Genomic DNA, 56,948 nt, shown 5'->3' with positions numbered 1-56,948 from the left:
CAGGTTGTTGGCGTGGCGCAGCGGCGAGTACTCCAGGGAGATGCCGTTGGCGCCGAGGATGGTGCGGCACTCGCGGGCGATCGCGATCGCTTCCCGTACGTTGTTGAGCTTGCCGACGCTGATCTGCTCGGGGCGAATGCGGTGCTGGTCCTTGAGCCGGCCCAGATGCAGGGCGAGGAGCGCGGCGTTGCCCACGGACACGCTCATGTCGGCGAGCTTCTTCTGGGTGAGCTGGAAACCACTGATCGGCTTGTCGAACTGGACTCGGGAGTCGGCGTACTGAATGGCTGCCTGGATCGAGTCGCGGGCCGCACCGACCGCGCCGAACAGGATGCCGAAGCGGGCCTCGTTCAGACAGGACAGTGGTCCGCGCAGCCCCTCCGCGAAGGGCAGCCGCGCCGAGTCGGGCAGCCGTACGTTGTCGAAGTAGAGCTCCGAGGTGATGGAGGCGCGCAGGGACATCTTCTGCTTGATGTCCTGCGTGGTGAAGCCGGGCACCCCGCGGGGCACGAGGAAGCCGCGGATGCCGTCCTCGGTCTGTGCCCAGACGGTGGCCACATCGGCGATGCCTCCGTTGGTGATCCACATCTTGGAGCCGTTGAGGATCCAGTCGTCGCCGTCGCGGACGGCCTTGGTGCGCATCCCGGAGGGGTTGCTGCCGAAGTCGGGCTCCGTCAGGCCGAAGCAGCCGATGGCCTCACCGGCGGCGAGCCGGGGCAGCCACTCCTGCTTCTGCTCCTCCGAGCCCCACTTCCAGATCGAGAACATCGACAGCGAGCCCTGCACGGAGACGAAGCTGCGGAAACCGGAGTCCGCCGCCTCCAGCTCCAGGCAGGCCAGCCCGTAGCTGACGGCGCTGGTGCCGGCGCAGCCGTACCCTTCGAGGTGCATACCGAGAACACCCAACTTGCCCAGTTCCGGGACGAGTTCGCGAGCGAAGTGGGCGTTCTCGAACCACTCGCCGATGTGCGGGCGCACCCGGTCGGCGAGGAACTTGGCGACGGTGGCCTGGATCTCGCGCTCCTCGTCGCTGAGGGTGGAGGAGAGGTCGAGCAGGTCGAGAGGGTCCTTCATCGGCTTGGCGCCGCTCATGGTGAGCTCCTGGAGGTAGCGGTGATCGGTTCGGTCGTGGTGTCCGTGCCGGGACAGGTCAGGTGGCCGCTTCGTTCGGCGCGGAGACATGGTCGGCAAGGCGGTGAAGAATCTCCGCGGTGTGCTGGCCCAGGCGCGGCGGCGGCAGGAGGTACCGCGCCGGTGTACCGCTCAGCGCGATGGGGCTCGCGACCTGCCGGGAGGCCGAGCCCTGAGCTCCGGCTGCGGTGTCGGCGGGTGCGGCGGGGATGTCGACGATGCCGGGCAGGCCGAGCTTGTGGGCGAAGGCGAATGCCTCGTCGAGGGTGTTGACCGGTCCGGCGGGCACCCCGGCAGCCAGCAGGACGGCCGACCAGTGGTCTGCGCCGGCGCTCCTCAGCCGTTGGGTCAGGATGTCGCGTAGGGCGGCGCGGTGTGCGACCCGGTCGGCATTGGTGCGGAAGCGGTGGTCGGCGGCGAGACCGGGATCCCCGACAACCTCGGCGAGCGCCGCGAACTGCCGGTCGTTGCCCACCGCGAGCGCGATCGGACGATCGGCCGCCGGGAAGGTCTCGTACGGGGCGATGCTCGGGTGCGCGTTGCCCATACGGCCCGGAACCACACCGGCGACGGCGAACGCGGATGCCTGGTTGACCATGGCCGACAACAGCGAGCCGAGCAGGTTCACCTCCACCCGCTGTCCCTCCCCGGTGGCGTCCCGGTGCCGCAGTGCCGCGAGGACGCCGAGCGAGGCGTGCAGCCCGGTGACCACGTCGACCAGGGCCACGCCCGCCTTCACCGGCTCTCCGGCCGCGTCGCCGGTCACGCTCATCAGCCCGCCGACGGCCTGCACCAGCAGGTCGTATCCGGGGATCTCCGCACCGCCGCCGCTGCCGAAACCGCTGATCGAGCAGTAGATCAACCCCGGGTGCAGAGCACGGAGTTCGCGAGGGCCGAGCCCCAGCCGCTCCATCGTGCCGGGACGGAAGTTCTCCACCAGCACGTCGGACTCGGCGACCAGGGCTCGGGCCTGCTCGATGCCGGTGTCGGTCGTGAGGTCCAGGACGACGGACCTCTTGTTCCGGTTGACGCCGAGGAAATAGGTCGACGTGCCGTCGTGGTCCGCAGGAGGGTGCCAGGCCCGGGTGTCGTCTCCGATGCCCGGCCGTTCCACCTTCACCACGTCGGCGCCGAGGTCGGCGAGGAGCATCGTGGCGTAGGGTCCCGCGAGGACCCGGGAGAAGTCGGCGACGCGCAGACCGTCCAGTGCGCCGCGCCCCGCTCCGCCGGGAACACCGGCCCGTCCGTCCGGTGCGTTGTGCTGGGTGTCCACGCACCCTCCTCTCTGATCGTCCTGTGTGTGCGAGGTGCCTGTGTCTCGGCCGTTTCCCGCTACCACCAGCGCTCCAGAGGGGGTGCCGGCCGGCTGAGTTCGACGAGTAGCAGGCCTTGGCCGAGAGGGGCGACGGACCGTACGACGCTCACGCGTGCCCCCACCGCGACCGCGGCCGGCGCCGACCCGGTGACCTGGCAGAGCAGGTTGAAGCCCTCGTCCATCGCGACGAACCACGTGTTGTGCGGGACATGGCCGTACCGGCGCACGACGACCCCGGAGCCCTCGCTGCGCTCCCGTGCGAAGGCCGTGGACCCGCAGGCACGGCAGAACGACCGACGGTAGGCCGCGGTGCCGCACCACAGACAGCGCTGGAAGAGGAGCTCACGGAAGACCGCCGGCGCGTTCGGCGTGGCGGCCTCGGCCGTGACCGCAGCAGCGGCCTCGTCGTCGTCCGCGAGTTCGGTGTGTTCACGGGTGTCCGTCCGGAGCATCACGGCCTCCTTCACGCAGTTCGGTGACCGGAAAACGGCTGGTCGGGATCCGATGTGGCTCCCTCACCCTGGCCCTGCGGCGGACCGCCGGTCAACGACGTACTGACGCATCTTTGTGCGCGGAATACGCGCCATTCGGTGAGGTCAGAGCGGGTTTCCCTGCGCTACTCTCCCCGGCGGAGGCTCTCGGAGCACACCCGGTGCGCGTCTCGTGAGGCAAGACCGGTACCGCCTGGGACCGGTACCGCCTGGGTGGGTGAACCATACGAAGGGCGCGCCCCTCCCGGTCAGCAAGGTGGGGAAGGTTGAGTGGCCAGATCTTTCGGAGAGTGAGAGCCGCTCCGCCTGCCCCAGTACTGTGCCTTCGCATGACCCACTCCGAGATCGAGATCACCTCAGGCCTGATCTACGACCTGCTTCAGGAGCAGCATCCGGACCTTGCAGGGCTGACCATCCGCGAGGTGGCGGGCGGGTGGGGCAACCAAATGTGGCGCCTTGGGGACGAGTTGGCCGTGCGCATGCCGCGCACAGAGAATGCCCCGGACCTGCAGCGCAAGGAGTGCCGGTGGCTGCCTGTCTTGGCTCCGCGCCTGCCGCTTCCGGTCCCGAACCCGGTGCGGATCGGTGAACCGTCGGCGCGCTTCCCGAAGTCTTGGGCCATCATGACGTGGGTTCCGGGCGAGGCACTGGACTACACCTCGATCAGCCGCGGCGACCACGCGGCCGACACCCTGGCGGGCTTCCTCAGGGCACTCCACGTGGAGGCCCCCGCTGACGCGCCGATCAGTGAGGACCGCGGCGACCACCCCAAGAAGTGCACGGACGGCTTCGACCACTTCTTTCACGCCGTCGTCCCCGACGACCTCGCCGACGACGTCCGGGCCGTCTGGGACGACGCCGTCGCGGCGCCCGAGTGGGAGGGTCCGCCGCTCTGGGTGCATGGCGACCTTCATCCGGCGAATGTCGTCGTCTCGGACGGGACGCTCTCGGGCGTGATCGACTTCGGAGCCATGTTCGCCGGCGATCCGGCGTGGGACCTCGCGGCCGCATGGGTCATCCTTCCCGCGGGCGCCGCCTCACGGTTCTTCGACGTGTACGCGCACGCGGACAAGGACAAGGCGACGATCCGGCGCGCCCGCGGACTGGCCGCTCTGAAAAGCCTGTTCCTCATGCTGATGGGCCAGAACGGGGACCGGGGCCTGCCTGGCGGCAAGCCGACATGGGGACCCGCCGGCCGGGCAGCGCTCGATCGTGTTCTTCAGAGCTGGTACTCATCCCCACCCTGGCCGTGACCCTGCTCGCTTCCACGGTCAAGCCGGCCCGTCACGACTGCACCGCTCGATGGTGAGCAATTGGGCCTACTTTCGATGATCCCGCCAGGACGGCACATCCCGTGGCTGCTCCTGTGGATGCATGGCTTCTGCGACCAGGGCGGTGTAGTTGGCCCGTGAGCGTTCTGATCGGCCCGGGTGAGTGCTGGAGGTGGCCCAGGTCTGACGACGGGCTGGACTGATCCGACCGGCGTCGAATACGCCTCCATACTCAATGTGAGGCAGAAGGAGGATGCAATGGCACGGGTGCACGGAAAGCCGGTAGCAGCAGCGCACCCCCTGTTGACACGCGCTCTCACCCTGGAGTCCGGGAAAGCCTGGCAGCTCCTTGCTGCGCGCGAGTGGCGCCTGTCCTCGGCGGACGCCGAGGCAGTAGCGGCTGTCCTCGCCCGTCTCACCGCCCCGCTCCCGACCCGGCGGGGCGCAGCGCCACAGGCCCGAGCGACAGACCGAGACAGACTGCTCCAACGCATACTCCGGACTACCGTCCATCACCTCGACGCCGGTGCTGTCAGCCCGCCTGCCGCCGCCCTCCTGGCCGCCGTCGCCCGCGCCCTGCTGCCCTGGCACGCGGCACCGAATCCACCCATTGCGGCGGCGGCTCCGAGGTACGGCACCGTGCCGGGGACGACGGACCGCGCGGCGCCGCCGACCGAAGAGGGCGAAGCCTTGCTCCCCGACCTGGCCGCACTGTTCACCGCTCTCGCCGCGACGAGCATGCCCGGCGCCGTCCCGCTCACACCGCCGGTTGAGCCCTGGCAGGCCCGATACGTGGGTAGATTCCGCCGCCACACCAGACCCGCGCCGGGGGTATGGGCAGCAGAAACCGTCGGCTGCCCGGAGTGCGGAGGCAAGGACGGCCCGTGGACCGTGATCTGCGATTGGCGCCGGGCCACGTTGGGCTGCCCCTGTGGGGCGGTGAGTCACGAGCACCGCCTCGCCTTCTCCGAGATCTGCCTCGTACTGCCGGAGACCTGACTGAGCCTCAAAGCCGGTGCGTTACGCGGGTGGCGCCTTGCTCCGGACAACCGGGCGTCCGGCCGTCGTCGAGGCCGCCGGCCGCGCGACCCAAGGAGTGACACCTTGAGCACCGACTTGCCCGAACGGGCCAACTCCAGGCCCCCGCCGCACGCGCCCACCTCGCCCCAGAGACGGCGGGCCCGGAAGGAGACCGCCTTCTCGCGCTCCGCGGAGGGCTGCGGCTGCTCCTCGGGCAGGTCCTGGACGCCCACCCAAGGGCCGTCGTCGTTAACGAAGATCCCTGTCCTCACTGCGTTCGGCCCCATGACCGCACCGCGTGCTCCCGGCCGGCCGTCGACCGCACTTCGCCATTGTCGGTCGCGGGGATGTCGTCGTGTATGCAATCTGTCACTGCCCCGTCGGGCTCGGGCTCGCCGTGCCCGACAGACCTGGCCGCGAAGCACGGCTACGAGCCCGCGAGCCGGCCCGGTACACCGCGCACCGGGAGGGGATGACTCGGGGACGGTGTGCCCGGCCGCGGGACGGTCCGGTGGAACACATCGTGCGGACGTCACCTTGACACCCAGCGGATAGTCCTTCTGCCCGGCCGAATCCGACAGCTTGGCCTGTAGCTTTTCCCCGCCGTCTTCGATCTCGACGCGCCGAAGATCGTCACATCTGAAACGGTCACGACGAAGCGGCCGAACTGCACTTCGGGAGTGAGGTCACCCCAGTCACCCCACCACCGGTGACGCCATCGGATTTCACTCGCTGTATGGCATGTGATGTGCGCTACAGCGGGCATGTTGTCGGGATCCTTCCAGCGGGCTGGCGTGATCATGGCGGCATGACCCATATGAGCCGCCGCACAGTGCTGACCTCCGCTCTTGCGACCGCCGCCGCGGGAACGACCCTGGTCACCGGAGTCGGGGTGACGGCGGCGCATGCCGCCGGCGAGGACGACTTCTACAACTCGAACACCGACCTCTACACCCAACTGGCCGGGCAGGAGGGTACGGACTTCGGCCGTCGCTACAAGCGGCACCAGATGCTCGACAGTGATTCCTCCGGGAAATCACCGTTCCATCGCACGACCATCATGGCCCTGCACGGCGGTGGTATCGAGATCGGCACCTCCGAACTCTGCCTGGGCATAGCCGGTTACGACCCGAAAGACCTGTCGGTCTGGACCCCGGACGGCGGGCATGTCCACGACTACTGGATGTTCGAGGGCCTCCTGTCCACGGGCAACAGCAAGCTGCACGTCACTTCGAAGAACTGCGACGATCACGTCGCCCGCTCCATGGCCGCGAGCAGCCTCAACGTCCTGAGCCTGCACGGCTGCAAGGAAGAGCAGGCGGGCGCCACCATGTCCGTGGTGGTCGGCGGACTCAACGCCGACTTCAAGACGTATCTGCACGACGAACTGCGGGCTGCCGGTTTCAACACCATAGACGGATCCACCAAGCCGGACCTCGCGGGCGTCAACACGACCAACCCCTGCAACCTGACCATGCTGGGCAAAGGCGGGCAGCTGGAGATCACCACCGACCTGCGCCAGAGCCTGTTCGGTGACTACAGCAGCCGTCCCGCGCGCGCCAGGACCGCGACCTCCGACGCCGACTTCGTCCGCTTCACCGGTGCCTGCCGCAGGGCGATAGCCCGCCTCGAGGCACAGGCCGACCAGCAGATCCTCTGACCTCGACCTACCTGGAGCTGCCGAAAAAGCGGTCTCCTCCTCCTTGCCGCCGTCTGCACGGGCAAGTGCATGCTCGCTCGCTCGCCATGATGCGGTGTCGTTCGGGGCCGGCTGGAGCGGTCGGTGAGGCCACGTTCGCCTTCGGGCTCGCCAGCGGCGGATCCGTTTATGGACGGTGGCGCGGAAGATGCCCATTTCGGCGGCCACAAGGGCGACTGCGCGGCCAGAGCAGACACGCTTGACCAGCAACCGCCTGCCGTGAACGCTCAGACGGGCATTGCGGTGCAACGCGAAGACCTCCGTGCGGTGCAGTCCTGGACAGCTCCCCGCCCCGGAGGTCTTCGCCATAATTCGAGCCCCGCCACCGTCAACAACGCTCGTGATCAATACACCTAGCCGCAGGTGAGGTGCTGGGGCGGATCGGCGTCGGCTGCCCGCCCCAGGGACAGCGATGCGCAAACGCAGCCGGAGGCCCGATCTTGTGTCGCCGTTCGCAGTGGACTTCTTCGCGTACCCGCTCAGATCGGTCAACGGCGCACCCGATAGCGCAGGTGAAGCACCCGGTTGCCCTGAATCACCACGTCAGGATCCTCCAACAGGTGCTGCGCGTCGACCGACCCGAAGTAGCGCTTGCCGGACCCGAACACGACGGGTACGACGTCCATGCGCACCTCGTCGACCAGGCCCGCGGCAAGCACCTGGCCACCGACGTCACCAGCGGCGACCTCGACGATTCGGTCACCCGCTAGCTCCTGCGCCTTGGCCACGGCTGCCTCGACGCCGTCGACGAAGTGAAACGGCGCCTCGGGGTCCCAGCCCTCGGGCTCCGGCCGGTGCGTCACGACGACCACGTGGTCGATCCCGCTCGGAGGCTTCCCGTCCCAGCCGTCCGTCAGGTCGAAGACGTGGCGGCCGGCGATTGTCACCCCGATCTGGTCCCAGTACGGCCGGGTGTAGTCGTAGGACGTCTGTGACACCTTCAACGCGCCGCTCTCGTCCAACGGGACGTCACCGCTGGACAACCAGTCGAACAGCGGTCCGGGCTGGTCGTTCTCGTCCGCGACGAAGCCGTCCACCGACACCGAGGCGTACATGACCACCTTGCCCACGGGGCTCTCCTCTGCTTTGGGGTGCCCCCAAATTAGCGTGTCGTGAGCTGTCGCTCTTGTAAGAAATCAATCGGCCGGCAGCGGCCAGCTGTCCAATACGTGGCCTGGATGTTCGCGCAGGAACCGCCGCCGGATTTCGACGTACCGGGTCGGCGTGAGCCCGGTGAAGGCCCGGAACTCGTGGCCGAAGTGGGCCTGGTCGAAGTAGCCTGCGCCAGCGGCGAGGTCGGCCCAGTCGATCGGTCCGGCGGGGTTGATCGAGAGCACGGTGGCGGCGAAGCGGTAGCTGCGGGCCAGCCGCTTCGGCGTGACGCCGATGAGCTCCTTGAACCGCTGTGCCAGATGAGTGCTGCTGACACCGGCTGCCACGCTCAGGTCGCCGATCGCCACCGCCCCGCTGGTCGCCGCGATGACGCTGCTCGTATGGCGGACCAACCCCAGGCCGGCGGTCTCGCACAGTCCTCGCATCAGCTCCTCCTCGAGCAGCGTCGGCATCTCGTGCGGTCCGTCCGCCGTGGCCAGCCGGTCTCGCAGCTCAGCAACCGTGGAGGGCTTCGCCCCCTCGGGCAGCGGCCAGGACCACACGATGTCCAACGGCTCCGCCATCTTCGCCAGCATCAGCCGGCCGCCCCGGAAACGGAACCCGCTGGTCGTGTACTCCGCCGACCTCCGCGACCTGTTCCGCGACTTGAAACGCGGATACCTCGCCCGCTTGCCGAAAAAGTGGGTGAACGCGGTCTGCAAATGCCGCAGCGTCTACTGCAACGGCACCGACGACACATCATTCAGGAACGCCAACTCCTCGGTCTGCTTCCACGCCGTCAACATCGCCGAAGTCTGGCCGTAGTTGACCCGCTCCCGCCGCGCCCACGCCTGCGTCCGGGCGGCGAGCGCCAGGTTGTAGACCTTCCGCACCCACCCGAACGTTCGCGACAACTCCACTGCCTGCGCATCACTGGGATAGAAGCGGTACCTGAACGCCCGCTTCACATGAGTCGCGGCCCCGCCCACAAACCAACCAGACGGCAAGTCAACATCAAACCTGCGGGTCAGGGCACTGCGATCTGCCTGGCGGCGAATCCCGCTCCATGCCCTGCTCCGTAGGATTTCGTTTCCTCCCCCGGCTAAAGCCGAGGGTATCCACGAAGGGATTCCGATGAAGCTGCCCGCGTACTGGATGACGCGTCCCGCTCCACCTCCGGACCGCAGAACGTCGGCATCCTTCGACCGACTGCTGGAGCAAGCGCTCGCGAACGGTCCCGATGAGCCCATCGACTACCGGCTCGAGGCGCCGAAATGGCAGTTCCTCTGCCATGCCGCAGACCGCGGCAGACTGCTGTTGCACGGCTCGGGCAACCCGGCGATCAGCCGCTTCGAACCCCGGCAGCCGGACGACAGAAGCGAGTTCGGCAACCGGCGCGCGGTCTTCGCCGCCGGCGACGGCCTCTGGCCGATGTACTACGCGATCCTGGACCGGGACCGCCACCCGATGTCGTTGCTCAATGGCTGCGCCCGCATCGCCAACGGCAGCGAGCGGCTCGGCGAGCCGCAGTACTACTTCTCCATCAGCGCGCAGGCGCTGAAGCAGCAGCCCTGGCGTCCCGGCACGGTTTACCTGCTGGCCGCCGGCACCTTCGAGTTACAGCCGCGGATGCTGGTCGGCGATGTCTCGGTGCAGCCGGCCCAATGGGCAAGTCCCGTACCAGTGACCCCTGTCGCCAAACTAGCCGTGCAGCCGGAGGACTTCCCGTTCCTGGACCAGATCCGCGGCCATGACGATGAGCGGGTCTGGACCCGTGCCGCCGCGGACCCGGATGGCTTCCCCTGGCATGAGAAGGCGTGACGCATGCGTCGCGTCGCGGCGCCGCTTAGCGGTGAGATGGCGTCCGACGACATCCGGCAGGCAGACCATCGCTGACTTCGCGGCCGCCGCCCGGCGTGCCGTCGCCGGCGACCCGGAGTGTGTCCGGCCCATGCGTGGTGCTCCGCATGAGATTGACCTTGCTTCAGGCCACGGTCTCCAGCGGGGTCGAGTAGGGCCCGTTCGACGTCGCTGGTGTCGGAGGGGCGGCGGTAGCGGGCCGGCAGAACACGGTCCGCATACTGCGGGCGCTGTACGAACGGCTGGACGGGCTCCAGGACACCGCGCCCGCATGGAGGCGACCACCAGCATCTCGCCCTGAGCGTCGCCCGGCGCCGCACCCCTCTCGGCTCCGGGCGACCACCGCGAAGCCCCCGGCGGCCCGCTCTGCAGCAGCGGTCGTCGGGGGCTTCTCATTGACTGCCGGGTCAGCTTCCGGTTGTGCAGCAAACGGACATCCGCACCGCGCCGACCTGCGTTTTTAGGTCAGAAGGCAAGGACCTGGCTGGGCATGCGCCTGTCAGACCATGCTGTGCGGAAGTGAGGGTGGGGGGGCACACCGCTCCTCCGAAGCCCGCTGCTGAGGAGAATCCATGAAGCGCATCCGCAATGCCGCCGTGTCGACCGCCTTGACCGCGATCGTGATAGCCGGCGGCACCGTACTGGCGGCCAGCCCGGCCTCCGCCGCGCCGGCCCGCGACGTGGCCGCGTCCGGACCTGTCAATGCGTCCGCCTATTACTGCGGCTACGACAACCGTGTGACACCGCCCACCATCCGCTACGGCAGCTCCGGCAACACGGTCCGCGAGGCCCAGTGTTTGCTCATCTCGCTCGGCTACTCCGTCGGCTCGTCCGGGATCGACGGCCAATTCGGTCCCGCCACCCGGTCCGCCGTCTACGCCCTGCAGGCCGACTACGGGCTCTCGTACGACGGCATCGTCGGCCCCCAGACCTGGAACTGCCTGCGCAACTGCTGATCGCCGCGCGGCGAGCCGCCCCGGTCCCCCGGGGCGGCTTCCCCCGTTCCGCACCACCTTGGAAGGAAGCGCTTATGCCATCCCTACGCTCGATTGCGGTGGCCGCGGCAGCCGCCGCCCTGACCGCCGGTCTCGGCACGCCGGCCGCCGCCCTCACCGCCGCCCCCGACGCCGCGCCCGCCGACGTCCGGCCGGCCGCCTGGTACTGCGGCTACGACAACCGTCCCACGCCACCGTCCGTAAGCCCCGGCAGCACCGGCAACACGGTCCGGGAACTGCAGTGCCTGCTGACCCAGTGCGCCTACTACACGGGTCCCATCAACGGCGTCTTCGACAGGGCGACAGCGGTCGCCCTCCGCGCCTTCCAGAACGACCACGGCATCCCCTACGACGGTGTCGTCGGCCCCCAGACCTGGACCGCGCTGCGCACCTGCGACGTGGCCTAGGCATCAGGAGCCGGACGCCCTGAGCAGCGCCGATCCCAGCGGGGTCGGGGTGTGCACCACGGTGTTGCCCCGACGCGTCGACGTGGTCAGGCCCGCCGCCCGCAGCGTCGTGGCGTGCAGACTCGCCGTGGGCGCGGTGACCCCAGTGCGGCGGGCCAGTTCACCTGTGGTGCAGCTGTTTCCGATGGCCGTGAGGCACGCGGCCCTCGTCGGTCCCAGCAGATTCGCCAGCGCCCGGGCCCCGGGGGCGTGGTCGGGGCCGGCCCACCACTCCGGTCCCCGCTCGACCGGATACATCAGCACCGGCGGCAGCCCCGGGTGGACGACGGTCACGGGCCAGCGCCAGCAGAACGCGGAGGGCGCCAGCACCAGCCCCCGCCCGGCCAGTCGGATCTCTCGCTGCACCGGGTGGCGCACCTCAAGCACCGGTGCCTGCCACAGCATCGCCGGCCGCATCGCGGCCAGCAGCCCTTCGGTCCCGTGGTCGAGCACGGTGCGGGCCCGGGCGGCGCGTTCCGCGTCGACGAGTGACCGCACCCGCGGCCAGAAGGGGGCGATCGCCACGTGGTGGTACGCACGAAGTGCCGCGCCGAGCCGCGCCAGCGCTGCCGGCTCACCCTCCGCCAACGGCCGCAGCCACGACGGCGCCCCCGGCAGCGCCGCCAGCTCTCGCCGCAGCCGAACGCGCGGCGTGCCGAGCACCGCCTCGATCCCCGCCTCCAGCCCCTGCCCCGCTCGCTGCGGAGTCAGGAAACCAGGGAGGTCGCCCGCCGGAGACACGAGATGGCGCAGCAGTCGCACATACCGCTGCGGCAGTTGACAGAGCCGGTCGCGGACCTGCGCCCGCCACGGGTCGAAGACAGCACCGCCCCAAGTGCCGCGGAGCAGCCTGATGCTCATCACGGTTTCCCATAGGGGGTCCGGTCCGCTCGCGAACCTGACCCGGCTGAGATCCTCATTGGTGATATGCACGCGCAGCATTGCATCCCCCGCAACACAGCTGTCCCCCGGCTTGCCGCGGCTCACTGTGCACTACGTTCGTCACGGCCAGGAAGCTCTTTTACGCCACACCTGTCGGCGTACGGGCTTCTTTCGCTCTGGCAAGAATTTCGTAGGCGGAGATCATCTGGGTGCGGCGGTCGCCGGTGCCGCGTAACGACGGCGTAGATGGGCGATGAGCATGACGCGGTGGCGGAGCAGGGAATCCCGGCGGGTCCCGCCATGGTGCGTTTCGGAGCTTGACGTCGGTGATGTGGCCTTCGTCGACACCGGAGTTGCAGGGGGTGGTGATGAGCGTACCCGGCGACTCTTTGGAGCGATATCGATAGAGTCCGAGGGACCGCTGGCCGATTCACGCGCCGACTCGGAGCATCCGTGCGCCAGCATGCGAGGGACCGGCTGAGGGGCGGACCACAGCACTGTGTTGCGCCCCCTCTCCGGCTAGATGATCATGATCTGCCAGGCCCGGGCGACCTCGCGTACGGCCCGCCGGTGTCACCCCGGCGGGATTCGGCGCACCGCGCTGGGCGACACCCGGTCCCCATCCCCGGGTTGATCCTGGCCCCACCACCCTCGTGACGTCGACCGCACCCTTTCGCCGTTCTCCTCGACGCGGCTTCCCGGCCCGTACGACCGTAGCCGTCCCGTTCCCCGCGCGGCCGCGCCCCTGCAAGCGGGTCGACCACGACCGCCTCGCCCGCCGCATGGTCCGGCGCCATGCGAAGGGATGACGGCGGCCGCCGTCGCGGCGGCCCTTGAGGACCCCCGCTTCGACGCGCACCAGGACTCCCGCCACGCGCCTTTGGCCGGCGACGAACGCGTCCGGGCGGAGATGGCGGAGCTCGCGGCGCAGGAGCGCATCGACCAGCTGCTCGCCGCCACGGCCCCGGGCACCGCCGGGTTCGTCGGGCATCGCTCAAGGTGCAGCCACGGCCTCGGCCTCGGCCAGCGGGGGCAGATGCAGGATGGTGCGGCTCAACGTGGCGCCCAAAGCCACGACCGCCATGACCGACGCGATCGACAGCAGAGCGGCCGTCACACCCCAGCGGTCCAGGATCAGTCCCGAGGCGAGCGGCCCGACCGGGGTCACCGCGCTGCCGATGAGGGCGAGGCTACTGATCACCCGGCCCTGCAAGTGGTCGGGCGTGATGGTTATCTGGTAGGTGTACAAGATCGCGTTGGCCGCCGGAGCCAGGAAGAACGCCACGGCCAGCAGCGGCCCGATGGCCCAGGCAGTGGGATGGACTGCCATGGCGGGGATAGCCGCGGCCGCCACCCAGAACATCGCCAGGACGACCGACGCCGGGTTGCGCCGCTGCAGCCGGGGGGCGGCCAGCGCGCCCAGTAGTCCCCCGGCGCCGGAGATCGCCATCATCACGCCGACGTCGGCCGGTGCCGCGCCGCTCTGCCGGGCGGCGACGATCACGGTGAAGGTCAGCGCGGAGAACACCAGGCTGAAGCCCGCGGCCGTCACCAGCAAAACGCGCAGGAACCGCTGCCGCCAGGTCCACCGCAGGCCCTCGGTGATGTCGCGCAGCAGAGTGCCCGACCGGTCCGCGACCGGGACGGCGGGCGTCGGGGATTTGATGGCGAGGACCGCGGCGAAGGACAGCAGGTAGGCCGTGAGCTCTCCGGCAAGGGGGACTGTTCTCCCCAGGTTGAACAGCAGGCCGCCCAGCGGAGGGCCGGCGATCGAGGCTCCGTACTGACGGGCTTCGTTGTGCGCGAGGGCCTGAGGCAGGTGTTCAGCGGGAACCACGCGCCGTAGCATCGCCGTCTCCGCCGGCTGGAAGAACACGCCGCAGGCACCGCTGATCACAGCCGCGGCGAGCAGCATCCGCCAGTCGAGCAACCTGAGCAGCGAACCGGCGACGGTGGCGGCGAGCAGAGCGGCTCGCATGAGATCGCAGCTGAGCATCGTGCGCCGCCGATCCCACCGGTCGACCAGGGCGCCCGCCGGCAGGCGCAGCGCGATGCCGGCGGTCATTGCGGCGGATCCGATCAGCCCGGCATGGACGGCTGAACCGGTCAGTTCCAGCGCCAGCAGAGGGTAAGCAACGGAGGCGACCTGGGAACCCAGCGTCGAGGCCAAGGCGGCGCTCCAGAGGAGGACGAAGTCGCGGTTGCGGCGCAGTGGCTCAGCCATGATCGCGATTATGTACAATCTTTAAAGAAGGTACAACTAAGAGTGGTGGAGGAACTGCCGTCCTGTGCAGACATCGATGCCGACGCAGTGCCCTTCACCGAGGCGCGCCCAGCTGCCGAGCTGATGGGGCGGATGGCGTCCGGCGGCGAGCGGACCCTGCTCAGCCGCCATGGCAAGCCGGTGGTCGCTCCGGTGTCGATCGCCGATCTGCAAGCGCTTCAAGCGACGTCCAAAGGGCGGCGCTGAGCAGGTCATCACCCTGGGGCGGTCGTCGTTCGTCCGTGCCGGGCCGCCCCCTGCTCCGGCCGTGCCGTTTGGACATCGCGGCCCAGGATGTCCGCCGGACGACGCCTCCTGCTGCATCTCCCCTGAATGTGACGCAGCAGGACGTTGGTTCCACGAAGTCCTCGAACGTGAGCTGCTGCTGGACGGTGCCGAGGTGTTCCGGCGGATGGTCGAAGGTGACGCGGTAGTCGCTGCCGGAAAGGTCGACTGATCGGCGGCTTCCCGCCGAGGGCGGTGTGCGGGCGCTCGCGACATCGTGAAGGTCTCGCTCGCCGACAAGGATGGCAAGCAGATCGGCACCTCCAGCGCCGCGACCACGACCGTGCCGCGCGGGGTGAGTGCCGAGGAGCGAATCGTGCCGGGGCGAAGGATATGAGCGGTGGCGGCACCGCTGACACCAGCACGGCCACGGTAACCGGGCTGGACCGGGTGCCCACGCCGTAACGGTCGAGACAGTCACCGCTCCCGGACTGCGTAGGTCAGGTGGGTCACCCGCTGCGTCGGCTCCGCGCGGACCGGCTCCAGGGCCACGCGACCCGCGTCCACGCCCTCGAACAGGCGGATTCCGCTGCCGAAGAGCACGGGTGAGAGCGCGATCGAGAACTCGTCGACCAGGCCGGCGTTCACGTACTCCAGGATCGTTGCGCCGCCGCCCGCGATGCGGACGTCTCGGTCGCCGGCGGCCTCGCGGGCCTGGTCGAGCGCGGTCTCGATGCCGTCGTTGACGAAGTGGAAAGTGGTCCCACCCGGCCGCTCCCACGGGTCACGCTTCTCGTGCGTCATGACGAAGACCGGCGTGTGGAACGGTGCCTCCTCCGGCCACGCCCGCTCGCCGAGGTCGAACATGCGCTTGCCCATGACACTCGCGCCGGTGCGCTCGAACGTCTGCCGCGCGACGTCGTTGTCGCGCCCTTCCTCGCCGCCCTCGCCGAGCTTCAGGTTCTCCCGGAAGAACCGCTGCGGGAATATCCACTGCTGCAGTTCCATCCACTGCGCCGCCCAGCGCTGGAGCTGCGGGTCGTCCTGCCGCTCAGGCGAGATGATCCCCTCCAGCGACTCCGGCGCGATGAACCCGTCCAGCGACATCGACACGCTGAAGAACACCTTCCCGGCCATTAGCCCTCAACGCCCTTCCGAAGGGTCTCGGTGACGTAGGCAGCCAGGTTGCTCAGGGTCTGCCGGCCGCCCTCGATCGCGTGGTACTTCTCGACCGCCTCGTCGCGCAGTTCCTTGGTGGGGAACACCGTGCGCATCTCGATCCGCGTCGCCGCCCCGTCGGGCGCGAACGTGAGGACCGACTCGAAGGCGTTCGGGTCGTCGCGGGACTCACCGTGCAGCAGCGCGATCCCTTCCGGCGGGACGATCTCGGTCCAGGAGATCCACTCCTGGTAGTCCGTCCCGTCCGGCCCGTGCATCACGAAGTCCCACACCCCGCCGACGCGGAACTCGAAGGACCGCGTGGTGGTGGTGAACCCCTCCGGCCCCCACCACCGCGACAGGTGCCGCACCTCGGTGAACGCCTCGAACACCAGCTCCCGTGGGGCCTCGATGACCCGGGAGATCACGATCTCGCGATCGGCCGTCGGGGACTGCGCCGACGCTCCTCGTTCCGTCGCGCTCATCAGCTACTCCTCCTGCCTTGCTTGCTTGAGGTCCTGCACATACGCGTCCAGCCGGTCGAAGCTCTCGTTCCAGAACCGCTCGAACCCGCCGGCCCACTCGTGAACCGGTCGCAGCCCGCGGGCGTCAAGGCCGTACAGGCGCTGCTTGCCTGCCTTGCGGTCTCGCACCAGCCCGACCTCCCGAAGCACCCGCAGGTGTTTGGACGCCCCCGGCTGGGTCATCCCCAGCTCCTGGGCCAACTCGGTCACCGGCCGCTCACCCGCCCGCAGCAGCACCAGGATCTCCCGGCGCTGCGGCTCGGCGATCGCGTTGAAAACGTCCGACGTCGTCGCTGCTCGTGCCATGACAGTCATCGTATGCCCATATCGGCATGCGTCAAGCCGAGAGGAATCAAGCGGGCCTTACCGGATGACGATTGCAATCCTTGTCAGCGGCTGCGGGAAACACGCGCCGTGCCGTGATGCTCTGACTTGCCGACGTCCAGGGCGCAGAAGACATCGATCAACGTGAAGTCGTTGCTGGTCACCGGGCTTTCCCTCCCCTCCCGGGACGACCGGTGGCCTGCCAGGGATCATCAAGGACAGGGGCAAGGAGTCATACCGGCCCCGATGGCCACGAACCCGAACCGGGCTCTACGACGAAGGTAATGGGCTCTTTTCCAGCGGTCGTGGACGCGAGGGTCAGCCGGGCCAGGTGCCTGTGAGGCGGCGGGTGGCGGTGGCGCCGCCGCGGTCGACGGCCGCTTTGACGCCGGCGAAGATCGCGCCCTGCAGGACGGCTGCCGACACCACCTCGCGCCAGGTGCGGTGCTCGTCAGTGGCGTCGGGGGCGTCGGGGGCGTCCTCATCGTGCCCGAGCTTCTTCCAGATCTGCTTGAACAATCCGCCGGCCAGGACGCCGCTGAGGGCGCCCATGGCTACGCCGACCGGCTTGTAGACGATCTTCGAGGCTTTCATCGGTGCCTCCTGGAACGGCGGATGAGCAGTACCGCGATCAGTGCGCCGACGGCGAGCAGCGGGGTGCGCTTGTCCCGCGCCGCTTGCATGCCCTGGCCGGCCTTCTCGCGTACCGGTTCCGGCGCCTTGTCCCGGGCCAGTTCCGCGACGTGCACGGCCTGGCCGCGGACCTGCTCGGTGGCCGCGGCGGCCTTGGTACGCACCGGCTCGGGGGTCCTTTCCTGTACCGCGTGGGCCGCGTGCGTGGCCCTGTCCCTCAGCTGGGTCCTGATCTGGGTGGTCTTCTCGGTGACCTGCTGTTTTACGGCCGTCGTCTTCTCCTGGGCCCGGGTCTTGACGTCGCTCTTCGCCGCGAGCGCCTCGACGGTCTCGCCGAGTTCCTCGCGGGTCGCCTCCACCCGCTCCCGCAGTTCCTCAGGGGAAGGGGTTGCCTCATCGCCCGGGTGCGGCTTGTCCTTGGTCATCGCTGCGCCCTCTCCTTGATCTCGGCCGCATCGGCCTTGACTCTGTCCACGGTCCGCTGGGGCGTCGGTGGGGACGCCTTGCTGACTTGCTGCTTGCCGAGCGCCGCCATCAGCGCGGTGACGGCGGCCAGGACGCCGGTGACGATCAGTGCCGCCACCCACACATCCATGGCCAGCGACAGCGCGGCGATCACGGTGGCCACCAAAGCCTGCAGGGTGAGCAAACCCATCAGGCCGGCGCCGCCGAACAGGCCACCGCCCTTGCCGAACCGCTTGCCCTTCTCGGTCATCTCCGCCTGCGCCAGCCGCATCTCGTCACGGACCAGCTGCGACAGCTGCTGTGAGGCACGCTGGACCAGGTCGCCCACCGGTTCCTGCGCTCCGGCATCGGTGCGGTGGGAGCTGTCTGCTGTCATGGGTGCTCACCTGCCCTTCGGCGGCGTGTGTGGCAGGCCCGGCGGACTTCGTTCGCCCTCGCGCGGCCATGGCCTGCCTGGTGGTCGGACCGGCTGTCCGAGTACCCCCACGTCAGCGCATCACCGCCCGTCAGAACACATGTCGCCCCCGCAGGCGCCGTGCGCCGCGTACCAGGGCGGCCGCGGACAGCCCGATCGCGCCCCCGGCGCCACGTCGGAGAGGTAGCGAGCACCGCTGTGCACCCGCTCGGCGGCCACCGTCACCGCCGACACCGCACAGGCGGCACCGGCTGCCGGCCACACCTGCGCGACGGCACCCGCGAAAACGAAGGCCGCGGCGGTGTGCCCGGAAGGGGTGGTAAAGCTGTCCGGGCGCTCCTGAAGTTCCTCCACCGGAACCCATTCCCGTGGTGGGCGGCGCCGCCGGTACAGCTTCTTGGCAACCGGATTCGACAGCACCTGGGCCACCGTCATGGCAGCCACCCCGCGGCTGCAGCCGTACGGCCGCGCCACCCACCGAAAAAGGCGGCCATCGCTAGGCAGCCATCGCTAGGCGGCCAACGCTGTGGCCGTCGCCCCACCACAGCTCGGTGTGCTCGGCCGCTTCCTGTACCGCGGGCGCGAGCCGCCGCGCCCAGAGCGGTCCCGTCCGCATGCTGCCATGGTCGACAGGCTCGCGGTCTTCCTGGGGTGGATGCACCATCACGGTCTCCGGCGGCTCTGCACCCAGGACCACCTCCGACTGCCCGGAGGTCTGCATCATCCCGGAGCTCGCTCTCTCAGGTGACTCCCGAACGGACCTGCCAGGCGGGAGGCAGCCGTGCCGCCCCTGAGACGGGGGCAGACATATCACCCGAAAACTGGCAGGCTGTGAGACCGTCACTCACCACGCTGAGGACCTCACCGCATGGCTCACGAAGCCCCGCCCATCCCTTCGGCCCCAACTCCTCGCCCCGACCTTGCCCTGGCTCAGGACTGCAGGTACTGCCATGAGTGGGGCACCGTCGTCACGCCCGCGGGCCACCACGAGCTGTGCCCGGCCTGCCAGCACCGCACCAGCGAAGTCATCGACACACGGCCGCCTGAAGAACCGGTCGACCGCGCGTCCGCTCACCCGTAAGTCGCCGGCGCGCAGAGCGGCGTCCACGTCGCCCGCCTGAACCGCGGCCACGAATCGCTCGTTGGCCGAGCGCTTCATGGCCACCACCGCCTACCGTCTGCTGCCCGCCGGACGGCCCCGCCTCACTTCAGGTGCCGGTGCTGGAACCGGTACCCGTCCTCCGTCCTCCAGCTCCACGGGGTGCCGTTGAGCCCGCCCAGATTGGCGTGCAGTTGGGGTTCAGCGACCGAGGTTCAGCGCGTTTGATCCGGCGCCGCTTCCGGGCTCCGACCGAACCGCCGCCCGATCTCCTCTTGCCTGTTCTATGCAATACCCCATAAGTTACCGACAGGTAGCTCGCTTGGCGGGCCACGTTGTCGTCGGAGGGGTGGCGGGCGGGTGAGCCCTCGCAGGAGTGACAGCCGTGACCGCATGATCCTCAGTGCCGCTGCCCTGCTGCGTGAATACGGGGCGAGCGCGACCAGCATCGACCGGGTGCTCGCGTACAGCGGAGCCCCTCGCGGCTCGGTGGACCACCACTTCCCCGGCGGGCGGACGGAGCTCATCGACGAGGCGGTGGCACTCGCCGGGGACTTCATCGCGGGCCTCATCGACGCCGCCGTACAGGCGGACGATCCGGTGCAGGCCGTCGACGCGTTCTTCGCGCTGTGGCGCGACCGACTCGTGGAGAGCGGCTTCAGGGCCGGCTGCCCGATCGTGGCGGTGGCCGTCGAGACCAACGACGACGCACCCCAGCTTGCACGCTCCGCCGCCGCCGTCTTCGCCCGCTGGCAGGAAGCTCTCGCGGCCCTCTTCGTCCGGCACGGCCTCACCGAGGAACGCAGCCGCCGGCTCGGCGCCTTCATCATCGCCGCGGTCGAAGGCGCGGTCATCATGTGCCGGGCCGAACAGAGCACCACCCCGATCGAGGCAGCCGCCGCCGAGATCCACGACCTGCTCCTCCACGCCCTGCGCGACCGCCCCGGTGCCCGACCCGAGCCCCGGCCGTAACCCGCAGCCACGTGAACCAGTCAGCTCAGCCCGAAGGAGTCGTCATGCCCTCGCTCGACCGCCACGACAACGTCTTCGTCCTCGACCTCGGAGACGGAGAGAACCGCTTCCACCCCGACTGGCTCACCGCCGTCAGTGCCGCGCTCGACGAGGTGGAGAAGGCGGAAGGCCCCCGCGCCCTGGTCACCGCCGCCACCGGCAAGTTCTATTCCAACGGGCTCGACCTGGACTGGCTGTTCGCCCACGCCGACCAGCACCAGGACTACGTCGTCTCCGTCCATGAGCTGTTCGCGCGGATGCTGTCGCTGCCGGTCATCACGGTGGCCGCCCTGCAGGGGCACACCTTCGCCGCCGGCGCGATGTTCTCCCTCGCCCACGACTTCCGCGTGATGCGCGCCGACCGCGGCTACTGGTGCCTGCCCGAAGCGGACATCAACATCCCCTTCACCCCCGGCATGGCCGCCCTCATCCAGTCCCGGCTGGCCCCGCAGACCGCCCACGCGGCCATGGTCACCGCCCGCCGCTACGGCGGCTCCGACGCCGCGGCCGCCGGCATCGTCGACCAGGCAGTCACCGAAGACGCCGTGCGCTCCGCTGCCATCGAGATCGCCCAGGCGCAGGTGAACAAGGCCGGCGACACCCTGGGCACCATCAAGGCCCGCATGTACGCCCTCGCCCTGGCCACCCTGCGCGACACCACCAACCCACTCGGCTGAGCCAGGACCTCACCTACCTCAACAAGCCGCGCACCTCGGGCACTTCCCCGGGGTGCGGGGTGTCCCGGCTGCCCACCGCATGAGCAGACAGGGCCGACATAATCCGTTGACGGGGGCGCCGCCCCGCCCGACGATCAGGCGCATGTCCGCCGCCCTGGCGCCTCTGCGCCACCGCCCGTTCCGTCACCTCTTCATCGGTACGACGGCCAACCTGCTCGGCAACGGAATGGCGCCGATCGCCCTGGCCTTCGCCGTGCTCGACGCCACTGGCTCGGTCGGCTCCCTCGGGTTGGTGGTCGGTGCCCACTCCCTCACCAGCATCCTCTTCCTGCTGTACGGCGGAGTGTTGGCGGACCGGCTGCCGCGCGGCCCGCTGCTGGTCGGCAGCAGCGTGGTCAGCGCCGCGAGCCAGGCGGTGGTCGCCACCCTGGTCCTCACCCACAGCGCCGCCATCCCCCTGCTCATGGTGCTCGCCGCGGTCAACGGGGCGTCAAGTTCCTGCTACCAGCCCGCCGCCCAGGCCCTGCTGCCCCAAACCGTGCCGGTCGAGTCCCGCCGCGCCGCCCTCGCGCTCTCCCGGATCGCTGGCAGCAGCGCGATGATCGTGGGCGCCTCGCTGGGCGGCGTACTGGTCTCCGCGGTCGGCCCCGGCTGGGGCCTGGCCGTCGACGCGCTCAGCTTCGGGCTCGCCGCCGCGTCCTTCGCGCTGGTCCGCGTCCAGGTGGCGCCGCCCGGGCCCAGCCCCGGCCTGGTGCATGAACTGCGCGTCGGCTGGCAGGAGTTCACCTCCCGCAGCTGGGTGTGGGTGATCGTGGCGGCCTTCTGCTTCCTCAACGCCGGCATCACCGCCTCGTTCACCGTCCTCGGCCCGGCCGTCGCCGACACGACCGGGATCGGCCGCACCGGCTGGGGCCTGGCCGTCGCCGCGTCCTCGCTCGGCGCGGTCGCCGGCGGCGTACTCTCGCTGAGATGGCGGCCCCGGCGCGCGATCCTGGTCGGCTGCGCGCTGATGGGCCTGACGGCGATGACCCCGCTGCTGCTCGCGCTCGCCCCGTATACCTGGGTGCTGGTCGTGGCCAACTTCGTGGCGGGCGTGGGCGTCGAGCAGGCCGGCGTCGCCTGGTACTCGACGCTCAACGAGCAGATCCCCGAGGACCGACTCGCCCGCGTCTACGCCTACGACGACCTCGGCTCCTACCTCGCGCTCCCACTCGCCCAGTTCGCCGCCGGACCCGCCGTACTCGTCCTCGGCCTCCATGCCACCCTCTACGCTGCCGCCGCGCTCATCCTCCTCGCCACCCTCGCCATGGTCGCCACTCCCTCCATCCGCGCGCTGGCTCCGAAGACCGCAGAACCGCTGCCCGCCCCGGAAGATCCGGCGCCTGGCGTCACCGCCGGAGCAGCTGGCCATGGCAGCCCGCCCCAACCGCCCTGACGACAGGTTCAAAGAGCCTCATCAGCGTCCTTCTCTGTTGACCAGATCCACGACGCTGCGGGCACGCGCTCGGGTGGGAACTCCGGGTGCCTTCCAGCCTGAACCTGGCGAGGAGCAGGTCATATGGGTGTTCTCAACCTCACGCCGCAGGTCATGGCAGCTGCGTTGCTTGAGGGCGGGATTCGACGTTCCACGAGAGTGTTTCGGTAACGGCGATGCCGAACACGGCACATCCCTGGATGGGCGGCTCCGGCGCGGACAAGGGCCACAAGGTGAATCCTGTTCACGGTCCGTCAACCGCAGGCCGACACGGCGATCAGCCGTGAATGATGTTGAGGACGGAGGCAAGCTTTTCGGGCGCACTGATCATTGCCATGTGACCGGTGTCGAGATCGATGACGTCGGGCCGGAGCAGCGCGATGGATCGCTGCTGGAGTTCCTCGACGTAGCACTGGTCCCGCGTGAGGTGCACGTACGTCCGGGGGATCTCGCGTCTGTAGCCGCTCAGGTCCACGGTCTCGCTCAGCAGGGCGGCCGAATCGTCGGCAAGCCGGTCCAGGGTGGACGTGGCAGTCGCCTCGTCCATGTCGTTGCACAGCATTGCGGCGGCGCCCTCGCGGGTCTGGTGGTAGACGCCGTCGGCGATGGACTGCTTCACCAGACCCCGCACTTCGGGGTCGATCTGGTCAAGCACCCGGGATCTGTCCGGCGGCACCACGGCCGACACGAGGACGACGTGACGGATCCGGTCGGGTATGAGGTCCAGGACGCGCGGGATCGTGACCCCCGCGAAGGAGTGCCCGACCAGTACAACGTCCCGCAGGTCCCTTGCTTCGACATCCTCCCGGACCGCATCGGCGCAGTCCGCGAGAGTGACCGTGCCCAGGTCGACTTCGGCCCTGCTCCCGCGCCCCGGAAGATCGACTGCCAACGCTTCCGCACCGAGATGGGGAATCAGCTCGTCCCAGCAGTCCGCACCGAAGCTTGCACCGTGGATGAGAACAAACGCCATGGTCGACCTCCTCGTCAACGACTTTAACCGCACCTTAAGTGAATTCAGTTCTGTTGGGGAGCTTTACGGCAGAGCAAATGAGGGGCTGGGATGCCTCCGGCGAACCGGTCCGCGAGAAGCGCCGGCTGTGCGACGAAAGCACAGCCTTCCCCACCGAACTCACGACCGCCGCTTGACGAGTTAAGCGCCTGAGGTGTCTACGAACGGCCAAGGCGCCAGACGAGGCGATAGAGCGCCCTGGGCGGCTGCTCCACCCGCGTGCTGGAGGGGCAGAGCCAGGAACGAGGGCCAGCGGACGTCCACGTAGTCACCGGCGGCAGTCGTCCGCCGCCCAGCGACGAGGCCGGGGCTTGATCAATCGCCGATGTCCTCCACTCTGACGTCGCCGAAGCGGGCGAGTGCCCGCGGGCAGAAGCGTGAGCGGGAACGGCGAGAGCGCGGGGTGACCTTCGCCACATCGGAGGTCTTCCCCCGGGCCGGTGGTTTCATCCTGCACTTGTTCCCCGTCTGTTGCTCCTGGCGCACTGTTCCCGCACGATGGGCACGTGTCACCCGATCTCTGACACGACGTCAAATGAGCGCTCTGGAGCAGGAGTAGGCCGGAACGTCTTCGTCCGAGAGCGCGGCGACGGTTGCCGACAAAAACTCTCATGGGCCGTTTCAGCCTCTAGTCTGCTGTCAGACCCCCCACAGGGCCTTCCCCCGCGGCGTGGGCGGGACTCCCGCCCGTACCACCGAGAACAGGCGGCCGAGGGCATGCAACCACTGCACCCAGAAGATCCCGAGCAGCTAGGCCCCTACCGTCCGGTGGCCCGTCTTGGAGCAGGCGGGATGGGCCGGGTCTATCTGGCCACCTCGCCGGCCGGCCGCGCCGTCGCGGTCAAGGTCATCCGTCCCGAGATGGCCGAGGACAAGAACTTCCGGATCCGCTTCCGGCGTGAGGTGGCGGCCGCGGCGGCGGTCGGCGGCGCGTACACGGCGTCCGTGGTGGACGCCGCGCCGGACGACGAGACGCCATGGCTCGCCACCGCCTACGTACCTGGCCCCACCCTGGCCGAGGCGGTCGCCGCACACGGGCCGCTGCCGGTGGAGACGGTCCTCGCGCTGGGCGCGGGGATCGCCGAGGCGCTGATCGCGGTGCACGCCGAGGGGCTGGTGCACCGCGACCTCAAGCCGTCCAACGTGCTGCTCGCCGCGGACGGTCCGCGCGTCATCGACTTCGGCATCGTCCGGGCCCGGGACGGCTACCAACTCACCGGCTCCAGCGGTCTGTTCGGGTCGCTCGACTACGTCTGTCCCGAACAGGCCACCGGCCATCCGGTGGGACCGGAGGGAGACGTCTTCTGTCTCGGCTCGGTGCTGGCGTTCGCGGCGTCGGGACACGCACCGTTCAACGGGGCCGCCGCGGCCACGCTGCTCTACCAGGTGGTCCACGGTTCGGCCGATCTGACCCTGGTGCCCGAGCCACTGGACAAAATCATCAGCCTCTGTCACGCCAAGGACCCGTCCCTTCGTATCGACCCCGACCGGCTCTCTGCGGCCTGCGCGCCCGGCGGTGCCGAACAGGTGCTGACTGAGGGCTGGCTGCCCGCGCGGGTGGCCGCCATGGTCGACGAACGCCGGGCGGCCGCGACGGATCTCGACCGCCTCGCGCGGACCCTGGCACCCGCACGGCCCGCAGCCGACGCAGCCGACGCCGGGGCTCCCACCGCGTCCGCCCGATACGGGTCGGGCCGGACGCCGGTGGGGCCGTCGTCGCACGGGACCGACGGCGGAGTCGGCGCGGCGGACCCGGACGGCGTCCTCCCGGCCGGAGACGCCGACAACCGCGCCGCCGATGGAACCGGAGCCACCGGTGGAGCGCCGCCCACCGCCGAGCCGCCGGAGCGTAAACCCCCGGCGGCCGCGGCCGACTCGGCGGAACCGGCGGAACCGGCGACGGAACGTTCCGCCGCAGCCGCACACCGCCGTGCTCCCGAACGCTCCCATGTCGGCCGGCGCACCCTCCTCGCCGTAACCGCGGGCACGGCCCTCGTCGGAGGCACGGCCCTCGTCGTGAGGGGAAGAACCGGCGGGCAGCCGGCGCGTCGGCCCGGTCCCGCCCCCGAGCCGACCTGGGTCTACCGCGGCGGCCCGCTGCTCCAGACCCCGGCCGTCTTCAACGACGGCACGGCCCTGCTGAAGAGCCGCCCGGGCAACATGATCTGCCTCGATCTGAGGAACGGATCCCAGCCCAAATGGGTCTACCAGGGCATCAGCCTCTCCCCCAGTCCCGTCCTGCTGGCCAACGACGCCGCGGTCGCCCTCGGCACCGGCGCGACTCTGATCGGCGTCGATCTGGCCGGCGGCGCCGAGAAGTTCACCCTCAACTTCGGCCAGGACTTCCAGTTCGACCAACTCCTCGGTGGATACGACGGCTATGTCGTCTCTGTCCTCGGCGCCAGGCTGGAACGCCGGTCAGAGGAGCAGGGCGTGGCGACATCCACCAGCGCGGTCTTCGGCGTCGACCTCAGGGCCCGCCGGGCCGTCGTCATACCGATCGACCCCGAGGACGTCGGAGTTCCCCTCAAGCCCGTCGTCACGTCCGACTACTTCGTCTACGCCGACGGGCTCCGCAATGTCGCGGCCCGCGGCACCCGCGATGGCGGTGGCCTGCGCTGGCGGTACCCGGTGGGCTACGACCTGCGGCCGGGTCTCGCGGTGCTCGGCGGAACCGTCTTCGCCATCGGCTCCGAGTTCATCGCCCTGGAGCTCGCCACCGGAAAGCTCCGCTGGAAGGCGAAGGCGGAACGCGGCATGTTCGCCTCCCTCGGGACGGGCGGCAACACGGTCTACGCCACTGGCACCGATCCCTACGGCGTTCACGCCTTCAACGCGGCGACCGGCGCCCGGCGCTGGTTCTGCGAGACCCCCCGCCTCAACGTCGACCACCCGATCGCGGTGGGGGCGCACGCCGTTTACGTGCCGGCCTTCGAGAACAGGAACGGCTTCTACGCGATCGACGCCGCCTCGGGCCGTCTGCTGTGGAACTTCACCGACGGCCGCGAGACCGGCGTCAACGACTGGCAGCTCTCCTGCGACGGAGCCGGACACCTCGTGGCCCAGCACTTCGACCGGACCTACGGACTGCCCGTCACCTGAGGACCGGGACCGGGACAGCCGGATCGCACCTGAACGGCTCGCCGCTCTCAGCACCGACACCTGGGCCAGAGACGAGGCAATGCCGGCCGGCCGATGAGGAGATCACTCGTGTACGGCGGCTGATCCGGCGCGTCCGCGCTGACCTTGACGACCTCTGCGACGACCACCGAACACAGATCCAGCAAGTCGTCACAGTGGTCTGCGGCAGCCGCCAGGTCGTCACGCTCGGCATGCCCCGTGTCACTGCGCCAGTGCTCAACCCGCGACCCGAAAGGCCCTCCGTGTGACCAGCCGGTTGACTGAAGGCAGAGGTGCGGACTCCGCCCGCTGCCGCGAAAGGCGCCTCTAATGCCCTCGATACGGCAGTGCGGGCGGGTGCAGACACAGCCGTGTCCGGCCTCGCTCGCGCCGCCCGGGTTGGCCGTACCTTCCTCTACCGCCACCGTGACCTGCTCGAACGCGTCCACGCCGCTGCCACTGCCCCGGCCGGGGGACGGGGCGATGACAGAAGGCAGCCGTGCCTCGCTGCAGACCGACCTGGCCAACGCCCTGCTGAGGGCGGCTCGTGCGGCCAATCGTGAGATGACCCGGTCGCTGAACCACTGCCCCGCTCGTTTGTCACCACACATGGTGTCCGTCAACGTGGCTGCAGGCAGACCGCCAACCACGGTTGAAGCCGCCGGAGTCGACGACTGCCAGGAAATACTCCAGCTCACGCACTTCCATCAGGCCCCCCATGCATCACGACGGCGCCGGTCGCCGCGCGTCACGTCACGCGAATGCCCTCGCGGTCTTCGAGGGCGCTGATGGCGGTGGCGGTGAGGCTGTGGGTGATGTGGCCTCGCATCAGCTGAGCGGCTTCGGCGGCGCGGCCGTCCACGATCAGGGAGACAAGTTGGTGGTGTTCCTGTAGGTCCCGGGTGCGGGGTTCGTCACCGGGCGGGAGTTCGAGGCCGAGGCGCCGGTAGCGATCGGACTTGTCCCACAGGTCGTCCAGGAGACGGATGAGGACGTCGTTGTGCGAGGCCCGGTACAGCGCCCGGTGGAAGGCGCGGTGGGCCGTGAGTGCCTCTTCCCCCCATTGGCGGGTGACGGGGAGGAGCTTGTCGACGGCGGCCTGCATGGTGGCGATGTCGTCGTCGGTCCGCCGCTGGGCGGCGAGTTCGGCGGCGGTCGGGTCCAGCGACAGGCGGACCTCGAAAAGCTGGCGGGCTTCGTTCGAGTTCATGACGGAGACCCGGACGTCGCGGTGGGTCTCGACGGTGACGAGTCCCTCGCTGCTGAGGCGGCGGATGGCCTCGCGCAGGGGCGTGATGCTCATGTTGAGGGACTCGGCGAGGTCGTACTGGGCGAGCCGTGACCCGGCAGGAAGCGTGCCGGCGAGGATCCGATCGCGGAGTTCCGCGTAGGCGAGGTCGCTCTTGCTCAAGAACAGGTTCGGTCCTGCCATGGCCCCCTGACCATTCCTTTCCGGAGCTTCCCCACCCCTTGACATCCCGCATCGGACCGGCTCAGCCTAACAGGCGTCACATCTTATAAGATATGAGAGAGGCTTCGCAGTGAAGATCACCAACGTCTACGAGGGCGTCGTTCCGATCAGCTCCTCGATCCGCAACGCCTGGATCGACTTCAGCTCCATGGACTGTTCGATCGTGGCGATCGAGAGCGACGTCATCCGGGACGGCAAGCCCGTGGTGGGCTACGGCTTCAACTCCAACGGCCGCTACAGCGCCGGAGAGATCCTGCGCCGCCGGGTCCTGCCCCGCCTCCTCGACGCCGAGCCCGGCAGCCTGCTCGACGAGCGGGGCGGCCTGGAGCACGCCAAGGCGTGGGACGTGATGATGACCAACGAGAAGCCCGGCGGGCACGGCGAGCGCTCGGTCGCGGTCGGCGTGGTGGACATGGCCCTGTTCGACCTGGCCTCCAAGATCGAGGGCAAGCCGCTGTACCGGTATCTGTCCGAGCGCTACGGCGACGGGCAGCCCGACGACTCCGTCTTCGTCTACGCCGCCGGCGGCTACTACGCCCCCGGCAAGACCCTCACCGACCTTCAGGACGAGATGCGCGGCTTCCTCGACCTGGGCTACGACGTCGTCAAGATGAAGATCGGCGGCGCCGACCTGGCGGAGGACCTGCGCCGTATCGAGGCCGTCATCGACGTCCTGGACGGCGACGGCTCCCGGCTGGCCGTCGACGTCAACGGCCGCTTCGACCTCGACACGGCCCTGGAGTACGGGCGGGCCATCGAGCCCTACGGGCTGTTCTGGTACGAGGAGATCGGCGACCCGCTCGACTACCACCTCAACGCCACCGTCGCCGAGCACTACACCGGCTCCATCGCCACCGGCGAGAACCTCTTCTCCCTCCAGGACGCCCGCAACCTGATCCGCTACGGCGGCCTGCGCCCCGACCGCGACACCATCCAGGTCGACCCCGCGCTCTCCTACGGTCTGGTGGAGTACCTGCGCATCCAGGACATGCTCCGTCAGCACGGCTGGTCATCGAGGCGCTGCGTCCCGCACGGCGGGCACCAGTTCTCCCTGCACATCGCCGCCGCCCTCAAGCTCGGCGGCAACGAGTCCTACCCGGGCGAGTTCCAGCCCACGGGCGGCTTCGCCGACGACGCCGTCGTCGAGAAGAGCCGCGTCGGCCTGACCGACACCCCCGGCATCGGCTTCGAGAGCAAAGCCGCCTTCTACAAGGTGCTGCGCGCCCTGCACAGCTGACCGCCACCCCACCGCAGAGGCGCCCGCCACCGGGCGGGCGCCGTCGGTTTGTTGGCCCGCCAGTTGTGGCGCACCCGGTCAGGGAACTCCTGGCGCAGGCGGCGGGAGGAGACACCCTTGAGGGAGTTGACCAGCTTGGTCACGGCGACCTTGGGCGGGAAGTCCACCAACAGGTGGACGTGGTTGTCCTCGCCGGTGAACTCCACCAGCTCGCACTCGAAGTCCGCACACACCGACCGCATGATCTCCTCCATGCGTGCCAGGTGAGCATCGGTAAACACCTTGTGCCGGAGCTTGGTCATGAAGACCAAGTGGACATGCATCACGAAAGCACAGTGTCGACCAGTTCTGATCTGCATATCGGCCATAACTCAAGTACATAGGGTGGCCGTCATGCAGCTGAGGTACAGCTTTCGCCTGTACCCGGACATCGGTCAGCGCATTGCGCTGTCGAGGGCGTTCGGGTGTGCCCGCGTCGTGTTCAACGACGCGGTGCGCGCCCGCGAGGACGCCCGCCGGACCAACAAGCCCTTCCCGACTGCCGGCGAGCTGTCCACGCGCCTGATCACCCAGGCAAAGCGGACAGCAGAACGGTACTGGCTGGGCGAGGTCTCCGCGGTGGTGCTCCAGCAGTCCCTGCGGGACGCTGAGACCGCGTACCGCAACTTCTTCGCCTCCCTCAAAGGCACTCGCAAGGGCCCCAGGACCGGTCCGCCCCGCTCCAAGTCCCGCAAGGACGCCCGACAGTCGATCCGATTCACCGCCAACGCCCGCTGGACCATCACCGACAGCGGCCGTCTGAACCTGCCGAAAATCGGCGCGGTGAAGATTACGTGGTCCCGCACGCTGCCCACCACCCCGACCTCCGTCACCGTCATCAAGGACGCGGCCGGGCGGTACTTCGCCTCCTTCGTCATCGACACCGACCCTGCCGCCGATGCGACACGGATGCCTGGAACCGACCGCATCATCGGCGTCGATCTCGGCCTGACCCACTTCGCGGTTCTGTCCGACGGCACGAAGATCGACTCCCCGCGCTTCCTGCGTCGCGCGGAGAAGAAACTGAAGAAGGCCCAGCAGGAGCTGTCCCGCAAGCAGAAGGGAAGCAGGAACCGTGCCAAGGCCCGCCTGAAGGTCGCCCGCGTGCACGCCAAGGTCGCTGATGCGCGCCGCGAGTTTCACCACCAGCTCTCCACGAAGCTGATCTCCGAGAACCAAGGGATCGCCGTGGAGGACCTGTCGGTGGCGGGACTGGCCCGCACCAAGCTGGCCAAGTCCGTGCATGACGCCGGATGGTCATCGTTTATCAGCATGCTGGAGTACAGCAGAACGGTACGGTCGCACCCTGGTCAAGATCGGCCGGTTCGAGCCGACCTCCCAGACCTGCTCCACCTGCGGCGTCAAGGACGGACCCAAACTACTGAACGTCCGGGAATGGACCTGTACCGCCTGCGGCACCGTCCACGACCGGGACATCAACGCCGCCATCAACGTGAAGACGGCCGCTGGACTGGCGGCATCGGCCTGCGGAGCGCCGGTAAGACCAGGAGCAATCCCGGCACGGCGCGAAGAAGCAGGAAGCCACGGATTCTCGATTTAACCCCGTGCCGCATAGCGGCACAGCAATGATCGAGAAGGTCAGAAACATCGGGCTTCAGCCCGAGGTGCAAGTCAACTCATCATCCTGTTCACGAACGACCAATCACGACGGCGACCGTCCTGGTCGTCCTCGGCGCCATCATGCGGGCCTGCCGCCTGAGCCTGTTCGGCCTCATCCGCTTCCTCAAGGCCGAACTGCTCGTCGCCCTCAGCACCTGTTCCAGCGAGGCCGTCCTGCCCCAGCTGGTACGCAAACTGGAGATCCTCGGCATCGGCCGGCTCGTGGTCGGCATCGTCATTCCCTCGGAGTTCTCCTTCAACCTGGACGGCTCCGCGGTCTACCTCACGATGGCTTCCCTCTTCCTGGCCCAGGCCATGGGCATCGACCTGTCCTGGCAGCAGCAGCAGCAGCAGCAGCAGCAGCTGATCATGGTCGGCGTCATGATGCTCACCAGCAAGGGCACCGCCGGGATCGCGGGCGGCGCGTTCATCGTCCTCGCCAGCACCGTCACCGCGGTCGGCCATATCCCGCTCGCCGCCCTCTCCCTGATCGTCGGCATCGACCGCATCCTCAACGAGGGCCGCGTCTTCATCAACGTCCTCGGCAACGCCGTCGCCACCATCGTGATCGGCAAGTGGGAGAACGACTTCGACACCGAACAGGCCCGCAAGGTCCTGCGCTCCCGCACCACCACGCCGCCGGCGCCGACAAGTAAGTCACCGCCCTCGACGTCGTCAGGCGATGCCGACCGTCTCGAACGGTCCCTCCCTGAGATTCTCGACGAAGTGCCTGAGCCCGGTGTTCATCGGACGGACGGCCACTCGGGACGTCGTTTCCGGGGCCCCTGCCGGCTGCCCCTCGCCTGGACCCGTTCGGAAGCCGCCCCTCGACCGCGCCGGCGTTGAGGAACTCGCGCGCGGCGCCACGCATCGACATGCCTCGCATGCCTTGAGTCCCTCGCCGGGTTTCCGTCGTCGGACGATCTGTCGCCGGCTCGGGCTGGGGAGCCCGCGCAGGTGAATCGCGTGAGGTCGACGCCCTCTCCGACCACTCGGGTAATTGACAGGGTACGAACGTACCTCTTAACGTACCCAAATCCAGGACGACACCGGCAGCTCAACGAGGAGCACCGATGCAGCACCTATACGACATAGATGTCCAGGTTCCGATGCGCGACGGCGTAGCCCTCGCCGCCAACGTCTGGCATCCCACCGAGGGACAGGCTCCGACGCTGCTCGTGCGTCTGCCGTACGGCAAGGACGTGATGGGCGTCAGCTATACCTCCATGCCTGGCCTTGGGGCTCTGCTGGAGGCCGGGTACGCGCTGGTGGTGCAGGACTGCCGGGGCACCTACCGTTCGGAAGGCGAGTTCGTTCCTCATATGGCCGACCGGAACGACGGTGAGGACACTGTCGCCTGGATCGCCGACCAGCCGTGGTCGGATGGCACGGTGGGCATGTTCGGGGCGTCCTACCTGGGGATGGTCCAGTGGGAAGCCGCCGTGACCGGCGCCCCGGCCCTCAAGGCGATCGCGCCGGCCTTGACGTCGATCGACAACTACGAGGCGCCCTGGTTCTCCGCGGGCGGTGCGCTGTCACTGAGCCTGGTCACGTGGTGGAACGCCATCATGTACGCGGCCGATGCGCAGCGTTCCCTGGCGGCCGGCGGGGACACCTTGTCCCAGCTGCAGCAGCTCGGTCAGGCGGCGCTCTTCCCGGAGCCTCTCAACGATGTGCTGCCGACGGCTGAGGTTCCGGTCCTGGCGGCGTACGGGAAGTGGTGGGACGACTGGATGGCCCACCCCTCCCACGACGGGTACTGGGACGCCATGGAGCTCACGCCCGAGCTCAAGAACGTCACCGTCCCGGCGCTGAACATCGGTGGCTGGTACGACCTCTACATCGGCCAGACGATCCGCACCTACACCACCGCCCGCCACAAGGCAGGCAGCGTGGAAGCGCGTGAGGGGCAGCGACTGATCGTCGGTCCGTGGGATCACAACCCCTCCCCGACCGGCGTCTACCGCGACCGCTCCTTCGGCCCGCTGGCCAGTGCCCAGATGGCGGACCTCGGCGGCCTGCAGCTGAAGTTCTTCGACCGCTGGCTGCGAGGGGACACCACCGCTCTGGACGACGTGGCGCCCGTGAAGATCTTCGTGATGGGCATCGACCAGTGGCGCGACGAGCAGGAGTGGCCGCTGCCCGACACGAGGTGGACCGACTTCCACCTGACGAGCGCCGGTCACGCCAACACGGCGGACGGGGACGGCGTGTTGACGACCGAGCCACCGACCAGCGTGAAGCAGGACACCTACCTCTACGATCCGCGTCGCCCCGTTCCCTCGGCCGGTGGGGCGTCGATGCCGACGACACCGGGGTTCTGCGGCCCGGTCGACCAGCGGACCGTCGCCGGCCGCGAAGACGTCCTGTGCTTCACGGGCCCGGTGCTGGACGAGCCTGTCGAGGTCACCGGTCCGGTCAGCCTGACCCTGTTCGTGTCCTCCTCAGCGGTGGACACCGACTTCACCGCCAAGCTCGTCGACGTCTTCCCCGACGGCAAGGCGATCAACCTGTGCGACGGAATCCTGCGCGCCCGTTACCGAGGAGGCCTCGGCACGGAAGAACTGATGGACCCCGGCACGGTCTACGAGATCACCATCGACATGACCGCCACCTCCAACGTGTTCCTGCCCGGTCACCGCGTCCGCCTGGACGTCTCCAGCAGCAACTTCCCCCGCTACGACCGCAACACCAACACCGGAGGCGTCATCGCCCGAGAGAGCGAGGAGCAGATGATTCCCGCCGTCAACCACATCCATCACGGGCCGAACCACCCCAGCCGTCTCATCCTGCCGATCATCGACCGCAAGGACCAGCAGTGAGCGCCACCGACCGGGTCGCCGAACTGACCGCGACCCTCACCGCTCCTTCCCTCGACGTGGCCTGGCTGCTGTGCGACCAACACCCCGCCGAACGCCCGGCGTTCACTGTTGTCGATGCCGCCGGCGGGGCTTCTACGCTGACCTACGGCGAGCTCGCCGCGGACTCCCAGCGCTGTGCGCGGGCCCTCCAAGAGCTCGGTGTCGGTCCGGGTGACAGGGTGGCGACCCTGATGGGCAAGAGCACCGACCTGGTCACCGTCATCCTGGCGATCTGGCGGCTCGGTGCGGTCTACGTCCCGCTGTTCACCGCGTTCGCGCCCCAGGCCATCGCCCTGCGCTTGGAAGGCTCCGGTGCGCACGTGGTGGTCGTCGACCCGGACCAGCGCCACAAACTCGACCCGGGCCCCGACATGCCGGACGACCCCCAGCGCCGCGTCGTCGTCACCGGAAGCGGCGCGCAGCACGGTGACGTGTCGCTGGCCGACCTGGTCGCGGCCGCGTCGCCGGAGCCGGTGGCCGCCATCCCCACGAGCGGGGACGGGCCTCTGGTGCACATGTTCACGTCCGGCACCACCGGCAAGCCCAAGGGGGTCATCCACCCCGTCTCCTACATCGCCGGATGGCAGATCTACCTGGAGTACGGTCTCGGCGTCACCCGGGCAAGCAGCTACTGGTGCGCCGCCGACCCCGGCTGGGCCTACGGGCTGTACGCGGCCATCGTCGCTCCGATGGCCGCCGGCATCCCCAGCCTGCTGCTGGCCGGCGGGTTCTCCCCGGAGACGACCTGGCGCACCCTCGTCGACCACCAGGTCACCGACTTCGCCGCCGCCCCGACGGTGTACCGGGGACTGCGCTCCTCGTCGGTGCCGGTGCCGCAGGGGCTGCGCCTGGAACGGGCGTCCAGCGCGGGCGAGCCACTGACTCCCGAGGTCAACGAGTGGGCCGGCTCCGCGCTCGGCCTCGCCGTGCACGATCACTTCGGCCAGACCGAGGTCGGCATGCCGTTGGCCAACCACCACCATCCCGAACTCGCCCGTCCCCTCAAGGCCGGATCGATGGGCCGGCCGCTGCCCGGCTGGAGCCTCGCCGTCCTGGCCGACGAGAAGGACGAGCCCGCCGAACCAGGCGTGCTCGGCCGGGTCGCGATCGACATCGCCGCCAGCCCGCTGATGACCTTCAGCGACTACCAGATCCCAGGGCAGAGCGGCGCCAAGTTCACCGCCGACGGCCGCTGGTACCTCACGGGCGACGCGGGGCGCACCGACGCCGACGGAGACTTCTTCTTCTCCTCCCGCGACGACGACGTCATCATCATGGCCGGCTACCGGATCGGGCCGTTCGAGATCGAGAGCGTCCTCGCCCAGCACCCCGCCGTCGCCGAGTGCAGCGTCATCGGCGCACCCGACGAGGTCCGCGGTGAGGTCATCGAGGCGTACGTCGTCCTACGCGACTCCGGCGACGCCTCGCCGGAACTGGCCGCCGAACTCCGGCTGCTGGTCAAGACCCGCTACGCCGCGCACGCCTACCCGCGCACGATCCACTTCATCGACGCCCTGCCCAAGACGCCCAGCGGCAAGACGCAGCGCTACCTGCTGCGCAGCCGCCGACGCACCGAACTCGCCACCCCGGAGTCCCGTTGACCGGCATGGAACCTCTGCTCGTCGAGCAACGCGGCTGCGTACGATGGCTGCTGCTCAACCGCCCCGGGCGGCGCAATGCCCTCGACGTCCCCCTCATCGAAGCCCTGGACAAACAGATCACCAGCGCCGAGGCCGACCCCGGCACAGCGGTCATCGCCGTGGCAGGCAGGGGGCCGAGCTTCTGCGCCGGCGGGGATTTCCACCAGTTCCTAGAGCTGCACGACAGGGGCGACAACCCGGTCGACTTCCTCGCCGATGTGTCGGCCTGCTTCAGCCGCATCGCGGCCAGCCCGAAACCCTGGGTCGCCGTGCTGCACGGTCACGCCGTCGCCGGGGGCCTCGAACTCGCCCTGGCCTGCGATGTCGTCGTCGCCGCCGACACCACGCTCATCGGCGACGGTCACCTCAAGCGGCGGCTGGTACCGGCCGGCGGGTCCAGCGTCCGGCTTCCGGGCGCGGTCGGACGGGGACTGTCGCGCTGGCTCCTGCTCACCGGCGAACTACTGCCCGCGACCTCTTTCGCGCACACCGGCTGGATCCACGCGATCGTGCCCGAGACCGACCTCGACGCCACCGCCACCCGCATCTGCCGGCAACTGGCCGACCGCAGCAGCCCCGCCCAACAACGGCTCAAGACGCTGCTGCACCGGATCGACGGCGTCGCCCCCGAGCATGCCCTGCGCGAGGAACTGGCCACCTTCGCCGACAACTGGTCGTCGAGCGACGTGGCCGACGCCCTGCGGGCCTTCCTCGCTCCCCGGAACACGAAAGCAGACAACAAGTGAACCGCTACCACGAACGGGTCGTCGCCATCACCGGCGCCGCACAAGGCCTCGGCCTCGCGATGGCGACCCGGTTCGCCGCCGAGGGCGCCACCGTCGTGCTGGCCGACGTCAACGAACAAGCCCTCACCGACGCCGTCGGGACCATCGCCGACGCCCACGACGCGAAACTCCGCGCCGACGTGGTGGACGTGACCGACTCTGCTCAGGTCGACGCTTGGATCGCCGGTGTCACCGCCGATCTCGGCCGCCTCGATGTGCTGGTCAACAACGCCGGCATCATCCGCGACAACCGCGTCGAGGACATCACCGACGACGACTGGCACGCGGTCATCGGTGTCAGCCTCACCGGCGGCTTCCACTGCGCCCGCGCCGCGTTCGACCCCATGAAACGCCAGGGCTACGGACGCATCGTCAGCTTCTCGTCCATGTCGTGGCGCGGGAACTTCGGCCAGACCAACTACGTAGCTGCCAAGGCCGGCATCGTCGGCATGACCCGCACCCTCGCGCTGGAGGGCGCCCGCCACGGCATCACCGCCAACGCCATCGCCCCCGGCCTCATCGAGACACCCATGCTGGCCTCCATGAACGGCCCCGCACGCGAAAAGCTCACGAACAAGGTCCCGATGCGCCACACCGGCACGCCCGAGGACATCGCCGAAGCCGCAGCCTTCCTCGCCAGCGAAGCCGCCGGCTACATCACCGGCATCGTCCTCGACGTGGACGGCGGCATCTCCATCGGATCCTCCATCCGCTGATGGCGAGCCCGGCGGACGAGCAGGTCGTCAGCCGCTGCACGAGCCTTCGTCGCCCGGTCCAGCCCCACCACCGCGGTGGTGGTGGTGACCCCCGAGCGGGGTGGCCCCCACAGCGGTAGACGCCCACGCCTGCTCCGTGCGAGGTGATCGTCGAGAATCAGTCACTCAGCCGACCCGGTCAGCAGTTCCGTATGTACGTAGTGGTCCAGCTAGACGGTCCTTGGGGCCGGGAGGTATTGATGCAGGGTGTGCTCGTCACCGCGTTCGAGGGTCCTGATGCCCTGGTCGTACGAGAGCTTCCGGAGCCGGAGGCCCAAGAGGGCCAGGTTCTCATCGACGTCGAATGGGCGGGCGTGGTATTCCCGGACATCCTGCAGACTCGCGGGGAGTACCAGACGCGTCCAGAACTGCCCTTCGTCCCCGGCTGGGAGATGTCCGGAACGGTCCGCACGGACGGTGCCGGATTCCGCGCCGGTGACCGCGTGGCAGCCCTGCCGGTCACCGGTGGCTTCGCCCAGACGGCCGCTGTCGACGCATCGATGGTCTTTCCACTCCCGGACAACGTCGACACTCGCCGTGGGGCGGCCCTGTCCCTGAACTACCTGACCGCACATTTCGCCCTCATTCACCGGGGTGCTCTCCGCCCCGGCGAGGTGGTCCTCGTCCACGGAGCCGCAGGCGGAGTAGGGAGCGCGGCCTGCCAGCTGGCCGCTGCGTACGGCGCGCGCGTCATCGCCGTCGTGTCCACCGATGAGAAGGCCGAAGTCGCCAGGTCCGCAGGAGCACACGAGGTCGTACCTGTCGGCGGATTTCCCGACGCGGTCAGGACCCTCACCGACGGCCGAGGCGTCGACCTCGTGGTCGACCCCGTCGGCGGGGATCGCTTCCCGGACTCGCTTCGTGCGCTGCGGCACGGCGGGGGACGCCTGCTGGTGCTGGGATTCGCGGGCCGGGGCATCCCCACGGTCAAAGTGAATCGTCTGCTGATGACCAACACCTCGGTGCTCGGAGTCGGGATGGACGAGTACTGGCGGCAGGATCCGGAAGCCGCCCGCGTCTATTGGCACGAACTCTGGCCCTTGCTGACGTCCGGCCGGCTGGACCCGCCCATCTCGTCCGTCTTCCCCCTGGAACAGGCGTCGGCCGCGCTGAAGCACTTGGACCAGCGAAAAGTTGTCGGTCGGACACTGCTGCAGATCCGTGCCTGACGACGCCTCGGAGTCGTCAAGCACACGCGAGCAGAAGACTCCGTGGTTCAGCGGATGGAGGACCCGATGCCGATACCACCGCCGACATCGAGTAGACGCGGTGATGCGGCGCGCGGCCAGTGAACAATGAAGCGTGGCCGCCTCGCGATGCCGGCGATCCGCTGTTGCTGCGGACGTCGTCCACGAGTTCCGACACCCTGTCCTGAACGTCACCCACGGGACACTCCATGCGGGTACGTTAGACGGTACGCTAGTACCCATGTGCAAGGGTCGCGGCTTTCCGGCCCGGACGACCATCCGCCGCTTTCGGCGGAGAGCTCATGGGAGACTGCTGCGGTGACGGCCCAAACTGACTCGCGTGACCGACGCCCGCGCCGCACCGCGCGCAGACGGGTCGTCGACACACGTCGGCGGGACGAACTGCTGCGCCAGGCCGAGGCGATCATCCTGACCGAGGGCTTCACCGCGGTGACCATGGATGAGCTCGCCCAGCGACTGGGGTGCTCCAAGGCGACGCTGTACAGCCTCGCCTCCACGAAGGAACAGCTGGTCCTGGCGGTCACCCGCGTCTTCTTCAGGGATGCGACAGCCGAGATCGAACGGGCGGTCCAGGCAGAGCCCGACCCCAGGCAGCGCATCCGGGTCTACCTCGCCGGCGTCGGCACGGCCATGCGCCGGCATTCCCACGCCTTCTACGACGACATGGTCGGTTACGAACCGACCGCACAGATCTACCGCACGAACTCCGCCGCCGCGGCGCGCCGGGTCCACGAACTGATCGAGGAGGGCGTGCAGACCGGCGCTTTCCGCGCGCTCAACGGTCATTTCGCAGCCCAGGTCGTGGCGGTCACCATCGACGCGGTCCAGTCGGGGGTCCTCCTGGAGAGGACCGGCCTGACCGCCGGCGACGCCTTCTCCGAGCTCGGTGACCTCCTGCTGGACGGGCTCAGTTCGGAGTAGGGCGCATTCGAGCCTCCTTCCACAGCTGTGCGCTCGCCCAGGGACCAGGTCTCGGCGCCCAGGTAAAGCCCGGGGAAGGGGCGCACCTCGCGGATCGTCTCTGCAGGCACCGCTCCCCGTTGGCCGCAACACCTCCGACCGCTGCGGCACCGGACGCCGTACCGAGCGCACATGGACCCTCGCGTACGGACCGACGGACCGACCAGTGGGTGGGTGCTGCACAGTCGACGGACGCGCTCGTTGTCTCTTCGTCGCGCCGACTCGGGGTACAGGGCAGTTGGCCTGGCAGCCCGCGTTGTTTTCCAGCAGCCCTACGACCGCTTTCTCATCGGCGACCGGACGGTGCCCATCCGCCTGTGCCATGCAGCGAGGTCCACAACCGGAGCACGGTGCCGACCGTCGTCCGGGCCACCACCGGCATCGGGCTGGAGGAAAGGCCGCAGGGCCGTCTGGTGGTCAGCCGGTACCGGGCGGGGCCTTGGGCTGTCGGTGGCGGCCGATGAGAAGACGCTGGTTGGGCACACGGGAGCAGTGCTGCTGCGGCGGCTCGCGGACGCTGGAGCCGGCCGGGTCCGCGCGGGTGCTGCGGTTCAACGACGGATCCGCCGTCACCACACAGTCCGTGATCCTGGCCACCGGGGTGTCCTACCGGCGGCTCGCTGCGCCCGGTCTGGAGGCGCTGGCCGGCCGTCGCGTCTTCTACGGCGCGGCCAGGGACCGCCGATCCATGGATAAACCGTCCTCTCCCGTCCCCGCGCGGCCACCCCTACGGTCGAGCTGCGGGCGCTCACCGGCCCGCCGTAACCAAGGAGCGAGACCCGCATGAAGATGACCGGCAACACGATTCTGATCACCGGCGGCACCTCGGGCATCGGCCTCGGTCTGGCCCTGCGTCTGCACGAGGCCGGCAACAAGGTGATCGTCGCCGGCCGGCGCAAGGAACTCCTCGACGAGATCACGGCCGAGCACCCGGGCATCGACGCGCTCGTCCTCGATGTCGCGGACCCCGACTCGATCGCCCGGGCCCGTGAGTCCGTGGCGGCGAGCCACCCGGGGCTGAACGTCCTGGTCAACAACGCCGGCATCATGCTGCGGGAGAACCTCCTCGACCCGGCCGAACTCCAGGTCGCCGAGGATCACGTCACGGTCAATCTGCTCGGCCCGATCCGGATGACGTACGCCTTCCTGCCACTGCTGGTGGGCAAGGACGACGCGGTCGTCATGAACGTCACCTCGGCGCTGGCGTTCGTCCCGTACCAGAGCACTCCGACCTACAGCGCGACCAAGGCCGCGCTGCACTCCTTCTCCGAGAGCCTGCGCATCCAGCTCGCCGGTGCCGACGCCGGCGTCCAGGTGATCGAGGTGGTCCCGCCGGGTGTGCGCACGACCCTGCTGGGCCAGCAGGACAGCGACCAGTCCATGCCGTTGGACGACTTCCTCACCGAGACCTTCGACCTGCTGCGTGAGAAGCCCGACGCGAAGGAGCTGGTCGTCGAGCGCGCCAGTTTCATCCGCGACGCGCAGGCCAACGGCTCCTACGACGACGTCCTCGCCATGATCAGCGGCAGCTGACCGATCCAGTGACCGACGCGGAACAACAGGAAGCGTCTTCGGCTTCACCCCGGTCGTCGCACTGGAGGCGACCGGCTCCGTCCTGAGTGCCGACGGGCACGCGAGCGCCTGTCACACGACGAGCATTGTCGCGGCGTCGCCGGCCAGGAAGACCGGCGTCCTCGACGGGGACCGTCGCCGCAGGCCCTCTTCCATACCGGTGGCCTGCGGCGCACCGCCGACGGTCGGCGCATTCCCCAGCGGGTCATGCAGGTCACGTGACCATCGGGTCGTCTGGCTGCGAGCGTCCTCGGCGTCGGCCGTACGAGCGGCTTCGCGCGCGCAGAAGAGGAGGGCTCAGCCATGGATCGGCGGTCTCTGGATAGCCGGGCGGGATGCGGCGAGGATGGGGGGCATGGACAAGAAGGAACTCGCGGAATTCGTGCGCCGTCGGCGTGAGATGTTGCGCCCCCGCGACGTCGGGCTGGTCGAGGGGGCGCGCAGGCGTACGCAGGGGCTGCGCCGCGAGGAGGTCGCGCAGCTCGCCGGGATGTCCACCGACTACTACGCCCGGCTGGAACAGCAGCGTGCTCCGCAGCCCTCCGTCCAGATCACCGCGGCTCTTGCCCGGGCGCTGCGGCTGACCCTGGACGAGCGCGACCATCTCTTCGCCCTCATCGGCCACAACGCCCCGGCCCGCTTCCACCGCTCCGAACACGTCAGCCCAACGCTGATGCGGGTCCTGGACCGCCTGGACGACACCCCGGCCCTGGTGCAGACCGACCTGCTGGACACCCTCGCGATCAACCCGTTGGCCATCGCACTGCTCGGCGACCCGACCCGCCACACCGGCCTGGCCAGTAGCGGCTACTACCGCTGGTTCATGGACCCGGCCGAACGTCTGGTGTATCCCGAGGAGGTCCACGAACACCACGGCCGCGCCCATGCAGCGCGCCTGCGGGCCGCGCTGACAGCCGGCAGTGACACCCCCCGAGCCGCCCGGATCCTCGCCGAACTCCAGGAACACAGCCCCGAGTTCGTCCGCATGTGGGAACTTCAGGAAGTCGCCCAACGCTACGACGACTGCAAGACCATCCTCCACCCCGAACTCGGCCGCATCGACGTCGACGCCCAGCTCCTGTTCACCGAGAACCGCGCCCAGACCCTGGTGGTGCTGACCACCCGCCCCGGCACGGAGAGCCACAGCAAGCTCGAACTGCTCTCCGTCATAGGACACCAACAGCTCACCTCCTGACGTCCTGGGCCGGGGGACGGATCAAAGCTCGGCACGGGGGATGGGGCCGGACAAGGGCACCTTGCAGCGGTGCAGGCTGAACCGGACGACCCTGCTGCACGTTCCTGCCTGTCCCGGCATCTATGCCTACGGGCGTCCCCGGGGCAACCCGCGGCAGCCCCGTCAGGAGCACCGGTGATGCATGCGGGCCACGGTTCAGGACGCCCGAAGTCGTCGGACCGGCAGCGCGGCACCGCGCCGACTCATCTCCGTACGGCTTTTGCGCTGCGCTCTACGGCCCAATATGTCGGTCCCCTGCGAGGTCCGGGCTCCGCGCTCAGGCCGCCCATTTGACCGGACGCCGCCTCCGTTTTACGCTCGAGTGCATACGGAGGCGGCATCCGCTTTGATGTGGCCGCACGATCACGGCAGGCAGGAGGGCACATGAGCGCCGGTGAACAGCGAGGACGCAAGCCCCGCGCGGACGTCCAGCGCAACCGCGCTGCCCTCCTGGAGACCGCGCAGCGTCACTTCCTGCAGCACGGAGTCGGCACCTCCCTGGAGGCGGTGGCCAAGGAGGCGGGCGTCGGGCCCGGCACCCTGTACCGGCACTTCCCCACCCGGGAGGCGCTGCTGGCGGCCGTGCTGCAGACCCGCTCGCAGGAGCTGGTGGCCCGCCAGGCGGACATCGAGCAGCTCGGCGACCCTGCCGAGGCGCTGGAGCAGTGGCTGCGCGCGATGGAGGAGTACTTCAGCGCCTTCAGCGGGCTGCCGGACCCGCTCATGGCCGCGGCCCGGGCGCAGGAGCCGGACAACCCGCTCACCATCCCCTGCGGCATCCTCATCTCCGCCACCGATCAGTACGTGCGGGCCGCGCAGCTCGCCGGGCGGGTGCGCGCGTCGGTGCGCGGGAACGACCTGTTCCTCGCGGCCTGCTCCATCGCCTGGATCAAGGGCACCGGCACCGAGGAGGAGTCGCTCGACCGGCTCCGCACCCTCATCGCGAGCGGCTACAGCCAGCCGGACACCCAGGCGTAAACCGCCAGACACCCCACACCCCGCCCGGACCCCCGCAACGCCAGGCCGCACCACCACCCGGCCATCACATCGCGCTGCCCTCAGGGACGGCACAACCCCCCAAGGAACAAATCATGAAAATTACTGTCATAGGCGCCGGTGCCATCGGCGGGAACCTCGCCGCCAAGCTCAGCACGGCCGGTCACGACGTCCAGGTGGCCGACGCCCGCGGCCCCGAAACCGTCCGGGCCGAAGTGCTGGAGTCCGGGGCCCGCACGGTGGACCTCTCCGACGCCGCCGTCCAGGGCCGGGACGTCATCATCCTGTCGATCCCGTTCGGAGTGGCAGGGAAGCTGGCGGACCTGTTCGCGTCGGTGCCCGACGAGACGGTGGTCATCGACACCGCGAACTACTACCCCGGCATGCTCAGCGAGCCGATCGAGGCGGTGGACAACGGCCAGGTGGAGAGCGTGTACACCGCCGAGCAGCTCGGCCGCCCCGTCATCAAGGCGTGGAACGCCGCCCTGGCCGAAACCCAGCGGACCAAGGGCGTCCCGGCCGGAACCCCCGGCCGCCTCGCCATCCCCGTCGCCGGCGACTCCGACACGGCGCGGAAGGTGGCCATGAGCCTGGTGGACGACACCGGCTTCGACCCCTACGACACCGGCACACTGGCCGACTCCTGGCGCCAGCAGCCCAACAGCCCCGCCTACTGCACCGAACTGACCCTCGACGAGCTGCCGGCGGCCCTGGCCGCGGCCGACCGCACCAAGGACGCGGCCATCCGCGACAGCCTCCCGGAACGCTTCGCCGCCCTCGGTGCCAACCCCACCGTCGACGACGTCGTCGAGATGAACCGCGCCGCCCACCGCTGAGACACCCGACACGGCCCTCGTGCACGCAACGACACGAGAGCGGCAGCGCCGGCACGCCACGAACACACACGACGAACACGAAGAGCGCACAGTCCCCCGCACTGCAATCCCGCAGCCTCGGCACGCCACTGCCTGCGAGCATCCGCAAGCCTGCCGACACCCGCAGGGGCGCATCCCGCACCCGGCCCTTACGCCGACCGCCTCCTTGCCTGGCCTGTCGTACTGCGCTGCGCGACGGCCGCCGTGGCGGCGACTGCGCGCCATGGAGAGGAACCGCCTTGCCCGGCACCGCATCACCCTTCACCGACATCGCACGCTCCCGACGCTCCCCCCGGCAGTTCCTGCCCACCGCCTTGTCCCCTTCGGACATCCGCGGCGTGCTGGAAGACGCACAGACGGCCCCCTCGAACAGCAACACCCAGCCGTGGACGGTGCACGTCGTCTCGGGTGCGGCGCGGGACGCCCTGGCCAAAGAGCTACTCCGGGCCGAGGAGGAGGGACGGACCTCCCCTGATTTCACCGATGGCTACGGCGAGGGCCTCTACCTCGAGCGGTCGCAGGCCCTGGGCGCGAGTGTCTACCGGGCCCTGGGTGTCGAGCGCTCGGACCGGGACGGCAGGAGGGCGGCGGTCCGCGAGAACCTGGAGTTCTACGGCGCCCCCCATGCCGCTTTCCTGTTCCTGCCGGCGCTCGGAGACGGGGTACGGACGGCCGGCGACATCGGCATGTACGCGCAGAACTTCCTGCTCTCGCTGGCGGCCCGGGGGCTGGCCGGCATCCCGCAGACCATCCTCGGCGTCTACGCCGACACCGTCCGCGAGTTCCTGGGTGTCCCCGCGGAGCTCAAGCTGCTGTTCGGTATCTCCTTCGGCATGGCTGACCCGGCGGCACCGGTGAACACGCTCCGCACAGAGCGGGTTCCGCTGCAGCGGAGCGTGGTCCTGCATGACACCCCGGGAGTCCTCGACAGGCAGTAGTTCCTCCGCCCGCAGGAACCAGCCGGCGCCGAGCCCGGGCCGGCATTCGTCCGGCCCGGGCTCGGCACCCACACGGCTTTTGACAATTCGGATGGTGCCTCCGTATTCCCGGAAAGCAAACGGAGGAATATTCCGTTTTTCATCACCTGGTCTCGAGAAGTACCGTGACAAGCCGACAGATGGTCCTGGGCATGCAGTTCAGCGGCGGACGCGGGGCCGCACCCGGGGCCTGGCGGCTGCCGGGTGCGAACCTGAACAGCTACACGGACATGGACCAGTTCGCGCGTTACGCGCAGGCCGCCGAGCGCGGCAAGGTCCAGCTGCTGTTCATCGCGGACACCCCGGTCCTGGACGTCGACCTCGAGCACCATGCCCCGCACCACATGATCGACCCGCTGCTGATCCTTACCGTCCTCGCGCGCGAGACCGAGCGGATCGGCCTGGTCACCACCGCCTCCACCCCTTTCACCGAGCCCTACAATCTCGCCCGCCAGTTCAAGGCCCTGGACGTGATCAGCCACGGCCGGGCCGGCTGGAACGCGGTGACCACCTCCGACCCCGCCGCCGCGGCGAACTTCGGCGCGACGATCCCACCGCGCGCGGAGAAGTACGAGCGTGCCCACGGGGTCATCCAGATCGTGCAAGGGCTGTGGGGCAGTTGGGAGAGGGACGCCTGGCTTCTCGATGTCGACGGCAAGCGGTTCGCCGACATGGACAAGATCCAGCTGGTCAACCTGCAGGGCAAGCACGCCGCCTCCCGCGGCCCGCTGCCCATCCCCCCGTCCGAGCAGGGCCAGCCGGTCATCTTCCAGGCAGGCGGCGGCAGTTACGGCCTGGAACTCGCGGGCCGTTACGCCAGCGGCGTCTACGCCAACCCGTACACCATCGAGGACGCCCGAGCCCAGCGCCAGGCCCTGCGGGACGCCGCCAAGCGCGCCGGACGCGACCCGGACGAGGTGAAGATGCTCGCCGGCTTCATGCCGACCATCGCTCCCTCCCGCCAGGCCGCCCTTCAGCGGCGCCGCTTCCTGGACGAGGTCGTCGACCTGAACCAACGCGTGCGCTACCTCGGCGCCATGATCGGCCTCCCGCTCGGCCCCGCCCAGCTGGACGAGCCCCTGACCGCGGACCAGCTCGCCGACGCCACACCCAGCCCGCACGACCCGCGCTCCGCCCGCGCCCTCGAAGTGGCCCGGGAAGGCTGGACCCTGCGCGACGTGCTCGCCCACGGCGTCATCGACTACCACCCGGTGGTCGCCGGCACCGCCGCCGACGCGGCCGACCACATGCAGCAGTGGTTCGAGGCGGGGGCCTGCGACGGCTTCTCGATCGCCATCGACAGCTACCACGACGGCTTCGACTCCTTCGTCGACCAGGTCGTCCCGATCCTGCAGGAACGCGGCCTGTTCCACGACGACTACGTAGGCCCCACCCTGCGCGAGAACCTCGGCGCCCACGAGCAGTACGGCCTCGACCCGCGCCTCACGAAGCCGGCCCGGTCATGACCACCACCACGCAGCCCACCACGGTCCAGACGTCCGGCACCGCAACCCCGCAGGCGTCCCGCGACGCCATGGCAGCCGGCGCCGCCATCGACATCAGACATTGGGACGTGCAGCGCAGGTGAGCGGTGTCGTCACCCTCTTGCGCCACCATCGTCGACCTCGACCGGGACTCCCCGATCCTCACTACCCTTCCGGTAGAGCTGTCGAGCTGCACGCTCGCATCCTCAGCCCGTCGCACCACTCTCCGACCCCTGGAGAAGGCAGCGGGACGCCCGCAGCATCACCGAACTCATCCACCTGCGCGCGCTCGCCCTGCACGGGGTGCGCAGTGGGGCGGAGGTTCCCCCCAACCGGCTGCTCGCCGCCATGGCCGCCGCGCTCACCCCGCCCGGCGAGCGGACCGTCATCGAAGCCGCGCCCGAGGCGATCGCCGCGTTCCTGACCCGTCCGGAACCTGAGGCATCAGCGCGCGGACGGCGGCCCCCTCACCGAGGACGGACCGCACACCGTCGCCGATGTCGCCGATGTCCCGCACTGACACTGCAACGCCTGCTCGGAGCCCGCCCCGGCCGCACCTCTACGAGCGCGCCCTGGCCGCGATACCTCCGTCGTCGATCCCACCGGCGGACCTCGCCAACGCACACGCCCGCAACACCCAGCACCTGGAGCGTCGGCCGGCCGAGCCGATGGGCGAGCAAGTGTGGCCAAAGTCGGGCCTCGGTGCCCTCACCGGCCAGGAAGAGCTTCAGCGCCAGGTCTCCCGCCTGGAGCATGCGAACACTGAGCTGTTGGCGCGGCTGGAGGAGAGGGACGCGGAGCCGGAGGCCGACCGGGCGGCCAACGGCGAGCCGATCCGGGCCCTGAACCAGAACGGAGCCGCGCAAGGCGCGCTCCGGCGGGCGCCTCCCGCTTCGACCGCCGTCCCGAGGAGGCCGACGCGACCACAATCGATCTTGTGCCACCCGAGCGGCAGCAAATACTTGGCCAGCCACGTGAATACTTGGCCAGCCACACGTTTGCTGTTACCTTGATTATGTGTCCAGCCACCTAACTGGGTGGTGACACGAAAGGAGTCGTCATGAAAGCCATCCTGTTCGACCGCTTCGGAGGCACGGAAGTGCTGCGTGAGGCGGACATCGAGGTCCCGCAGCCCGGCCCCGGGCAGGTCCGCGTCCGCGTCAAGGCCGCCGGGCTGAATGCGCTGGACGGCAAGATCCGCTCCGGGACACTGGAGGCCGTGTTCCCCACGCCGCTCCCCTCCGTCCCCGGTGGCGAGCTCGCCGGCGTGGTGGACGCCCTGGGTGAGGGCGTGCAGGACGTGCAGGTGGGCGACGAGGTGCTGGGCTGGTCGGACACCGGCTCGTACGCCCAGTACGCGCTGGCCACCACCGTGGCCCCCAAGCCCGCCGGCCTCGACTGGCAGCACGCGGTCGCGCTACCGGTGGCCGGCACGACGGCCGAGCGCGTCCTGGACCTGCTCGGCGTCGTCGCCGGGGAGACCGTACTGATGCACGGCGCTGCCGGAGCCGTCGGCACTCTGGCGGTCCAGCTCGCCACGGCCCGCGGAGCGCGTGTCATCGGCACCGCCGGCGCCGCGAACCAGGACTACCTCGCCTCACTCGGCGCCACCGCGACCCTCTACGGCGAGGGCCTGGTGAAGCGGGTCCGGGCGCTCGCCCCCGACGGCGTGGACGCGGTGTTCGACCTGGCCGGGAAGGGAGCCCTGGAGGACTCCATCACCCTGCGCGGCGGCACCGAGCGCATCGTCACCATCGCCGACCTCCGGGCGCACCAGCTCGGCATCACCTTCTCCAGCAGTCCACGGGAACGCTCCGCCGACGGCCTGGCCGTACTGGCCCAGGACGCCGCGACCGGCAAGGTCGTCACCACCGTCACCGCCTACCCGCTCGCCGAGGCCGCCACGGCCCAGCAGCTCAGCGACGCCGGGCATGTCCGGGGCAAGCTCGTCCTCACCGTCGACTGATCACGCCGGCCTCTCCTTCCGCCACGCCCCGCCTTCCCAAGCCACCACATGTTCATCACCGCCCGAAGGACCATTCATGCTGAACTCCCTGTGGACACCGACCACCGTCGGTGACATGTCCCTCCAGCACCGCCTGGTCATGGCCCCCATGACCCGTGACCGCTCCACACCCGAAGGCGTACCGACCGAGCTGAACGCCGAGTACTACGCCCAGCGGGCCTCGCACGCACTCATCATCACCGAGGGAACCCAGCCCTCCGCCGACGGCCAGGGCTACCTCCTCACTCCCGGCATCCACAATGACGAGCAGATCGCCGGGTGGCGCAAGGTCACCGACGCCGTGCACGCGGCCGACGGTCGGATCGTCATCCAGCTGATGCACACCGGACGCATCTCCCACCCCGACAACACTCCACACGGGCGCCAGCCGGTCGCCCCTTCGGCGATCCGGCCGGAAGGCGCGATGTTCACCGCGTCCGGGCCCCAGGAGATGCCGACCCCCCGGGCTCTGTCGACGCAGGAGATCGCGGCGACCGTCGACGACTTCCGCCGCGCCGCAGCGGCTGCCGTCGCGGCGGGCGCCGACGGCGTGGAGATCCACGGCGCCAACGGCTACCTGCTGCACCAGTTCCTGTCCGACAACACCAACCAGCGCACCGACCGCTACGGCGGCTCCCTCGACAACCGCATCCGCTTCGCCGTCGAGGTCGCCGCTGCCGTGGCCGGCGAGATCGGCGCCGACCGCACCGGCCTGCGTATCTCCCCCGGCAACCCCTTCAACGACATCGCCGAGTCCGACACCGCCGAGCTGTACCCGGCGCTTGTGCGCGCCCTCAGTCCTCTCGGTCTCGCCTACCTGCACGTGATGCACGCGGGCGACGACGCTCTGCTGGGCACCCTGCGCGCGCTGTGGCCGACCGCGCTGATCCTCAACCGGGCCGGCACCGACCTGCCCACCCGCGCCAAGGACATCGACCACGGCACGGCCGACCTTGTTTCGGTCGGCGCCCTCGCGCTCGCCAACCCGGACCTGGTCGAGCGGCTACGCTCTGATGCGCCGCTGAACACCCCCGACCCGGCGACCTTCTACGGCGGCGGAGTGGCCGGCTACACGGACTACCCCACCTACACCGTCTGAGGAACCGCCCATGCCTGCCCCCACACCTCGCATCCCCTCTACGGCCGGCGAGGGGCCGATGAGCTACGCGATCTACCAGCTCGCCCGCGCTCACCGCGCCCGCGCCGCCGCCATACTCCGCGAGATGGACCTGCATCCCGGACAGGAACTGCTGCTGATGCACCTCCTCGACCGGGACGGCCAGACCCAGTCCGAGCTGCTCGAAAGCGTCGAGGTGGACCACTCCACCATCTCCAAGGCACTACGCCGCATGCAGGACGCCGGCCTGCTCGTCCGCGAGCCGGCCGCACACGACCGGCGCGTCATGGTCGTCCACCTCACCGACAAAGGCCGGGCCATGCGCGAGCCCATCGCAGCCATGTGGCGGGCCCTGGAGGAGACCTCCGCGCTGAACCTGTCGGTGCAGCAGGCAGAGTCCTTCGTCCGCACCGCCTACGCCATCGCCGACGCGATCAACAGCCGCGCCCTTCCGCGGGAAGAGTCCGAGTAACTCCCCTCGCCCTGCACCCCGGTTCCGCCCTGGAGTGCGAATCATTTCCGGCGTTCCCGCGAAATGGACAGTGCCGCAGCGCACTCGGCTCACGAAGGCCCGTGCTGAACGGAGCCAGGCTCCCAGACTGTCGGAAGAAGCCCGGTGAGCCGAGCCGGCGGATCTGGCGGGGCCCCGCTCACCCCCGTACGTGAGGCAGAACGGGGGTGAGCGGGCCTCAGCGTCAGGGGCAAGCGCGAGCTGTCCCGGTGCAGGCAGGCCGAACTCGTCCGAGGGAAAGGGCAATACCCCTCCCACGGGGATGTCGAGCCCTTCCCCGTCGCCAACCGGCTGTACATCGCGGACCGCCGCACCACCCGCCTCTGCTCCGGATCACCTTCGACCTCGGCCAGCTCCCGAAGGCCGGCGGTGACTCGCGCCCCGCGCCGCGGACCCGCCCACCACGGACCCGCCCACTGAGCGACCGGATCGACGGCGCCCACGTACGGCCACCACTCCCCCGCCCACCCCATCCCCCACCACTGACCTGATGGAAGTGAGACACCCATGACCACCACCCTCCCCGTCCTCGTCGTCGGCGCGACCGGCTCCCTCGGGGGCAAGGTCGTTGACGAACTGCTCAAGCGCGGTAAGAACGTCCGCGCGCTGGTCCGGCCGACCACCGACGCGAGCAGGCTCGAAACCCGGGGTGTCGAGATCGCCCGCGGCGACATGCTCGACCTCGACTCCCTTGTCGCCGCCATGAACGGTGCCGATGCCGTCATCACCACCGCCGCCGGCTACACCCGCGGCGGCAAGAACGCGAACGACATCGACACCGTCGGCAACGCCAACCTCGCCGAGGCCGCCCACCGCACCGGCATCCGGCGGTTCGTCCTGACGAGCATCCTCACCAGCGACCAGACGCCCCAAGTCCCGCACTTCTGGCACAAGAAGATCGCCGAGGACAAGCTCGAACAGCTCGGCGTCCCGTTCGTCGCACTGCGCCCGGGGGCCTTTCTCGACCAGATCGCGACCATGGCGGGCGACCCGATCGACAAGGGCCGCCTGATCTGGATGGCCAAGAGCACCGTCCCGCTGACCTTCGTCCACACCTCCGATCTCGCGGTGTACCTGGCGGCCGCCGTCGACGCCGAGGCCGACAACGGTGAGCGCATCGACATCGGCTGGGACCGTCCGGTCAGCATGCGCGAGATGGCCGACCTGATGGGCAGCCGGGCCGGAAAGAAGATCAAGGTGTGGGCCGTCCCCTCCGCCGTCGTCCGCGCCGCAGGAGCCGTCCTCGGCCGCTTCATGCCCCTGGTCAAGGACATGGCAGCGATGTTCGCCTGGTTCGACAGCGGCCGCTACGTCGCCGACCCCCGCCGCCAGGAGCAGCTGTTCGGCCCCGTCCCCACGGCCGAAGAGGCCCTCGCCCGCTACACCGACGAACTGGGAACGGCGCAGCACCGGTGACCGGCCCGCATCCCGATCCCGCCGCCCGGGCGGGGGCCAACCGATGAGCGCAGGAACCGCAGTGACAGATCGCCATACGTTCCTACCGCACCCGGAATAGGAACCTGCCGGGCCGGCCGCAGCCAGGCCACCTGAACCGGCGCTGAGCTGGATGAAGCCCCCTCGGCAAGCCTCGCACCACAGTCGCTGCCCCAGAGAATCGACCCTCATGCGGATCTGCATCGATTCTCCCGTGCTCGCCGTGGAGATCCACGACAGGAACAACACGGCGCAGGATGCGAGCAATTGCCATTCTCGAAGGTATGCGTGTCGTCAAGGGTGGTACTTGTGTGGGCAGTTGGCGGTTCCGGGCGGCGCCGACCGGCTCACAATCTACGGGTGGTGACGACGAGGCGTGAGTGTGGTCGCTGTGCGGTTGTGGGTGTCGCTGGTCTGCCGACCGTGATGCGGGAGGGCAGGGGCCGTTTTTTCCCGGCTGCCGGTCATTGAGCCCGTGTACTTTGAAATTGCTGGTCGGTGCCTGGTGTGATGGCTATGCCCTGGTGCTCATGCTGGTCAGGGCCGGCTGTCCAAGCTGTCGATCATCCGTCAGCGGGCGATCTCAAGGTTCGCAGGACGAGGAGGGCCCGCAGGAGTGTGGTGGCGTGCCTGGCGTGCAGGCGGCGAGTCCGAGGCCGATTTTTGACTGTTCGGCGATCGAATGATCAGGAGTGGGCACCGGGATGCCGTCCACGATGAGCATGGTGTCCTTGCGGAACCGCCGACAAGGCTGGAGCGCCAGCCGGGGGCCGAGGTGGTCAATGATGCGGTCGGCCGCGGACTTCGAGATACCGAGGAGCGGTGCAAGCTGGCGCGTCGTCAAATTCGTGCGCAAGTACGTTGTCACGAGCAGCACGCGGTCTTCCAGTGGCCGAGGCAGCACGGGCTCAGCCCAATGAGTGGAGCTATACAGGACGGCTCGGACGCCGACCGTGATCACACCTGCCACAGACCGTCATCATCGCAATGCGAGGTCGCTTCGCCTTGAACGAGGTCGTTGGAGCGGGCGCCCGCGACCGCACGCTCCGTAGCACCATGCCGGATCAAGCCGCGATGTCGACTTCGGGTTGGAGGGCAGGGCCGAGCAGCAGACCCCCGTCCAGGACGAATTCCGAGCCCGTAGCGAAGGACGCGTCCTGGGAGGTGACGAAGAGCAGCAGGCGGGTGATGTCGGCAGGTTCGGCCAGGCGGGGAATGGCGAAGGGATCGGGCGAGTAGAAGTCGGCGATGGCCGGCTGGCCTGCGACGGTGGGTTCGTTGATCAGCGGTGTGGAGACGACGCCGGGGTGGATGGAGTTGACCCGGATGTTGTCCCGCCCCAGCTCCAGCGCGGCCGTCTTGGTCAGCCCGCGCACGGCCCACTTGCTGGCGGTGTAAGGGGCGTAGAAGGCCGTCCCGACGTGGGCCATGGTCGAGGCGATGTTGACGATGGTTCCGCCGCCGCCCCTGCGCATCGACGGAGCCACAGCCCTGATGCCGAGGAACTGGCCCGTGACGTTGACGCTGAACGTGTGCTCCCAGGTACGCAGTTCGGTGTGTTCGATAGGGGCCGCCGGGTTCTGGACTCCCGCGTTGTTCACCAGGATGGTGACCGGCCCGAAGTGGCCTTCGACTTCTCGCACCGCCGCCGCCCAGTCGTCCTCGCTGGCGACGTCCAGGTGAACGGACAGAGCGCGGTGACCGAGCTGAGCGGCGAGGTCGCGGCCGGCGTCGTCGTCGCGGCCGGCAATGACGACGTTGGCTCCCTCGGCGTAGTAGCCCTGCACGTGGCTGCTACCCATGCCCCCGCTGCCGCCCGTGACGATGACGGTCTGGCCCTCAAAGCGTTTCATGGTGCATCCTTCCCCTTGGTTTCGTGGTGAGTCGAGTGGCTCACCTCTCCTCTCAACGTAAGAGCAGGACCGGAGGCGAGTCAAGTGACTCACCTCGCCACGAGAGGCATACTGGAGGGCATGACGGCACAGCCTTCCGAATACCACCGGCGCGTGGCAGCGCAGAAGCGGACGTCCATCATCGAGGCAGCGACGAAGCTGTTCCTCGACTCCGGCTACGACGGCACCTCACTGGCCCGCATCGCCGAGGCGGCCGGAGTGTCCAGGGCGACACTGTTCAAGCAGTTCACCACCAAGGCGGCCCTGTTCGAGGCGATCGTCACCGAATACTGGAAGGTCGACGACGAGGAGGTGCCCCTCCCCGAGCCGGGGAACCTCCGCGCAGGGCTTGAGATCATCGGACGCCGGTACGTGGCACTTCTCACCCAACCCGGCATGGCCGCCCTCTTCCGCATCGTCATCGCCGAGGTGCCGCGCTTCCCGGAGCTCGGCGAGACCCAGTTCAAGCTCGGCAAGATGCCCTACTTCGAATCGGTCCGCCGCTACCTGGCAGCGGAGAACGCCGCCGGCACAGCCCTGCTTGACGATGCGGAGACGGCAGCGACCCAATTCCTCGGGATGATCTCCAACTACGTGTTCTGGCCGCGGATGCTGCTCGCCCGCTGGGAGCCCGACGACTCTTCCGTCATGAACGCGGTCGATCAAGCAGTGCTGACCATGCTCGCCCGATACGCCGCGCCGGGGACTCACGGCACCTGAGGCACCAGCGCCTCGCCTCTCTGCGTAACCAACCCGGTACCTGCCGGACAGGCTTGCACTGCCGCCTTCGCGATGGAGCTGCACCCGATAGCCCCCGCCCCGCAGTCGATAGAAGCCAAAGACCGATTACGGGAGTGCCCTTACTCGACGGCTAAAGCAACACCAAGTCACTCGATACAGAACGCCGGCGTTCCCGGAGGTGGTGGCCGGGGTCGGGCAGTTGCCGGACGCGACGGCGCTGGTCAGAGTTATGTGACCTGTAGGGGTGTCTCGGGCGCGGGATGTCTCGGCCCAGGGCTCCTGTCTGTGACCCACGGTGCAAAGTAGCCGAGCGAAGCGGCCGGTCACCCTGCTCGTGGGCCTCGCGCAGCCGCTCGCGCTCGTCGCGCGCCTCCGATTCCGGCGCGCAGCGGTTTCCGAGATCCGGTCCGCCTCGGGGCGGTGATCACGTGGCTGGGAAAGGATTGGACGGGGTGATGTCGGGCTTGTAGCTTGCAGTTGACTGTGACACCGCCCGAGGAGGTGAGACCCATGAACGCTGTATCGATGTGGGTGCTCCCCCTTCCCGTCATGGTCGGGCGATTGACGTAGGTGTCGCCGGGAGTGCCTCGCCAACAAGGCACTCTCGAAAGGCCAGACCTATGCCCTCTCCGCAGTTCACCGCCGAGCTGTCGTCGAACGACACGGTCGAGCGCGACTTCACTGCGGGCGCCATCCCCGGACTCCGGTCGTCGGCATCCGGCCCAGATCGCGCGCCCCTCATGTTCGATGTGATCATTGCCGGGTGCGGGCCGACTGGCGCGATGCTGGCCGCCGAACTGCGGCTGCACGATGTGCGGGTACTCGTTCTGGAGAAGGAAACCGAGCCCGTGTCGTTCGTCCGCATCGTCGGTCTGCACATTCGCAGTCTCGAGCTGATGGCAATGCGCGGGCTGCTGGATCGCATTCGCGAACACGGAAGACAGCGTCCGGCCGGCGGATTCTTCGCCGCCATCAACAAACCCGCGCCCCAGGGCCTGGATTCCGCGCACGCCTATCTGCTGGGCATCCCGCAGCCGGTCATCGTTCACCTGCTCGAAGAGCATGCGACCCAACTGGGTTCGCAGGTCCGGCGCGGTTGTGCGGTGGCCGATTTCGAGCAGGACGACGAGGGTGTGACCGTCGAGCTGGCCGACGGCGAACAGCTGCGTTCGCGCTATCTCGTCGGCTGTGACGGCGGGCGCAGTACGGTGCGCAAACTGCTCGGCGTCGGTTTCCCCGGTGAGCCCTCGCGGACCGAGACGCTGATGGGCGAGATGGAAGTAGGTGTGCCGCAGCAGGAGATCGCGGCCAAGGTGAGCGCAATCGGCGAGACCAATAAGCGATTCTGGCTCAGGCCATTCGGCGGAGGGTCATACAGCGTCGTAGTCCCCGCCGCGGGAGTCAGCGATCGCGCGGAACCGCCCACCCTCGAGGATTTCAAACAACAGCTGCGCACCATCGCCGGAACCGACTTCGGCGTGCACTCCCCGCGCTGGTTGTCCCGCTTCGGGGATGCCACCCGGCTGGCCGAACGCTATCGGGTCGGGCGGGTGCTGCTGGCCGGCGATGCGGCACACATCCATCCACCCACCGGCGGACAGGGCCTCAACCTGGGCGTTCAGGACGCATTCAACCTCGGCTGGAAACTGGCCGCACAAATCCGCGGCTGGGCGCCAAGAACACTGCTGGACACCTACCAGGCCGAACGCCATCCGGTCGCCGAGGACGTGCTGGACAACACCCGCGCCCAGATGGAACTGCACTCCCCCGAACCGGGCCCGCAGGCCGTTCGCAGGCTGCTCACCGAACTGATGGACTTCGACGAGGTGAACCGCTATCTGATCGAGAAGATCACCGCGATCGGCATCCGCTACGACTTCGGCGAAGGCCCCGACCTGCTCGGCCGCCGCCTGCCCGACATCGACGTGAGACACGGCCACCTCTACGCTCTGCTGCATCGCGGCCGCGGCCTGCTGCTGGACCGCACCGAACGCCTGACCGTCGGCGGCTGGTCGGACCGAGTCGATTACCTCGGGGATCCCACTGCGGTACTGGATGTTCCGTGCGTCCTGCTACGCCCCGACGGCCACGTCGCCTGGATCGGCGACGATCAGCAGGCCCTGGACGACCACCTCTCCCGCTGGTTCGGCAAGCCCGCCAACTGACTTCGCCTGAGCAACCGAAGGAGCTTTGCCACACGGCGGTGTCAGTGTCGGCTGCGGGGGTGTCCTGGCTGGCGAAGACCCTGGCGAGCTGCGGGGCGCGGTCGCGGATCTCGCCGAGGGCGGGTGAGGTGGTCAGCACTCTCCTGAGCGTCCGGCCGCGACCTTCAGTGTGATCGCTCGGTGCGGTACAGCATCCCGGCCGGTTGACATCCAGAGAGGCATCAAACGGACCTACATCTTCCACGGCACCGTCACCTCTCGCGTCACCACACCAGTGATCCGCATACAGATCCGCCGCGATCGGCCGAACGTGAGCACTCAGCGGACTTGTCGGAACGGAGATGCTCAGAGCACGTCGAATGCCGCTTGGAACGCGTCCGCCACGGGGGCGATGACAACCGCCTTCCCCTGGAGGTCCTTAGGAAGATGACGGCGGTCGTCCTCATGAAAGATCAGCGTGCCGCCGTCCTGAGGCACGATCGAGGCCCCCAGGGCTGCCGCCAGCCGGGCGAGCACGCCGCTCATCGCGCCACGGGCGAAGTGCGTCGCCGTCACGCACAGCATCCCGTCCTCGTCCTGGGACGCATGGTAGAGGTCGGCCTCGCCCCCGTCCTCCGCGCGGAGCTGGGAGAAGCCCTCCTCCGCGCCGCCCGCCACCACGTACGGCTCCGTCACCTGCCGAAGCCGTTCGGCGTCCAGGGCGACGACCTTGCCGTCCACGAACCGGAGCAGGAAGATGCTGTAACTCACGGGCACACTCTGCCATT

51 protein-coding genes and 5 pseudogenes (1 of these 56 only partly in view) are annotated in these 56,948 nt (G+C 69.2%); 33 read left to right on the top strand and 23 right to left on the bottom strand.

The window, feature by feature from the left end:
* The 3 genes in view from OG252_RS49860 to OG252_RS49850 are tightly spaced (at most 59 nt apart) and all read right to left on the bottom strand, a layout consistent with a single transcriptional unit that may run on beyond the window.
* Positions 1-1,092, bottom strand: partial view of an acyl-CoA dehydrogenase family protein gene (locus OG252_RS49860; protein ID WP_329344807.1) — the 5' portion only. It extends 87 nt beyond the left edge of the window; 1,092 of the gene's 1,179 nt are visible here — the first part of the coding sequence; the start codon lies at positions 1,090-1,092; its stop codon lies off the left edge, out of view.
* Positions 1,093-1,150: 58 nt separating this feature from the next.
* Positions 1,151-2,404, bottom strand: coding sequence for a CaiB/BaiF CoA transferase family protein (locus OG252_RS49855; RefSeq protein ID WP_329344805.1), 1,254 nt, complete (start codon positions 2,402-2,404; stop codon positions 1,151-1,153).
* A gap of 59 nt (positions 2,405-2,463) precedes the next feature.
* Positions 2,464-2,898: a Zn-ribbon domain-containing OB-fold protein gene (locus OG252_RS49850; protein ID WP_329344804.1), complete on the bottom strand. Its 435-nt coding sequence runs from the start codon at positions 2,896-2,898 to the stop codon at positions 2,464-2,466.
* Between the two features lie 368 nt (positions 2,899-3,266).
* Here OG252_RS49850 and OG252_RS49845 point away from each other — a divergent pair, with 368 nt between their 5' ends.
* The 3 genes from OG252_RS49845 (at position 3,267) to OG252_RS49835 (ending at position 6,888) form a co-directional block, all read left to right on the top strand.
* The gene (locus OG252_RS49845; RefSeq protein ID WP_329344803.1) at positions 3,267-4,190 is read left to right on the top strand and encodes an aminoglycoside phosphotransferase family protein; all 924 of its coding nucleotides are present in this window, start codon (positions 3,267-3,269) and stop codon (positions 4,188-4,190) included.
* Positions 4,191-4,847: 657 nt separating this feature from the next.
* Positions 4,848-5,207: a hypothetical protein gene (locus OG252_RS49840; protein WP_329344802.1), complete on the top strand. Its 360-nt coding sequence runs from the start codon at positions 4,848-4,850 to the stop codon at positions 5,205-5,207.
* An 829-nt stretch (positions 5,208-6,036) separates the two neighbouring features.
* Entirely contained in the window at positions 6,037-6,888 is an 852-nt protein-coding gene (locus tag OG252_RS49835) for a poly-gamma-glutamate hydrolase family protein (protein ID WP_329344800.1), read from the top strand.
* Between the two features lie 89 nt (positions 6,889-6,977).
* Here the strand turns inward: OG252_RS49835 and OG252_RS49830 are convergent.
* From OG252_RS49830 to OG252_RS49815, 4 genes and pseudogenes are all read right to left on the bottom strand, one after another.
* Positions 6,978-7,176: pseudogene (locus tag OG252_RS49830) on the bottom strand (leucine zipper domain-containing protein); the annotation flags it as partial.
* 239 nt (positions 7,177-7,415) lie between these two features.
* A complete protein-coding gene (locus tag OG252_RS49825; RefSeq protein ID WP_266447103.1) occupies positions 7,416-7,997 on the bottom strand; it encodes a dihydrofolate reductase family protein in 582 nt (193 codons plus the stop codon).
* A gap of 66 nt (positions 7,998-8,063) precedes the next feature.
* Entirely contained in the window at positions 8,064-8,465 is a 402-nt protein-coding gene (locus tag OG252_RS49820) for a helix-turn-helix domain-containing protein (RefSeq protein WP_329345424.1), read from the bottom strand.
* 57 nt (positions 8,466-8,522) lie between these two features.
* A pseudogene (locus OG252_RS49815) lies at positions 8,523-8,987 on the bottom strand (RNA-guided endonuclease InsQ/TnpB family protein); the annotation flags it as partial.
* A gap of 166 nt (positions 8,988-9,153) precedes the next feature.
* Here OG252_RS49815 and OG252_RS49810 point away from each other — a divergent pair.
* From OG252_RS49810 to OG252_RS49800, 3 genes are all read left to right on the top strand, one after another.
* Positions 9,154-9,840: a hypothetical protein gene (locus OG252_RS49810; protein WP_329344797.1), complete on the top strand. Its 687-nt coding sequence runs from the start codon at positions 9,154-9,156 to the stop codon at positions 9,838-9,840.
* 611 nt (positions 9,841-10,451) lie between these two features.
* Complete coding sequence (locus OG252_RS49805) at positions 10,452-10,835, top strand: peptidoglycan-binding domain-containing protein (protein ID WP_266447098.1); 384 nt, start codon at positions 10,452-10,454, stop codon at positions 10,833-10,835.
* Between the two features lie 98 nt (positions 10,836-10,933).
* Entirely contained in the window at positions 10,934-11,281 is a 348-nt protein-coding gene (locus OG252_RS49800) for a peptidoglycan-binding domain-containing protein (RefSeq protein ID WP_329344795.1), read from the top strand.
* A gap of 3 nt (positions 11,282-11,284) precedes the next feature.
* Here the strand turns inward: OG252_RS49800 and OG252_RS49795 are convergent, their stop codons facing one another.
* Both OG252_RS49795 and OG252_RS49790 read right to left on the bottom strand, forming a co-directional pair.
* Positions 11,285-12,181 (bottom strand): ArsR/SmtB family transcription factor, encoded by an 897-nt coding sequence (locus tag OG252_RS49795; protein ID WP_329344793.1) that lies wholly within the window; start codon positions 12,179-12,181, stop codon positions 11,285-11,287.
* A gap of 1,015 nt (positions 12,182-13,196) precedes the next feature.
* Complete coding sequence (locus OG252_RS49790; RefSeq protein ID WP_329344791.1) at positions 13,197-14,426, bottom strand: MFS transporter; 1,230 nt, start codon at positions 14,424-14,426, stop codon at positions 13,197-13,199.
* Between the two features lie 42 nt (positions 14,427-14,468).
* Here OG252_RS49790 and OG252_RS49785 point away from each other — a divergent pair, with 42 nt between their 5' ends.
* Positions 14,469-14,672 (top strand): hypothetical protein, encoded by a 204-nt coding sequence (locus tag OG252_RS49785; protein WP_329344789.1) that lies wholly within the window; start codon positions 14,469-14,471, stop codon positions 14,670-14,672.
* Positions 14,673-15,167: 495 nt separating this feature from the next.
* On the opposite strand, the gene OG252_RS49780 is transcribed toward OG252_RS49785, so the two are convergent.
* The 7 genes from OG252_RS49780 to OG252_RS49750 form a co-directional block, all read right to left on the bottom strand.
* Positions 15,168-15,827, bottom strand: a complete 660-nt coding sequence (locus OG252_RS49780; RefSeq protein ID WP_329344787.1) for a dihydrofolate reductase family protein — start codon at positions 15,825-15,827, stop codon at positions 15,168-15,170.
* The gene (locus OG252_RS49775) at positions 15,827-16,333 is read right to left on the bottom strand and encodes an SRPBCC family protein (RefSeq protein WP_329344785.1); all 507 of its coding nucleotides are present in this window, start codon (positions 16,331-16,333) and stop codon (positions 15,827-15,829) included. The genes OG252_RS49780 and OG252_RS49775 overlap by 1 nt, the downstream gene beginning before the upstream one ends.
* Positions 16,334-16,336: 3 nt before the next feature.
* Entirely contained in the window at positions 16,337-16,678 is a 342-nt protein-coding gene (locus OG252_RS49770; protein WP_128376371.1) for an ArsR/SmtB family transcription factor, read from the bottom strand.
* Positions 16,679-17,014: 336 nt separating this feature from the next.
* Positions 17,015-17,290, bottom strand: coding sequence for a DUF4235 domain-containing protein (locus OG252_RS49765; RefSeq protein ID WP_329344781.1), 276 nt, complete (start codon positions 17,288-17,290; stop codon positions 17,015-17,017).
* Positions 17,287-17,754: a DUF3618 domain-containing protein gene (locus OG252_RS49760; protein WP_266447075.1), complete on the bottom strand. Its 468-nt coding sequence runs from the start codon at positions 17,752-17,754 to the stop codon at positions 17,287-17,289. The genes OG252_RS49765 and OG252_RS49760 overlap by 4 nt, the downstream gene beginning before the upstream one ends.
* Positions 17,751-18,170, bottom strand: a complete 420-nt coding sequence (locus OG252_RS49755) for a phage holin family protein (protein ID WP_329344778.1) — start codon at positions 18,168-18,170, stop codon at positions 17,751-17,753. The genes OG252_RS49760 and OG252_RS49755 overlap by 4 nt, the downstream gene beginning before the upstream one ends.
* Before the next feature lie 120 nt (positions 18,171-18,290).
* The gene (locus tag OG252_RS49750; RefSeq protein WP_266447069.1) at positions 18,291-18,644 is read right to left on the bottom strand and encodes a phosphatase PAP2 family protein; all 354 of its coding nucleotides are present in this window, start codon (positions 18,642-18,644) and stop codon (positions 18,291-18,293) included.
* A 1,057-nt stretch (positions 18,645-19,701) separates the two neighbouring features.
* Between OG252_RS49750 and OG252_RS49745 the strand changes: the two genes are divergently transcribed.
* From OG252_RS49745 to OG252_RS49735, 3 genes are all read left to right on the top strand, one after another.
* A complete protein-coding gene (locus tag OG252_RS49745; RefSeq protein ID WP_266447066.1) occupies positions 19,702-20,280 on the top strand; it encodes a TetR/AcrR family transcriptional regulator in 579 nt (192 codons plus the stop codon).
* 44 nt (positions 20,281-20,324) lie between these two features.
* Positions 20,325-20,996: an enoyl-CoA hydratase-related protein gene (locus OG252_RS49740; RefSeq protein WP_329344775.1), complete on the top strand. Its 672-nt coding sequence runs from the start codon at positions 20,325-20,327 to the stop codon at positions 20,994-20,996.
* Between the two features lie 142 nt (positions 20,997-21,138).
* Positions 21,139-22,431: an MFS transporter gene (locus OG252_RS49735; RefSeq protein ID WP_329344772.1), complete on the top strand. Its 1,293-nt coding sequence runs from the start codon at positions 21,139-21,141 to the stop codon at positions 22,429-22,431.
* A 316-nt stretch (positions 22,432-22,747) separates the two neighbouring features.
* Here the strand turns inward: OG252_RS49735 and OG252_RS49730 are convergent, their stop codons facing one another.
* Entirely contained in the window at positions 22,748-23,443 is a 696-nt protein-coding gene (locus tag OG252_RS49730) for an alpha/beta fold hydrolase (RefSeq protein ID WP_329344770.1), read from the bottom strand.
* Between the two features lie 831 nt (positions 23,444-24,274).
* On the opposite strand from OG252_RS49730, the gene OG252_RS49725 reads away from it, so the two are divergent.
* Positions 24,275-26,584: a protein kinase domain-containing protein gene (locus OG252_RS49725; RefSeq protein WP_443068471.1), complete on the top strand. Its 2,310-nt coding sequence runs from the start codon at positions 24,275-24,277 to the stop codon at positions 26,582-26,584.
* Positions 26,585-27,350: 766 nt separating this feature from the next.
* On the opposite strand, the gene OG252_RS49720 is transcribed toward OG252_RS49725, so the two are convergent.
* The gene (locus tag OG252_RS49720; RefSeq protein WP_266447051.1) at positions 27,351-28,034 is read right to left on the bottom strand and encodes a GntR family transcriptional regulator; all 684 of its coding nucleotides are present in this window, start codon (positions 28,032-28,034) and stop codon (positions 27,351-27,353) included.
* 109 nt (positions 28,035-28,143) lie between these two features.
* Here OG252_RS49720 and OG252_RS49715 point away from each other — a divergent pair, with 109 nt between their 5' ends.
* A complete protein-coding gene (locus OG252_RS49715; protein WP_329344765.1) occupies positions 28,144-29,310 on the top strand; it encodes a mandelate racemase/muconate lactonizing enzyme family protein in 1,167 nt (388 codons plus the stop codon).
* A gap of 62 nt (positions 29,311-29,372) precedes the next feature.
* On the opposite strand, the pseudogene tnpA reads toward OG252_RS49715, so the two are convergent.
* Positions 29,373-29,678: pseudogene (gene tnpA, locus OG252_RS49710) on the bottom strand (IS200/IS605 family transposase); the annotation flags it as partial.
* 25 nt (positions 29,679-29,703) lie between these two features.
* Here tnpA and OG252_RS49705 point away from each other — a divergent pair.
* The 8 genes and pseudogenes from OG252_RS49705 (at position 29,704) to OG252_RS49670 (ending at position 39,139) form a co-directional block, all read left to right on the top strand.
* Positions 29,704-30,910: pseudogene (locus tag OG252_RS49705) on the top strand (RNA-guided endonuclease InsQ/TnpB family protein).
* A gap of 101 nt (positions 30,911-31,011) precedes the next feature.
* The gene (locus OG252_RS49700) at positions 31,012-31,815 is read left to right on the top strand and encodes a cation:dicarboxylate symporter family transporter (RefSeq protein WP_329345423.1); all 804 of its coding nucleotides are present in this window, start codon (positions 31,012-31,014) and stop codon (positions 31,813-31,815) included.
* A 227-nt stretch (positions 31,816-32,042) separates the two neighbouring features.
* On the top strand, positions 32,043-33,791 hold the full coding sequence (locus tag OG252_RS49695) for a CocE/NonD family hydrolase (protein ID WP_329344763.1): 1,749 nt from the start codon (positions 32,043-32,045) through the stop codon (positions 33,789-33,791).
* The gene (locus OG252_RS49690) at positions 33,788-35,431 is read left to right on the top strand and encodes an AMP-binding protein (RefSeq protein ID WP_266447042.1); all 1,644 of its coding nucleotides are present in this window, start codon (positions 33,788-33,790) and stop codon (positions 35,429-35,431) included. The genes OG252_RS49695 and OG252_RS49690 overlap by 4 nt, the downstream gene beginning before the upstream one ends.
* A gap of 5 nt (positions 35,432-35,436) precedes the next feature.
* A complete protein-coding gene (locus tag OG252_RS49685) occupies positions 35,437-36,216 on the top strand; it encodes an enoyl-CoA hydratase/isomerase family protein (protein ID WP_329344761.1) in 780 nt (259 codons plus the stop codon).
* Positions 36,213-36,971, top strand: coding sequence for an SDR family oxidoreductase (locus OG252_RS49680; RefSeq protein WP_329344759.1), 759 nt, complete (start codon positions 36,213-36,215; stop codon positions 36,969-36,971). The genes OG252_RS49685 and OG252_RS49680 overlap by 4 nt, the downstream gene beginning before the upstream one ends.
* A gap of 239 nt (positions 36,972-37,210) precedes the next feature.
* A complete protein-coding gene (locus OG252_RS49675) occupies positions 37,211-38,179 on the top strand; it encodes an NADPH:quinone oxidoreductase family protein (RefSeq protein ID WP_329344757.1) in 969 nt (322 codons plus the stop codon).
* Positions 38,180-38,515: 336 nt separating this feature from the next.
* Positions 38,516-39,139 (top strand): TetR/AcrR family transcriptional regulator, encoded by a 624-nt coding sequence (locus OG252_RS49670; protein WP_266447031.1) that lies wholly within the window; start codon positions 38,516-38,518, stop codon positions 39,137-39,139.
* 456 nt (positions 39,140-39,595) lie between these two features.
* On the opposite strand, the gene OG252_RS49665 is transcribed toward OG252_RS49670, so the two are convergent.
* Positions 39,596-39,775 carry a hypothetical protein gene (locus OG252_RS49665; RefSeq protein WP_266447030.1) on the bottom strand — a complete coding sequence of 60 codons (180 nt, stop codon included), beginning with the start codon at positions 39,773-39,775 and terminating at the stop codon, positions 39,596-39,598.
* Positions 39,776-39,961: 186 nt separating this feature from the next.
* Between OG252_RS49665 and OG252_RS49660 the strand changes: the two genes are divergently transcribed.
* From OG252_RS49660 to OG252_RS49610, 11 genes are all read left to right on the top strand, one after another.
* Positions 39,962-40,711 carry an SDR family oxidoreductase gene (locus tag OG252_RS49660; protein ID WP_329344756.1) on the top strand — a complete coding sequence of 250 codons (750 nt, stop codon included), beginning with the start codon at positions 39,962-39,964 and terminating at the stop codon, positions 40,709-40,711.
* Between the two features lie 394 nt (positions 40,712-41,105).
* A complete protein-coding gene (locus OG252_RS49655; RefSeq protein WP_329344754.1) occupies positions 41,106-41,945 on the top strand; it encodes a helix-turn-helix transcriptional regulator in 840 nt (279 codons plus the stop codon).
* Between the two features lie 423 nt (positions 41,946-42,368).
* Complete coding sequence (locus tag OG252_RS49650; protein WP_329344752.1) at positions 42,369-42,962, top strand: TetR/AcrR family transcriptional regulator; 594 nt, start codon at positions 42,369-42,371, stop codon at positions 42,960-42,962.
* A gap of 113 nt (positions 42,963-43,075) precedes the next feature.
* Complete coding sequence (locus OG252_RS49645; RefSeq protein ID WP_329336594.1) at positions 43,076-43,816, top strand: NADPH-dependent F420 reductase; 741 nt, start codon at positions 43,076-43,078, stop codon at positions 43,814-43,816.
* Positions 43,817-44,094: 278 nt separating this feature from the next.
* Positions 44,095-44,793: a nitroreductase gene (locus tag OG252_RS49640; protein ID WP_329344750.1), complete on the top strand. Its 699-nt coding sequence runs from the start codon at positions 44,095-44,097 to the stop codon at positions 44,791-44,793.
* A gap of 164 nt (positions 44,794-44,957) precedes the next feature.
* Entirely contained in the window at positions 44,958-46,298 is a 1,341-nt protein-coding gene (locus OG252_RS49635) for an NtaA/DmoA family FMN-dependent monooxygenase (RefSeq protein WP_329344748.1), read from the top strand.
* The gene (locus OG252_RS49630; protein WP_329344746.1) at positions 46,295-46,420 is read left to right on the top strand and encodes a hypothetical protein; all 126 of its coding nucleotides are present in this window, start codon (positions 46,295-46,297) and stop codon (positions 46,418-46,420) included. The genes OG252_RS49635 and OG252_RS49630 overlap by 4 nt, the downstream gene beginning before the upstream one ends.
* A 956-nt stretch (positions 46,421-47,376) precedes the next feature.
* Entirely contained in the window at positions 47,377-48,282 is a 906-nt protein-coding gene (locus OG252_RS49625; RefSeq protein ID WP_266447017.1) for an NADP-dependent oxidoreductase, read from the top strand.
* Positions 48,283-48,358: 76 nt separating this feature from the next.
* On the top strand, positions 48,359-49,420 hold the full coding sequence (locus OG252_RS49620) for an alkene reductase (protein ID WP_266447015.1): 1,062 nt from the start codon (positions 48,359-48,361) through the stop codon (positions 49,418-49,420).
* 10 nt (positions 49,421-49,430) lie between these two features.
* Positions 49,431-49,910 carry a MarR family winged helix-turn-helix transcriptional regulator gene (locus tag OG252_RS49615; RefSeq protein ID WP_266447013.1) on the top strand — a complete coding sequence of 160 codons (480 nt, stop codon included), beginning with the start codon at positions 49,431-49,433 and terminating at the stop codon, positions 49,908-49,910.
* Positions 49,911-50,456: 546 nt separating this feature from the next.
* Complete coding sequence (locus OG252_RS49610; RefSeq protein WP_266447011.1) at positions 50,457-51,365, top strand: SDR family oxidoreductase; 909 nt, start codon at positions 50,457-50,459, stop codon at positions 51,363-51,365.
* A gap of 679 nt (positions 51,366-52,044) precedes the next feature.
* Here the strand turns inward: OG252_RS49610 and OG252_RS49605 are convergent.
* Positions 52,045-52,313, bottom strand: a pseudogene (locus tag OG252_RS49605) (helix-turn-helix domain-containing protein); the annotation flags it as partial.
* A 134-nt stretch (positions 52,314-52,447) separates the two neighbouring features.
* Positions 52,448-53,236, bottom strand: a complete 789-nt coding sequence (locus tag OG252_RS49600) for an SDR family NAD(P)-dependent oxidoreductase (protein ID WP_329344742.1) — start codon at positions 53,234-53,236, stop codon at positions 52,448-52,450.
* Positions 53,237-53,356: 120 nt separating this feature from the next.
* On the opposite strand from OG252_RS49600, the gene OG252_RS49595 reads away from it, so the two are divergent.
* Both OG252_RS49595 and rox read left to right on the top strand, forming a co-directional pair.
* Positions 53,357-53,995 carry a TetR/AcrR family transcriptional regulator gene (locus OG252_RS49595; RefSeq protein ID WP_266447009.1) on the top strand — a complete coding sequence of 213 codons (639 nt, stop codon included), beginning with the start codon at positions 53,357-53,359 and terminating at the stop codon, positions 53,993-53,995.
* Between the two features lie 641 nt (positions 53,996-54,636).
* A complete protein-coding gene (gene rox, locus OG252_RS49590; RefSeq protein ID WP_329344740.1) occupies positions 54,637-56,181 on the top strand; it encodes a rifampin monooxygenase in 1,545 nt (514 codons plus the stop codon).
* A gap of 345 nt (positions 56,182-56,526) precedes the next feature.
* Here rox and OG252_RS49585 read toward each other — a convergent pair whose 3' ends face one another.
* Positions 56,527-56,931, bottom strand: coding sequence for a hypothetical protein (locus OG252_RS49585; protein ID WP_266447005.1), 405 nt, complete (start codon positions 56,929-56,931; stop codon positions 56,527-56,529).
* Between the last annotated feature and the right edge of the window lie 17 nt (positions 56,932-56,948).

The sequence above is a fragment of the Streptomyces sp. NBC_01352 genome (assembly GCF_036237295.1).
GTDB lineage: Bacteria > Actinomycetota > Actinomycetes > Streptomycetales > Streptomycetaceae > Streptomyces > Streptomyces plumbiresistens.
This window is presented reverse-complemented; position numbering and strand designations above follow the sequence as displayed.

What these genes read in the sequence shown, in the direction of transcription:
- OG252_RS49850 (WP_329344804.1), bottom strand. Translation starts at nt 2,898, where the DNA reads ATGCTCCGGACGGACACCCGTGAACACACCGAACTCGCGGACGACGAC.
- OG252_RS49845 (WP_329344803.1), top strand. Translation starts at nt 3,267, where the DNA reads ATGACCCACTCCGAGATCGAGATCACCTCAGGCCTGATCTACGACCTG.
- OG252_RS49835 (WP_329344800.1), top strand. Translation starts at nt 6,037, where the DNA reads ATGACCCATATGAGCCGCCGCACAGTGCTGACCTCCGCTCTTGCGACC.
- OG252_RS49820 (WP_329345424.1), bottom strand. Translation starts at nt 8,465, where the DNA reads ATGCGAGGACTGTGCGAGACCGCCGGCCTGGGGTTGGTCCGCCATACG.
- OG252_RS49810 (WP_329344797.1), top strand. Translation starts at nt 9,154, where the DNA reads ATGAAGCTGCCCGCGTACTGGATGACGCGTCCCGCTCCACCTCCGGAC.
- OG252_RS49805 (WP_266447098.1), top strand. Translation starts at nt 10,452, where the DNA reads ATGAAGCGCATCCGCAATGCCGCCGTGTCGACCGCCTTGACCGCGATC.
- OG252_RS49795 (WP_329344793.1), bottom strand. Translation starts at nt 12,181, where the DNA reads ATGAGCATCAGGCTGCTCCGCGGCACTTGGGGCGGTGCTGTCTTCGAC.
- OG252_RS49790 (WP_329344791.1), bottom strand. Translation starts at nt 14,426, where the DNA reads ATGGCTGAGCCACTGCGCCGCAACCGCGACTTCGTCCTCCTCTGGAGC.
- OG252_RS49780 (WP_329344787.1), bottom strand. Translation starts at nt 15,827, where the DNA reads ATGGCCGGGAAGGTGTTCTTCAGCGTGTCGATGTCGCTGGACGGGTTC.
- OG252_RS49775 (WP_329344785.1), bottom strand. Translation starts at nt 16,333, where the DNA reads ATGAGCGCGACGGAACGAGGAGCGTCGGCGCAGTCCCCGACGGCCGAT.
- OG252_RS49770 (WP_128376371.1), bottom strand. Translation starts at nt 16,678, where the DNA reads ATGGCACGAGCAGCGACGACGTCGGACGTTTTCAACGCGATCGCCGAG.
- OG252_RS49765 (WP_329344781.1), bottom strand. Translation starts at nt 17,290, where the DNA reads ATGAAAGCCTCGAAGATCGTCTACAAGCCGGTCGGCGTAGCCATGGGC.
- OG252_RS49760 (WP_266447075.1), bottom strand. Translation starts at nt 17,754, where the DNA reads ATGACCAAGGACAAGCCGCACCCGGGCGATGAGGCAACCCCTTCCCCT.
- OG252_RS49755 (WP_329344778.1), bottom strand. Translation starts at nt 18,170, where the DNA reads ATGACAGCAGACAGCTCCCACCGCACCGATGCCGGAGCGCAGGAACCG.
- OG252_RS49750 (WP_266447069.1), bottom strand. Translation starts at nt 18,644, where the DNA reads ATGACGGTGGCCCAGGTGCTGTCGAATCCGGTTGCCAAGAAGCTGTAC.
- OG252_RS49745 (WP_266447066.1), top strand. Translation starts at nt 19,702, where the DNA reads ATGATCCTCAGTGCCGCTGCCCTGCTGCGTGAATACGGGGCGAGCGCG.
- OG252_RS49740 (WP_329344775.1), top strand. Translation starts at nt 20,325, where the DNA reads ATGCCCTCGCTCGACCGCCACGACAACGTCTTCGTCCTCGACCTCGGA.
- OG252_RS49735 (WP_329344772.1), top strand. Translation starts at nt 21,139, where the DNA reads ATGTCCGCCGCCCTGGCGCCTCTGCGCCACCGCCCGTTCCGTCACCTC.
- OG252_RS49730 (WP_329344770.1), bottom strand. Translation starts at nt 23,443, where the DNA reads ATGGCGTTTGTTCTCATCCACGGTGCAAGCTTCGGTGCGGACTGCTGG.
- OG252_RS49725 (WP_443068471.1), top strand. Translation starts at nt 24,275, where the DNA reads ATGGGCCGGGTCTATCTGGCCACCTCGCCGGCCGGCCGCGCCGTCGCG.
- OG252_RS49720 (WP_266447051.1), bottom strand. Translation starts at nt 28,034, where the DNA reads ATGGCAGGACCGAACCTGTTCTTGAGCAAGAGCGACCTCGCCTACGCG.
- OG252_RS49695 (WP_329344763.1), top strand. Translation starts at nt 32,043, where the DNA reads ATGCAGCACCTATACGACATAGATGTCCAGGTTCCGATGCGCGACGGC.
- OG252_RS49685 (WP_329344761.1), top strand. Translation starts at nt 35,437, where the DNA reads ATGGAACCTCTGCTCGTCGAGCAACGCGGCTGCGTACGATGGCTGCTG.
- OG252_RS49675 (WP_329344757.1), top strand. Translation starts at nt 37,211, where the DNA reads ATGCAGGGTGTGCTCGTCACCGCGTTCGAGGGTCCTGATGCCCTGGTC.
- OG252_RS49660 (WP_329344756.1), top strand. Translation starts at nt 39,962, where the DNA reads ATGAAGATGACCGGCAACACGATTCTGATCACCGGCGGCACCTCGGGC.
- OG252_RS49655 (WP_329344754.1), top strand. Translation starts at nt 41,106, where the DNA reads ATGGACAAGAAGGAACTCGCGGAATTCGTGCGCCGTCGGCGTGAGATG.
- OG252_RS49650 (WP_329344752.1), top strand. Translation starts at nt 42,369, where the DNA reads ATGAGCGCCGGTGAACAGCGAGGACGCAAGCCCCGCGCGGACGTCCAG.
- OG252_RS49645 (WP_329336594.1), top strand. Translation starts at nt 43,076, where the DNA reads ATGAAAATTACTGTCATAGGCGCCGGTGCCATCGGCGGGAACCTCGCC.
- OG252_RS49630 (WP_329344746.1), top strand. Translation starts at nt 46,295, where the DNA reads ATGACCACCACCACGCAGCCCACCACGGTCCAGACGTCCGGCACCGCA.
- OG252_RS49625 (WP_266447017.1), top strand. Translation starts at nt 47,377, where the DNA reads ATGAAAGCCATCCTGTTCGACCGCTTCGGAGGCACGGAAGTGCTGCGT.
- OG252_RS49620 (WP_266447015.1), top strand. Translation starts at nt 48,359, where the DNA reads ATGCTGAACTCCCTGTGGACACCGACCACCGTCGGTGACATGTCCCTC.
- OG252_RS49615 (WP_266447013.1), top strand. Translation starts at nt 49,431, where the DNA reads ATGCCTGCCCCCACACCTCGCATCCCCTCTACGGCCGGCGAGGGGCCG.
- OG252_RS49610 (WP_266447011.1), top strand. Translation starts at nt 50,457, where the DNA reads ATGACCACCACCCTCCCCGTCCTCGTCGTCGGCGCGACCGGCTCCCTC.
- OG252_RS49600 (WP_329344742.1), bottom strand. Translation starts at nt 53,236, where the DNA reads ATGAAACGCTTTGAGGGCCAGACCGTCATCGTCACGGGCGGCAGCGGG.
- OG252_RS49595 (WP_266447009.1), top strand. Translation starts at nt 53,357, where the DNA reads ATGACGGCACAGCCTTCCGAATACCACCGGCGCGTGGCAGCGCAGAAG.
- rox (WP_329344740.1), top strand. Translation starts at nt 54,637, where the DNA reads ATGCCCTCTCCGCAGTTCACCGCCGAGCTGTCGTCGAACGACACGGTC.